Source organism: uncultured Treponema sp. (genome assembly GCF_946187725.1).
GTDB lineage: Bacteria > Spirochaetota > Spirochaetia > Treponematales > Treponemataceae > Treponema_D.
In genome coordinates, this window is the sequence record NZ_CAMHSK010000017.1 from 1 (window position 1) to 56,177 (window position 56,177).

47 protein-coding genes are annotated in these 56,177 nt (G+C 41.7%); 29 read left to right on the top strand and 18 right to left on the bottom strand.

Annotated features, from left to right (window positions below):
- Positions 1 to 148: 148 nt before the first annotated feature.
- Together Q0Q74_RS07880 and Q0Q74_RS07885 are read right to left on the bottom strand one after the other, a co-directional pair.
- The gene (locus Q0Q74_RS07880) at positions 149 to 373 is read right to left on the bottom strand and encodes a hypothetical protein (RefSeq protein WP_294429807.1); all 225 of its coding nucleotides are present in this window, start codon (positions 371 to 373) and stop codon (positions 149 to 151) included.
- A gap of 99 nt (positions 374 to 472) precedes the next feature.
- Positions 473 to 2,089: an NAD(P)/FAD-dependent oxidoreductase gene (locus Q0Q74_RS07885; RefSeq protein WP_294429808.1), complete on the bottom strand. Its 1,617-nt coding sequence runs from the start codon at positions 2,087 to 2,089 to the stop codon at positions 473 to 475.
- Between the two features lie 101 nt (positions 2,090 to 2,190).
- Here Q0Q74_RS07885 and Q0Q74_RS07890 point away from each other — a divergent pair, with 101 nt between their 5' ends.
- From Q0Q74_RS07890 to Q0Q74_RS07905, 4 genes are all read left to right on the top strand, one after another.
- Entirely contained in the window at positions 2,191 to 3,288 is a 1,098-nt protein-coding gene (locus Q0Q74_RS07890; RefSeq protein WP_294429809.1) for a hypothetical protein, read from the top strand.
- 57 nt (positions 3,289 to 3,345) lie between these two features.
- Positions 3,346 to 4,113, top strand: coding sequence for a Nif3-like dinuclear metal center hexameric protein (locus tag Q0Q74_RS07895; protein ID WP_294429810.1), 768 nt, complete (start codon positions 3,346 to 3,348; stop codon positions 4,111 to 4,113).
- Positions 4,114 to 4,191: 78 nt separating this feature from the next.
- A complete protein-coding gene (gene lspA / locus Q0Q74_RS07900) occupies positions 4,192 to 4,776 on the top strand; it encodes a signal peptidase II (RefSeq protein ID WP_294429811.1) in 585 nt (194 codons plus the stop codon).
- Positions 4,776 to 5,069 carry a hypothetical protein gene (locus Q0Q74_RS07905; RefSeq protein WP_294429812.1) on the top strand — a complete coding sequence of 98 codons (294 nt, stop codon included), beginning with the start codon at positions 4,776 to 4,778 and terminating at the stop codon, positions 5,067 to 5,069. Before lspA ends, Q0Q74_RS07905 begins: the two co-directional genes overlap by 1 nt.
- A 37-nt stretch (positions 5,070 to 5,106) precedes the next feature.
- On the opposite strand, the gene pta is transcribed toward Q0Q74_RS07905, so the two are convergent.
- Positions 5,107 to 6,132: a phosphate acetyltransferase gene (gene pta / locus Q0Q74_RS07910; RefSeq protein ID WP_294429813.1), complete on the bottom strand. Its 1,026-nt coding sequence runs from the start codon at positions 6,130 to 6,132 to the stop codon at positions 5,107 to 5,109.
- A gap of 123 nt (positions 6,133 to 6,255) precedes the next feature.
- Complete coding sequence (locus tag Q0Q74_RS07915; RefSeq protein WP_294429814.1) at positions 6,256 to 7,911, bottom strand: hypothetical protein; 1,656 nt, start codon at positions 7,909 to 7,911, stop codon at positions 6,256 to 6,258.
- 132 nt (positions 7,912 to 8,043) lie between these two features.
- Between Q0Q74_RS07915 and Q0Q74_RS07920 the strand changes: the two genes are divergently transcribed.
- The 5 genes from Q0Q74_RS07920 to Q0Q74_RS07940 all read left to right on the top strand — a co-directional run bounded on the left by Q0Q74_RS07920 (position 8,044) and on the right by Q0Q74_RS07940 (position 13,316).
- Positions 8,044 to 9,132: a biotin--[acetyl-CoA-carboxylase] ligase gene (locus tag Q0Q74_RS07920; RefSeq protein ID WP_294429815.1), complete on the top strand. Its 1,089-nt coding sequence runs from the start codon at positions 8,044 to 8,046 to the stop codon at positions 9,130 to 9,132.
- A 40-nt stretch (positions 9,133 to 9,172) separates the two neighbouring features.
- Positions 9,173 to 10,147: a methionyl-tRNA formyltransferase gene (fmt, locus tag Q0Q74_RS07925; protein ID WP_294429816.1), complete on the top strand. Its 975-nt coding sequence runs from the start codon at positions 9,173 to 9,175 to the stop codon at positions 10,145 to 10,147.
- 18 nt (positions 10,148 to 10,165) lie between these two features.
- On the top strand, positions 10,166 to 11,179 hold the full coding sequence (locus Q0Q74_RS07930) for a PASTA domain-containing protein (protein ID WP_294429817.1): 1,014 nt from the start codon (positions 10,166 to 10,168) through the stop codon (positions 11,177 to 11,179).
- A 14-nt stretch (positions 11,180 to 11,193) separates the two neighbouring features.
- On the top strand, positions 11,194 to 12,873 hold the full coding sequence (locus tag Q0Q74_RS07935) for a Na/Pi cotransporter family protein (protein ID WP_294429818.1): 1,680 nt from the start codon (positions 11,194 to 11,196) through the stop codon (positions 12,871 to 12,873).
- A gap of 77 nt (positions 12,874 to 12,950) precedes the next feature.
- Positions 12,951 to 13,316 carry a metal-dependent transcriptional regulator gene (locus Q0Q74_RS07940; RefSeq protein ID WP_294429819.1) on the top strand — a complete coding sequence of 122 codons (366 nt, stop codon included), beginning with the start codon at positions 12,951 to 12,953 and terminating at the stop codon, positions 13,314 to 13,316.
- 13 nt (positions 13,317 to 13,329) lie between these two features.
- Here Q0Q74_RS07940 and Q0Q74_RS07945 read toward each other — a convergent pair whose 3' ends face one another.
- Positions 13,330 to 15,072 carry a flavocytochrome c gene (locus Q0Q74_RS07945; RefSeq protein ID WP_294429821.1) on the bottom strand — a complete coding sequence of 581 codons (1,743 nt, stop codon included), beginning with the start codon at positions 15,070 to 15,072 and terminating at the stop codon, positions 13,330 to 13,332.
- A gap of 159 nt (positions 15,073 to 15,231) precedes the next feature.
- Between Q0Q74_RS07945 and dnaX the strand changes: the two genes are divergently transcribed.
- Entirely contained in the window at positions 15,232 to 17,250 is a 2,019-nt protein-coding gene (gene dnaX, locus Q0Q74_RS07950) for a DNA polymerase III subunit gamma/tau (RefSeq protein ID WP_294429822.1), read from the top strand.
- 77 nt (positions 17,251 to 17,327) lie between these two features.
- Here dnaX and trpB read toward each other — a convergent pair whose 3' ends face one another.
- Complete coding sequence (gene trpB, locus Q0Q74_RS07955) at positions 17,328 to 18,599, bottom strand: tryptophan synthase subunit beta (RefSeq protein WP_294429823.1); 1,272 nt, start codon at positions 18,597 to 18,599, stop codon at positions 17,328 to 17,330.
- A gap of 162 nt (positions 18,600 to 18,761) precedes the next feature.
- On the opposite strand from trpB, the gene Q0Q74_RS07960 reads away from it, so the two are divergent.
- Complete coding sequence (locus tag Q0Q74_RS07960; protein WP_294429824.1) at positions 18,762 to 19,181, top strand: hypothetical protein; 420 nt, start codon at positions 18,762 to 18,764, stop codon at positions 19,179 to 19,181.
- 24 nt (positions 19,182 to 19,205) lie between these two features.
- On the opposite strand, the gene recR is transcribed toward Q0Q74_RS07960, so the two are convergent.
- Genes recR through Q0Q74_RS07975 form a run of 3 tightly spaced genes read right to left on the bottom strand, consistent with a single transcriptional unit; the run spans position 19,206 to position 21,137 of the window.
- On the bottom strand, positions 19,206 to 19,796 hold the full coding sequence (recR, locus tag Q0Q74_RS07965; RefSeq protein WP_294429825.1) for a recombination mediator RecR: 591 nt from the start codon (positions 19,794 to 19,796) through the stop codon (positions 19,206 to 19,208).
- Between the two features lie 11 nt (positions 19,797 to 19,807).
- A complete protein-coding gene (locus Q0Q74_RS07970; RefSeq protein WP_294429828.1) occupies positions 19,808 to 20,128 on the bottom strand; it encodes a YbaB/EbfC family nucleoid-associated protein in 321 nt (106 codons plus the stop codon).
- 4 nt (positions 20,129 to 20,132) lie between these two features.
- Positions 20,133 to 21,137, bottom strand: a complete 1,005-nt coding sequence (locus tag Q0Q74_RS07975) for a thioredoxin family protein (RefSeq protein ID WP_294429830.1) — start codon at positions 21,135 to 21,137, stop codon at positions 20,133 to 20,135.
- Positions 21,138 to 21,559: 422 nt separating this feature from the next.
- Between Q0Q74_RS07975 and Q0Q74_RS07980 the strand changes: the two genes are divergently transcribed.
- The gene (locus Q0Q74_RS07980) at positions 21,560 to 22,396 is read left to right on the top strand and encodes an RNA polymerase sigma factor RpoD/SigA (RefSeq protein WP_294429832.1); all 837 of its coding nucleotides are present in this window, start codon (positions 21,560 to 21,562) and stop codon (positions 22,394 to 22,396) included.
- A gap of 106 nt (positions 22,397 to 22,502) precedes the next feature.
- Here the strand turns inward: Q0Q74_RS07980 and Q0Q74_RS07985 are convergent, their stop codons facing one another.
- Together Q0Q74_RS07985 and Q0Q74_RS07990 are read right to left on the bottom strand one after the other, a co-directional pair.
- A complete protein-coding gene (locus tag Q0Q74_RS07985; RefSeq protein WP_294429833.1) occupies positions 22,503 to 24,590 on the bottom strand; it encodes a glutamine synthetase III in 2,088 nt (695 codons plus the stop codon).
- Between the two features lie 938 nt (positions 24,591 to 25,528).
- Positions 25,529 to 25,780, bottom strand: coding sequence for a type II toxin-antitoxin system RelB/DinJ family antitoxin (locus tag Q0Q74_RS07990; RefSeq protein ID WP_367268335.1), 252 nt, complete (start codon positions 25,778 to 25,780; stop codon positions 25,529 to 25,531).
- Positions 25,781 to 25,966: 186 nt separating this feature from the next.
- Between Q0Q74_RS07990 and Q0Q74_RS07995 the strand changes: the two genes are divergently transcribed.
- The 7 genes from Q0Q74_RS07995 to Q0Q74_RS08030 all read left to right on the top strand — a co-directional run bounded on the left by Q0Q74_RS07995 (position 25,967) and on the right by Q0Q74_RS08030 (position 33,278).
- The gene (locus Q0Q74_RS07995; RefSeq protein WP_294429834.1) at positions 25,967 to 26,779 is read left to right on the top strand and encodes a hypothetical protein; all 813 of its coding nucleotides are present in this window, start codon (positions 25,967 to 25,969) and stop codon (positions 26,777 to 26,779) included.
- 136 nt (positions 26,780 to 26,915) lie between these two features.
- Positions 26,916 to 27,170 carry a DUF4160 domain-containing protein gene (locus tag Q0Q74_RS08000; protein ID WP_294429835.1) on the top strand — a complete coding sequence of 85 codons (255 nt, stop codon included), beginning with the start codon at positions 26,916 to 26,918 and terminating at the stop codon, positions 27,168 to 27,170.
- Positions 27,171 to 27,187: 17 nt separating this feature from the next.
- Positions 27,188 to 27,445: a hypothetical protein gene (locus Q0Q74_RS08005; RefSeq protein WP_294429837.1), complete on the top strand. Its 258-nt coding sequence runs from the start codon at positions 27,188 to 27,190 to the stop codon at positions 27,443 to 27,445.
- A 122-nt stretch (positions 27,446 to 27,567) separates the two neighbouring features.
- Positions 27,568 to 28,041 (top strand): hypothetical protein, encoded by a 474-nt coding sequence (locus Q0Q74_RS08010; RefSeq protein ID WP_294429838.1) that lies wholly within the window; start codon positions 27,568 to 27,570, stop codon positions 28,039 to 28,041.
- 109 nt (positions 28,042 to 28,150) lie between these two features.
- Positions 28,151 to 28,660, top strand: a complete 510-nt coding sequence (locus Q0Q74_RS08020) for a LuxR C-terminal-related transcriptional regulator (protein WP_367268336.1) — start codon at positions 28,151 to 28,153, stop codon at positions 28,658 to 28,660.
- A gap of 79 nt (positions 28,661 to 28,739) precedes the next feature.
- Complete coding sequence (locus Q0Q74_RS08025; protein WP_294429840.1) at positions 28,740 to 31,889, top strand: GGDEF domain-containing protein; 3,150 nt, start codon at positions 28,740 to 28,742, stop codon at positions 31,887 to 31,889.
- Positions 31,890 to 32,039: 150 nt separating this feature from the next.
- Positions 32,040 to 33,278, top strand: coding sequence for a carbamoyl phosphate synthase small subunit (locus Q0Q74_RS08030; protein WP_294429841.1), 1,239 nt, complete (start codon positions 32,040 to 32,042; stop codon positions 33,276 to 33,278).
- 65 nt (positions 33,279 to 33,343) lie between these two features.
- On the opposite strand, the gene carB is transcribed toward Q0Q74_RS08030, so the two are convergent.
- Entirely contained in the window at positions 33,344 to 34,924 is a 1,581-nt protein-coding gene (gene carB / locus Q0Q74_RS08035) for a carbamoyl-phosphate synthase large subunit (RefSeq protein ID WP_294429842.1), read from the bottom strand.
- 149 nt (positions 34,925 to 35,073) lie between these two features.
- On the opposite strand from carB, the gene Q0Q74_RS08040 reads away from it, so the two are divergent.
- Entirely contained in the window at positions 35,074 to 36,453 is a 1,380-nt protein-coding gene (locus Q0Q74_RS08040; RefSeq protein WP_294429843.1) for a GGDEF domain-containing protein, read from the top strand.
- Positions 36,454 to 36,510: 57 nt separating this feature from the next.
- Positions 36,511 to 38,877 (top strand): pallilysin-related adhesin, encoded by a 2,367-nt coding sequence (locus Q0Q74_RS08045; RefSeq protein ID WP_294429844.1) that lies wholly within the window; start codon positions 36,511 to 36,513, stop codon positions 38,875 to 38,877.
- Positions 38,878 to 38,927: 50 nt separating this feature from the next.
- On the opposite strand, the gene Q0Q74_RS08050 is transcribed toward Q0Q74_RS08045, so the two are convergent.
- From Q0Q74_RS08050 to Q0Q74_RS08070, 5 genes are all read right to left on the bottom strand, one after another.
- Positions 38,928 to 39,470 (bottom strand): LPP20 family lipoprotein, encoded by a 543-nt coding sequence (locus tag Q0Q74_RS08050; protein ID WP_294429845.1) that lies wholly within the window; start codon positions 39,468 to 39,470, stop codon positions 38,928 to 38,930.
- A gap of 72 nt (positions 39,471 to 39,542) precedes the next feature.
- Positions 39,543 to 41,267 carry an SUMF1/EgtB/PvdO family nonheme iron enzyme gene (locus Q0Q74_RS08055; RefSeq protein WP_294429846.1) on the bottom strand — a complete coding sequence of 575 codons (1,725 nt, stop codon included), beginning with the start codon at positions 41,265 to 41,267 and terminating at the stop codon, positions 39,543 to 39,545.
- A 30-nt stretch (positions 41,268 to 41,297) separates the two neighbouring features.
- On the bottom strand, positions 41,298 to 43,274 hold the full coding sequence (locus Q0Q74_RS08060) for an ankyrin repeat domain-containing protein (RefSeq protein WP_294429847.1): 1,977 nt from the start codon (positions 43,272 to 43,274) through the stop codon (positions 41,298 to 41,300).
- Positions 43,275 to 43,284: 10 nt separating this feature from the next.
- Positions 43,285 to 43,983 (bottom strand): hypothetical protein, encoded by a 699-nt coding sequence (locus Q0Q74_RS08065; RefSeq protein ID WP_294429849.1) that lies wholly within the window; start codon positions 43,981 to 43,983, stop codon positions 43,285 to 43,287.
- A gap of 12 nt (positions 43,984 to 43,995) precedes the next feature.
- Complete coding sequence (locus Q0Q74_RS08070) at positions 43,996 to 44,295, bottom strand: hypothetical protein (RefSeq protein ID WP_294429850.1); 300 nt, start codon at positions 44,293 to 44,295, stop codon at positions 43,996 to 43,998.
- Between the two features lie 171 nt (positions 44,296 to 44,466).
- On the opposite strand from Q0Q74_RS08070, the gene Q0Q74_RS08075 reads away from it, so the two are divergent.
- The 5 genes from Q0Q74_RS08075 to Q0Q74_RS08095 all read left to right on the top strand — a co-directional run bounded on the left by Q0Q74_RS08075 (position 44,467) and on the right by Q0Q74_RS08095 (position 50,336).
- Positions 44,467 to 44,790 carry a helix-turn-helix domain-containing protein gene (locus Q0Q74_RS08075; RefSeq protein ID WP_294429851.1) on the top strand — a complete coding sequence of 108 codons (324 nt, stop codon included), beginning with the start codon at positions 44,467 to 44,469 and terminating at the stop codon, positions 44,788 to 44,790.
- A gap of 74 nt (positions 44,791 to 44,864) precedes the next feature.
- The gene (locus Q0Q74_RS08080; protein ID WP_294429852.1) at positions 44,865 to 46,691 is read left to right on the top strand and encodes an alanine--tRNA ligase; all 1,827 of its coding nucleotides are present in this window, start codon (positions 44,865 to 44,867) and stop codon (positions 46,689 to 46,691) included.
- A 153-nt stretch (positions 46,692 to 46,844) separates the two neighbouring features.
- Entirely contained in the window at positions 46,845 to 47,924 is a 1,080-nt protein-coding gene (locus Q0Q74_RS08085) for a SurA N-terminal domain-containing protein (RefSeq protein ID WP_294429853.1), read from the top strand.
- Complete coding sequence (gene nusB, locus Q0Q74_RS08090) at positions 47,924 to 48,370, top strand: transcription antitermination factor NusB (RefSeq protein WP_294429855.1); 447 nt, start codon at positions 47,924 to 47,926, stop codon at positions 48,368 to 48,370. The genes Q0Q74_RS08085 and nusB overlap by 1 nt, the downstream gene beginning before the upstream one ends.
- A gap of 34 nt (positions 48,371 to 48,404) precedes the next feature.
- A complete protein-coding gene (locus Q0Q74_RS08095; RefSeq protein WP_294429857.1) occupies positions 48,405 to 50,336 on the top strand; it encodes a hypothetical protein in 1,932 nt (643 codons plus the stop codon).
- 137 nt (positions 50,337 to 50,473) lie between these two features.
- On the opposite strand, the gene Q0Q74_RS08100 is transcribed toward Q0Q74_RS08095, so the two are convergent.
- A complete protein-coding gene (locus tag Q0Q74_RS08100; RefSeq protein ID WP_294429858.1) occupies positions 50,474 to 50,746 on the bottom strand; it encodes a co-chaperone GroES in 273 nt (90 codons plus the stop codon).
- A 191-nt stretch (positions 50,747 to 50,937) separates the two neighbouring features.
- On the opposite strand from Q0Q74_RS08100, the gene Q0Q74_RS08105 reads away from it, so the two are divergent.
- The 3 genes from Q0Q74_RS08105 to dnaE form a co-directional block, all read left to right on the top strand.
- Positions 50,938 to 51,699 (top strand): PleD family two-component system response regulator, encoded by a 762-nt coding sequence (locus Q0Q74_RS08105; protein WP_294429859.1) that lies wholly within the window; start codon positions 50,938 to 50,940, stop codon positions 51,697 to 51,699.
- 123 nt (positions 51,700 to 51,822) lie between these two features.
- Complete coding sequence (locus tag Q0Q74_RS08110) at positions 51,823 to 54,735, top strand: response regulator (protein WP_294429860.1); 2,913 nt, start codon at positions 51,823 to 51,825, stop codon at positions 54,733 to 54,735.
- A gap of 180 nt (positions 54,736 to 54,915) precedes the next feature.
- On the top strand, positions 54,916 to 56,177 hold a 1,262-nt coding region (gene dnaE / locus Q0Q74_RS08115; protein WP_294429862.1), incomplete at its 3' end, for a DNA polymerase III subunit alpha.

Sequence of the window (56,177 nt, forward strand, 5' to 3'; positions counted from 1 at the left end):
GCGCGGAAGCCGCCGGCTTTTTTCTTTTTAAATTTCTTTTCCGTTTTCTTTTTCCTTTAAGAGATATTTTTACTGTTTGGGCATGAACTAGAGTTGGTAGCGTTAGATAATTTCTAAAAGATTCTATAAAAATTGTAAAAATGTCGATTTATAGTATATCTAGCATTTCTCGAAAAAAATGATTTTCTATTCTTGCTTCGTTCATAAGTTCACCAAAGGAAGTGTATTTTTTCCCTTGAAATCGTTCACCAAATAAAATTAAATCATTACCATTATCATCTCGGTCGTATGTCAGATTGTAATTTTTTCCATTATATGTGAATTCAAATTCGCGTTTTGTATTAATCATAAAAATCAAATCATCTTTAGTCATAGAATCTCCTGAAAGGAAGTGCAAAAAATCGGTTTGTAAAAGAGGAATTTATCCATTTATGCTAAGAAAGTTTTGAACAATAAAATCGAGAATTATTCATCATTTTTCAAATTTTTCGCATATTTTAGCGGCTACTTTTTCTCCATCCATAGCAGATGATCCAATTCCACCTGAATAGCCAGAACCTTCACCACAAGGATAGAGATTTTTAATACCGATACATTCAAGGTCTTCTTTGTTTCGCAAAATTCGGACTGGTGTACTTGTGCGAGTTTCGCTTGCAATAAGCAGTGCATCGTCACAGACAAAGCCATGCATATTTTTATCAAAGTCCTTAAAAGCCTGCTCAAGACGAGAACAAATTTCTTTTGGGAGCCATTGGTCGAGACGACTTGCAACTAGTCCCGGTTTGTAGCTTGATTCACCTAAATCGGTTGAATCTTTGTGCTTTAAGAAATCAGTAAGTTTTTGTGCAGGTGCAAACTGACTGTTAGTTTGACGGAAAGTTTCTTCTTCGAGCCAGGTTCGCCAATAAAGACCTGACAAAGCCGGGCATCCGTCTTCCGTTGCTTTTTTCTGAAATTCATAAGGAATATCTTCTGGCCTTGTTTCAACAACAATTGCGGCGTTGCTCCATTGACTGTTTCTGCCTGAAGCAGACATTCCGTTGATAACAATTTGATTTTCTGCCGTTGCACAGGGAACAACAAAGCCTCCTGGGCACATGCAAAAACTGTAAACACCTCGCTCTTCAACTTGAGTTGTGAGACGATATTCAGCGGCTTGCGGCATGGATTTTCCATGAAACTGGATGGAATCGATAAGGCTTCTTGGATGTTCAACCCGCACTCCTACTGCGAATGTTTTTGCTTCAAGTGAAGAAGGAGAAATTTTCGCTATCATTTTGTAAATGTCTGGAGCTGAATGCCCTGTAGCCAAAATGACGGCTTCTGCTGTTATAGAAGAATTTTCGCTAGTTTTGAGATTTTTTGTTCGGATTCCTTTGATTACGGTTTCCTGCGATGAGGAAATCTTTTCCACGATTAAATCTGTGCACAAGGTATCGAACTTAAATTCACCGCCAAGTTCGATGATTTTATTTCGCATCCCGCTGATGATGCCAGGTAACTTATCTGTGCCGATGTGCGGATGTGCATCGGTCATGATTTTTTCGCTTGCACCGAATTCTACGAAAATTCTGTAAATTTTACCGATATCGCCCCGTTTGTTGCTTCGTGTGTAAAGTTTTCCATCGGAGAAAGTTCCGGCTCCACCTTCGCCGAAGCAAAAATTTGATTCGGCATTGAGCTTTCCTTCTTTTTCGAGAGCGTCAACATCTTTTTTTCGCTCATCAGTGCAGGACCCGCGTTCAATCAGAATTGGCTTGATGCCTTTTTCGAGCAGTCTGAAAGCTGCATATAATCCTGCTGGCCCCGTTCCAATGATTAGAACAGTATGTTTGCCGTCTGCTTTTTTCCAGACCGGTAAGAATTCTCCGTCACCATTTGGCTCTTCACCAATGTAAACTTTATATCTGAGAATAAGTTTTATTTGGGCATGTCGTGCATCAATCGATTTTTTTATAAAAACTGAGATAATTTCTTCTTTTTTTGCGGAAATGCCCTTTTTTGCAAGAGCACGCATGATTTCTGAGTCGATAATTGCTTTGTTTTTTTCATCGCCCGGTTTAATTGTAATTGAAATATCTGTGGTCATTAGCCAAATATTATAGTGCATTTTCTGTCAGTTCGCTAGCTTTTTATATTTCTTTTGAAAGTGTTGAGTAAATTCAAAGATTCGTGCAAAATATAGAGATTATGTTTGATTGTTTTCTTGCTCAGTTGCTTGCGTTGACAATGATTTTTTTCTGTTCATCGCGTTTTTTTTTCATTAAAGATGCCCGGCTTGATTCATTTGTTGTTTTTGCTCCTCTTTCCTTTGCAATCTCAATTCTGATTTTATTCTGCTTTGATTTTTCTGTTTTCAGTTTTGCAATTTTTGTCCTTTCGCTTCTTGTTTTTTTTACGAATTTCCGTGCTGTTTTGCGTTTGTCCGACAAGCTGATTGTTGATAATTACAGTGCGATTTTTATCATTTTTTCTATTATAGAGTTGATTTTGACAATTCTCCTGCTTGCGGCCTTGATTTTCTTTAGGCCTGTAAAGTATTCGGAAAAGGATTTTGGCGTAACAAAGACCCAATATTCTCTTACGGGCGCTGCTTCAAATCTTCAAATTCGCGAAAAGTATTTGAAAGGCGGCCGTTTTTCTGGAAATCTTTTTGTTTATGAGCCTGAGGTTAATGATGAAATAACAGCTGAAATATATTCAGAAAATCCAGTTTTGCTTTTTGTCAGTGGAATTCGGGCTGGCGTAAAAGATTACGAACCTTATCTTATGCTTTTGTCGCAGAAAGGTTATAAAGTTCTTGCCGCCGATTTGTATGCTCCGGATTTCAATCTTCTTTCCCCAAAATTTGAGAATAAATTTATAAAGGAATTGGTTGAATCAAAATTTTTGAGGAAATTTGCTGCAATCAGTTATGAAAAGGAAAAGCCTGCTGAATTTGAAAAAATCATTGCCGCTGAAAAGACTCTTGCTACAAAAAAATACTCTGCGCTAACGAAACTTGCACTAGAATTTTTGGGCGATGACAAAAAATTTATCTATATTGTTGATAATGTTGATTTTGATTCGATTTATGCGGTAATTGATAAATTTAATACTGAGCCATATTCAAATGCAAAAGGTTTTGTTTCAATGAACCGGGTTGATGAATATAAGACGAGTGGTTACGGTTTTATTGAGCAGACTGATGTTCTTCTTGCGCATCAAAAAGGAATTGAGCGTGAAAATAAATTCTTTATTGCCCGATATGTTGCAAACAAGACGATAAAGGCAATAACTGAAAAATAGCTTGCGAGCGTGCCTCTGGTATGTTTGTAGAGCATTGAGTTTTCATAGGAGATTTGTATGACTTTGACAGAATTAAACCGATATTTCAATTCGTTTCTTCATAAAGAAGATTATGATTCTGATGTTTCACTCAATGGAATTCAGATTTCTAATTCTATGCCAGACGAAAAGCAGATTACAAAGGTGGCTTTTGCAGTTGATGCATGCGAAGCGAGTGCAATCAAAGCTGCAGAAGCCGGTGCTCAGGTGCTTTTTGTTCATCACGGACTTTTCTGGGGGCACTGCGAAACGATTACTGGAATTCATTACAAAAGAGTTGCACCATTCATCAAAAATGACCTGGCTTTAATTGCTTATCATATTCCGCTTGATGCGAATGAATTTGTCGGAAACAATTTTGGTCTGGCAAGGCGAATCGGACTTGAAAAGGTTCGTCCTTTTGGAAAATGGCGTGGAATGACTTTGGGGGCTTTGGGAGAACTTCCTGAAGAACTTACAATTGAGGAACTTGAAAAAAAACTTTTCCCAAACGGAGAAAAGGCGGCGCACATTCTGCCATTCGGAAAAAAATTGATTAAAAAGGTCGCGATTATTTCTGGAGGGGCAGGTGATGATTTTGATCAGGCTGCTAAAATCGGTGCGGATGTATACATTACTGGCGAAATCGGGCACGCTGATTTTCATGGCATCGAAGAATCTGGAATTAATGTGATTGCGGGCGGGCACTATCAGACGGAAACGGTTGGTGTTCAGCTTGTGCAAAAACGCCTTGAAGAAGATAAAGGGCTTGAAACTGTATTTATCGACATTCCTACCAATTTATGATATACTTACAAAATATTTTTCGGGTTCTGCATTTAATTATTACTCCATTGTACCCGATATAATTAAAAAAGGTAGATTATGTCAGATAATACAATAGAAGTTTCATTCAAGCCAAAATATTTTACTGCAAAAAAACTGATTCCTCTCATACTTGTGCTGCTGGTTCTTGCTTTAGATCAACTTACGAAGCTCATCGTAACCGATACAATTCCTCTCTATGGTATGGGTGGCTCATTCTTTAACGGTGCATTACGAATCATTCATGTGAACAATCCTGGAATTGCGTTCAGCATTGGTCAGGGATGGAGCCTTGCAGTGCGTGGTGTGCTTTTCCGTATTATTCCGCTGCTTGTTATTCTTGTCGTGCTCGGCGTATACATGCGAAATGATGATTTCTCGCAGCTTCAGAGATGGAGCATTGCAGGTATTGTTGGCGGCGGATTTGGCAATCTGATTGACAGATTTTTCCGCTCTGAAGGTGTTGTTGATTTCATCGATGTAAAATGGTTCGGAATTTCAAATTCTCCGTTTAAATTTTTACGCTGGGAAAGATGGCCTACTTTTAATATTGCTGATTCTGCTGTCGTCGTTTGTGGAATCCTATTGATTATTTCTTTCGGAATCGCAATGAAAAGGGCAAAAAATGCTGAGGCGGCTGAGTAATGACAATCAAAGAAAGAACTTTTTTGTTTAATATTGCTGTAATTCTTTACAATATCATACTTGGATTGATAATCGAAGCAGTTCTGCTGATTGCGCTCTTGTTTTTCCTTGCAGAGCATCCGAATCTTTCAGAAAGTATTTTCAGTCAGATTGCCTTACCGGTCTTGCTTTTGATTGGCCTGATTGCTGCAATGGCGATTTCTGTGCACACTGTTGGCTGGGCAATCCGAAAATTTCATCTTGAAGATAAACTTGACCCAAAAGTTGTAAGCCGATACCAGAAAAAGCTGTAAATAACAAAAAACCCCGCTTGATGAAGCGGGGCATTTTTTAAGCCTGAAGAGCAGTAACTGCTACTGTGTCAACGATTTCTTCGACATTGCATCCGCGGCTCAAATCATTGAGTGGTTTTGCAAAACCCTGGCAGATTGGGCCGATTGCCTTCCAGCCGCCCATTCGTGCTGCAATCTTGTAGCCGATGTTGCCTGCGTTAATGTTCGGGAAGATGAATGTGTTTGCGTGTCCAGCGACCGGGCTACCTGGAGCTTTGAGTTCGCCAACTTCAGGAGCGATTGCTGCGTCAAACTGGAATTCACCGTCCAAAGCCAAATTCGGAGCCTTTTCATGAGCGATGATTGTTGCTCGAGAGACTTTGCCGACTGTATCGCCGTCTTTTGGATCAGCACCGCTTCCCTTTGTTGAGAATGAAAGCATTGCAACTTTTGGTTCGATTCCGCCGATGACTTTTGCTGTGTTAGCAGAAGCGATTGCAATGTCAGCGAGCTGTTCTTCGGTTGGGTTGATGTTTATTGCACAGTCACCGAAAACTGCGATTCCATTTGGAAGATATTTGTTTGTTCCTTCACCTGTAACCATGATGAAGCAAGAAGATACTGTGCTTACTCCAGGAGCTGTTTTAATTACCTGCAATCCTGGGCGGAGTGTGTTTGCTGTTGAGTGACATGCTCCAGAAACGAAACCGTCAGCGTCTCCAGCCTTCAAAATGAGGGCGCCGTACATGGTGTAATCTTTGAGAGCGGCAGCTTTAGCAGCAGCAACATCTGCATATTCTGGCAGGCCAGTTTTTTTGTTGAGTTTGCCTTCGCGTGCTTTGTACAGAATTTCTGCATATTTGTCGGCATTTGGGTCAGTTGTCGGGTCAACGATGTTAACACCGCTCATGTCAAAACCGAATTTTTCGATTTCTGCCTTGTTGCCAAGAAGGGTGATTTTTGCGATGCCCTCTTTTACGATGACAGAAGCAGCCTCTACGACACGCTTGTCCTCACCTTCACAAAGAACGATAGTCTTGCCGGCAGCTTTTGCTTTGGCACGAAGTTCTTTTACAAAATCCATAATTTTGCCTCGATATATATATAAAATTATTGACGATTATATTGTAGTCTTTTTACACAGAGAATCAATTAAAAATTCCAACATTTTTTTGTCTATTTTGTACCAATCCCAATTTGGTCAGGATTAATATCCGTCAGACATGGCTCGGTTCAAATCACGCTGATAAAGCTCTGCGTATACAGGACTTCGCATCTTGAGGTCTTCTTTTTTCTGCTGATTGAACGGAACGAAACGCCAGAATACGGCACGAAGTTCTTTGTCCATTCGCTGAATACCGTTAACTTCTTTTGTCATCCAAAGAACATAATCGGCGATGAAGTAAGATTTGAGGTCACCCTTGAGCTTCTGGCGTTCAATCCACTGATAGTACTGACCTGTGAGGCCTTCTTCCATCCAGTAGTAGCTTGCCTTTTCTTTTGCAACCTGCCAGCGCAAATCAGCAACGGCCATGAGGATGGCAATTTTGAGATCACGCGGATACATCGGAATAACGATACGACCACGGCTTGTGACACGATTATAACGATCGAACGGTTCCCAACAGAAACCGAAATCACCATAAGTTGGGAGGCAAAGTACATAAGGAACGATTCTGTTCTTCATGTTCTTGTGGACTCGGACGAAACATTCAGGGTCATTGTCTTCGACCCATTTGAGGATGCTCAGAACATTTTCGCGGAAACCTGTGAGACGAGGCACACAATGGTAGAATTCCCGCGTAAAAATCGGGAACTGATTACCCTGACGGCCACAAGTCATTTTTGCCATCTGGCGGACAGTCTGGAACTCAATCATGAGGTCGCCTGTGCTGACTTCCATTGCTTCTGGCTGACCTGTGAGTTTGTCATCGAGTGAACGGCCGATTGCTTTTGCTTCTTCAAATTCTTTTATGTAGTTTGAAAGATCTTTGTCAATTTTCTGCAATGCCCGAAGCTTTTCTTGAATTTCGCCGAAAAGACGCTTTTGTGCTTCGGAATAAGGCTGTTTGTGTGGTTCAAGACCGAGCATAGGATTGTGCTCACAAAGTGAAGTGATTCTGTTTTTGAGCTCATTTTCAACCATAAGGCGCTCAGATTCTTTTGAATTCAAAAGACTCTCTGCGTTCTGCAATTTTCCTTCATTTTTGCTTTTAAGCTGTTGAATTCGCTGAGTTTCGGCAGCCGGGTCATTTTTGCGTGGAGTGCGGGCTTCATCTGTGGCTGAAAGATTGAGCCTTCCTGAAGCGATTTCTTTGAACCATTCGTCCATGTAGAAAACCGGTTCGCCGCTGGTATTTTCGAGGAATACAGATGAGAAAAGCTGTTTTTGTTCCGGAGTGAAAAGGGAAGGCAGTACAACGCCAAATCGGAGCAACATTCGTTTTGGTTTTTCGAGATTGTAGTCGCCAGCTTTCTGGCACATGACTCGAATCAGCTCCCACCATGAAGTAACGAGCTGCTGACGATATACAGTGCGGTCTTTTGGGTCCTGACAGGTGAGGTATTTTGAGAGAATTTTGTGGACTCGTTGTGCCTGTTCGCCTTCGCCACCAAGTGCGGTCTTATAATAAGAAGAGTCATCAAAAATGTGATGGGGTTCATCAGAATAAAATTTTGTAATTTCCTGAAAGCCGTGCTGAGACAAATCGACTTTATGAGCTGATGTTGAAGCAGGTTCGTTGTGTGCTGGTTCTGGTTCATCAGAAACATCCTTGAAAGATGGTAACTCACTTGGTCCTATGTCAGCTTCTGTTTCGGCAAGCAAAGCCGCAATGGTTGGATCCAAATCTTGATCTGTCATTCTATCTCATCCTCAAAAATAAAAGTGTATACATAAAATTATAACATGATAGTGTTTTTTTTTCACGAGAAATTTTCAAATATGAGAGAAGATTGCCGAGTCAAAGCGAACGCGGTATGATAGACTAGAATTATGACGACTAAAGAAAAAGTTCTTTCAGCTCTTGCATCTCTCAAAAATGGTGATTTTATCTCTGGTGAAGAGTTTGCCGTGACTTGTTCTGTTTCGCGCACGGCTATTTGGAAAGCAATTCGTTCGCTTGAAGAATCTGGGTATAAAATCGAAGCTGTTACAAATCGAGGATACCGGCTTGTCTCCAAACCTGATAATCTTGATGCCACAGAAATTTCACGAATTATAAAGGATTCCTGTGAAAAAATCGTGAAAATCTTTCTTTTTGACACAATTGATTCTACAAATTCTGAAGCGAAACGAATTGCTGTTGAAGCCGGTGCATTTAGGGATGCAAAAGGGAACTTGACTGCGGGCGGTGAATCTGCAAATCTCTCTCTCTTTGCTGCTGAATCGCAAACAGGGGGGAAAGGTCGTTTGGGCAGAAGTTTCATTTCACCAAAGGAGACAGGTGTTTACTTTTCTCTATTATATTCACCGAAAAATGGCGTAAAAAATCCTGCATTGTACACGGCGGCGGCGGCACTTGCGGTCGTGAAATCAATTTCAAAGCTTTATGGCGAAGATGCTCAGATAAAATGGGTGAATGATGTTTTTCTTGCTGAAAAAAAGGTTTGCGGAATTCTGGTTGAGGGAATCGCAAATTTTGAGACAGGTAACATTGATGCGGCCGTAGTTGGAATCGGAATCAATATAAGGCAAAATAAAAATCTGAGCGGGGATATTGCAAAAATCGTCGGAAGCATAGAAGAAGCAAAACTTGCCCATAACAAAATTTTTGAAGCCAGAACAAAAAATGAGCTCATTGCGGAGGTTGTGTCAAATCTTCTCGGTTTTTATGAAAAATTTGAAAATGATGATGAAAATGCGATAAAAGACCTTGTTTCGGAATATCGTGCAAAATCAATGCTGATTGGCAAAACTGTCACCGTCAATCCTGTTGCCGGAAGTGATTTTGAAAGCTACCGTGCGAAAGTAAAATCAATAAGCGACGAAATGAAACTTGTTGTTGAGAATGAGGCTGGAGAGATAAAAGAATTGAGTTCCGGGGAAGTCAGCCTGCACTCTTACGATTTTGCCAGCGCGTAAGAATCTATCTTATATCCTTGATTTGTGTTATACTCTTAAAATGCAAAAATTGAAGATTGTTTATGCCGGTTCTCCATTGGCTTCGGCTATTGTTTTAAAAAGCCTTATTTCTTCTCAGGATGAGTGCAATTTTTCTATTGTGGGCGTTCTTACTAATCCACCTTCTATACGCGGCCGCCATTCTGATTTGATTCCGACAGAAGTTGCGGCTCTTGCTCGTGCAAATAATATTCCTGTTTTTGAATTTGACCATTTGCTTGCTGAATCTCGTGAGGCAATTGCTCCGCTTGGAGCTGATTTGCTCGTATCTTTTGATTATGGCCGTATTTTTGGTGAGAAATTCCTTGCGCTCTTCCCGCTCGGAGGCATAAATCTTCATCCTTCACTTTTGCCGAAATACCGTGGTTGCACACCTGTTCCTGCGGCTATTCTTAACGGTGACAAAACGCTTGGAATCACGGTACAGTGCCTTGCTCTTCAGATGGACGAAGGAGATATTCTTGCCCAGGAAGAAATTCCTCTTGATGGCACGGAAACAACGCTTTCCCTTATGGACGGTGACGGTCAGACAAGCCCGGTTACAGAAGCTGGTGCCAGACTCCTCAAAAAGGTCCTTAAAGAAGCGGCGAATTCGGATTCTGAACTTCTTGGAAAAAAACAGTCTGGTGAAACAAGTTATACGCCTTTCCTCAAAAAAGAGGACGGCATAATTGACTGGAATAAACCGGCTGATGAAATTGAACGGAAAATTCGTGCTTACACGCCATATCCTTTATGCTTTACGGCACTAGGCGGTGTAAAACTTTCTATATTAAAGGCAAAAAAATCAGATGCAAAAACGGCAGAAAAGCCCGGAACGGTCCTTCCATATCAAAAATCTGTGGGAATCGAAATCGCCTGTGGAGACGGTTCAATTCTCGTGGCTACAGAGCTTCAATGGGAGAAAAAAAAGGCGATGGATTACAAATCATTTATCAATGGTGCTAGAAATTTTGTTGGTTCTGTATTAGAGTAGTACGACTTGGAAAACGAAATGAAACTTATTGAAAAAATAAAAACGAACGGTGAGGAAATACTTTCAGACCTCAATCATGGCAAAAAATCTTTTCTGGTGGTTGTGATTTTTACCTTAATCCTTATGTTTTTGATTTGCTGGATTACTTTTTTTGCGACTGTGCGCGGGCCTGAACAGGTCATGGTTCCAGATGTTGAAGGTAAGGAACTCACAACAGCCCTTTTGGAATTGCAGGCAAAGGAGCTTTATCCGAAAATTCAGCTCAAGTATACAGATAATCCTGATGATGCAGGTAAAATCCTCAATCAAAATCCTGAGAGCGGTTCAATCGTTAAGGCAGGCCGAAGAATCAGCCTTACTGTCAGCCGTGGCGTAATTCTTGATCATGTAGAAAATTATATCGGTCAGAATTTCGATGATGTAAAAATCAACCTTCAGACGATGTTTACTGGTTCAACTCGGCCACTTATCGTTCTTGCTGAACCGAGTTACAAGGCTGATCAGAGTGATGCCGGCACGATTCTTGCACAGGAGCCGCCGGAAGGAACAATCATTTCTAATCCGGTTACTGTAAAATTGATTGTCAGCCGTGGTCCAACTTACGAAAATACAAAGATTCCAAACATCACTGGGCTTACAGTTGAAAAGCTCATCCAGACGCTTTCTACTGCTAAAGTTGTATTTGATTTTACGACTCATGTAGCAGTTGGTGATGAAAAAGAAGGAATTGTTACGGGGCAGGATACAAGCGAGAGTCAGTATGTACCGAACTATTCAAGGACTGGTGCAGAGATTTCTCTTCCTCAAAAACAGGATGATGGTAAAATTATGGGATTGTTCGTTGCTCAGCTGCCGGTTTATCCTTATGCAGTTGAAATGACGCTTGAATCTTCAAAAAATGGTATTCGTGATACAATCGTAACGCTCAGACATACGGGCGGAAATGTAACGATTCCGTATATTGCGGAAAAAGAAAGTGAGCTGATTCTTTCTATTGCGGGAAGAGTCGTGGCACGCCAGACAGTTGAATAATACAGGAATAACAAATGATACTAAGCATAATTAATTTCGCCGGAAGTTTGTGTTTTTTGCTCTATGGTATGAAGCTTATGAGCGACGGAATTCAGAAGAGTGCTGGTCAAAAATTGCAGGCAGCCCTTGCATTTATGACCGGGAATCGCTTCGTCGGACTTCTGACGGGATGTATCCTCACGATGATTATTCAGTCGTCGGGAGCCACCACGGTTATGCTTGTCAGCTTCGTAAATGCGGGGCTGGTTTCGGTCGTGCAGGGTATCGGCGTAATCTTTGGTGCGAACATCGGTACAACGGTCACGGGCTGGATTGTTGCTCTTGGTTCAAGTTTTGAAATCAAGGATTATGCAATTCCAATCTTCGGTCTTGGCTATCTTTTCTATATATTAAAACGATTTAAATCAAAAGAAGGCTTCTGGCTTGCAATTATGGGCTTCGGCCTTCTCTTCTTCGGTCTTGGCGGACTTTCAGATTTTTTTGCAGAACAAAGAGTAAAATCCTTCGTAATCGATTTCATTAATCTTGTAAATAATTTCGGTATAATCAGCTATGCAATCGGGCTTTTGATTGGAATCTTGCTGACTGCATTGATTCATTCTTCTTCGGCAATGTCTGCAATCGTAATTGGTATGGCAGTGGCAATGTCAAAAGAGGGCAATGCCAGCATTGAAGAATTAAATGAATTCTGGCGTTTCGGTGCAGTAATGATCATCGGAAGTTCGGTCGGTTCAACTGTTGACGCAATTCTGGCCGCAATCGGTGCTAACGCTAATGCAAAACGCACGGCGGCAGTTCATGTTCTTTTCAATGTCGCAACTGTCATTATCGTCCTTTTGGTTTTCAAGCCTTTTATGGCATTTGTAGAGCTTGTTTCTCCGGGTCACAATATCGTTTTCAGAATCGCAATGCTCAACACCGTATTTAAAGTAATGGGAACGGTGATTTTCATTCCTTTTGTTAATCAAATCGCAAAATTTGTCAGCATTATCATTAAGGACGACAAAGAAAGCGAAATCAATGTTTACAAGCTCGAATTTAACGAGCGAATGGCAATCGAATCTCCTGAAGGTTGTGTATTCCGTGCGCAGAACGAAGTTAAGCTCTTTTCAGAAAAGGTCGCACAGATGTTTGATGAGCTTCAAACAGGATTCGCTGATTTTAAGCCAGATTTTACTGAAAACGGTTACAAAACAATCGTCGAAATTGAAGATTATTGTGATCAGATGAACGAGCAGCTTACACAATATCTTGTTCGTTGTACGCACTTGCATTTGAGTAACGAGGCAAAAGATAATGCCGCACTTATGATGCAGCTTATTGCTGAAATGGAAGCTATGGCCGACGGTTGTCTGAACATCGCTTATCAGCTCAAAAAGGCAATAGAAAAAGAAATGACTTTCAATAAAGAGGATTTCGACAGACTGTTGCCGTACTTTGAGCTTGCAAGACAGCTTATGTATTTCATTTACAAGAATGTGGCAAGAATTCAGCGTCTTACACCAGAGCAGTTTGAATTTGCAAGTGAACTTGAGCAGCAGATTGATGATGAGCGCAAGGAACTCAAGCGAATCGCAAGAAAGCGTCTTGAAGGCGGAAGCGATGTCCGCTCTGAGCTTCTTTACATGGATATTATCCGTCAGATTGAGAAAATTGGTGACCGCTGTTTCGACGCCGCTGGTGATTTGAGATAATCAGCACTTTCCTAAAAATTTGCGATGTTTCAAATCCTTTGATATAATAGCAACTGCTAACAAAGGGAGATTTTGATATGTACGAAAGTGGTGAAGATTATCTTGAAGCGATTCTGAGATTACAGTTAGAAAATGGATTTGTCCGCTCAGTTGATGTTGCTAATAGGCTTGCTGTTTCAAGACCAAGTGTTAGCCGTGCGATGAGTCTTCTTGAAAAGGACGGTTTTGTCGAATTCGGCATGGGAAATATGCTCAAACTGACCGAAAAGGGCAAGGCAAAGGCAGAGGATGTCTATAATCGTCACAAACTGCTTACTGTTTTCCTTCAGAAAATTACGGGGCTTCCAGAAGACCAGTGTGAAGAAAATGCCTGTCGTGTAGAGCATCAGATTGATGCTGATGTAGTTGCAGGCATTCAGAAGTGGGTTGATTCAAATCAATAGTCTTGTCTTGAGTTTAATTTCCTAAGTTGCGTTTTTGGATAAAATCAAGGGCTGAATCAGCTGCGATTTTACCGAAAATGCAGATGTCAGCTATTGCGTTGCCGCCGAGCCTTTCTGCGCCATGTACTCCGCCGGTCACTTCGCCAGCCGCGTAAAGGCCTGAAATCGGCAGCCCGTCTTTTCCTATTACCTGTGCATTTTCATTGATTTTTAAGCCGCCCATAGTGTGGTGAATGGCAGGTTCTACTTCAATGGCATAGAACGGAGCCTTTGCGATTTGCCTGTCCATACTGGCAGGATTTCGCTCAAAATCTGAGTCGAGTCTTTCTGTTACGAAATGATTGTATTTTTGAACGGTATGCTCAAGATTCGTTGCATCAATTTTAAGTTTTCCTGCAAGGTCCTTGAGCGATTTTGCTTCAATCATCCATTTGTTGCTTGCATAATCTTCGATTACAGCTAAGGATTCTCGTATTCCCTGATCAAAGAGGAGGTAAGCTGTTTTGCCAGGGCCTCTTAAAATTGCTGATGAAACAATGTCGCGCGTTTCCATTTCATTTACGAAGCGTTTTCCGTTTTTGTTGACGAGAATTGCCCCGTTTCCGCGAACGGATTCTGTAATCATGTAGCCTGTGCCTTTAACGACTGTCGGATGCGTTTGAATCAAATTCATTTGGATGAGTTCTGCATTGAATTTTTCGACCATTGGCAAAATGTCACCTGTGGCACCCGCATGATTTGTTGTCGCAAACCCTGCAAGAGAAGGCTGGTACAGACTGAGCAGTTCGGCATTTGCACCGAATCCGCCTGTCGCAATGATTACAGCCTTTGAATTGATTGTGTATTCATTTTCTTCGCATTTAACTTTTACACCGACGGCTTTACCGTTCATTTCAAGAATATCAATGACTTTATTGTTAAGCCGGATGTCAGCTCCCTGGGCTTGAGCCGATTTGCTCAAAAGTGGAACGAGGTGTGTACCGATTGCCGCTCCTCCCTTTGGTCTGTGAATCCGCTTGTTTGTTGCACCACCGAATGCACCGACATCAGTTAAATCTGCGCCAATTAGAGGTGACTGAAGCCATTCAACAATATCTGCTGATTCGTCAACGAGTTTGCGTACGAGAGTCGGATTATTGAGATATCTTCCGCCAGCCATTGTGTCGTTAAAGAAGACTTCTTTTGAATCCTTGATGCCAAGAGCGCGCTGTTCCTTTGTATATGCTGCGTTTATTCCACCCGTTGAAAAATTTGTGTTGCCGCCTACGATTCCCATTTTTTCGAGAACGATTACCCGTGCTCCTTTTGTGGCCGCTTCTGTTGCCGCTGTAAGACCTGCTCCGCCTGCCCCGATGATAACGATGTCACATTCAGTGTCGTGATAAATGAGCGATTTCTGTTTGTAGCCTTGTGAAGCCGCAATCGCCGCATCCAGTGCGTCAAGAATTCCGTGAGATGTGATTGTTGCGCCGCTTATTGTGTCGAGATTTGCAGTGCCGCCTTCTAGAATAAACTGTGATAAAATCTGAGATTTTGCTTCCTGCATGAATGCCGGGGTGTCGTTGCCTTTGATTATTTCTGCTTCTGTGATTTTGCCGCCAACGACATTGATTGAAACTTCGATGATTCCATTCCTGCCGCTGCCTTTCCCGATAAAAGTGCCGTCATGGAGATTTTTGATGCCCTTAGTGCATGAAGACATGCTGAGTAAAAAAAATGCAGTAGAACAAATACAAAGAAGTTTTTTAAAGCTCATTTTCTTGAGACCCCAGAAAACAATTTTGATTAGAGATGTTCGGAAAGCGTGGCAATTTTGTGACTAACTCTACACGAACAAATCAATTGATTTTATCAGCAAAAATTGAATTTGTAAAATCAATTGTAATCATTCACTTTTTAAGATAAAATGATTCCTATGTCTTATGAAGTAACCGCGACCCGTCGCAGACCACAGGCTTTTGAGGCTCTTGCTGGTCAGGAATTTGTTGCAGAAACGCTCAGAAATGCAATCCAATCACAGAAAATCGCACACGCTTATTTGTTTTCAGGCCCGCGTGGTTGCGGAAAGACTTCTACTGCCCGAATTCTGGCAAAGGCTCTCAACTGTGCGAATGGTCCCACGGCCACTCCATGCGGCAAATGTCAGCAGTGTCTCGAAATCACAAAAGGTGCCAGCACTGATGTAATTGAAATTGACGGTGCTTCAAATACTTCTGTAAACGATGTTCGTCAAATTAAAGATGAGGTTCTTTTTCCGCCTCAGAGTTCACGCTACAAGATTTACATTATCGACGAGGTTCATATGCTTTCGACCTCGGCTTTCAATGCACTCTTAAAGACAATCGAAGAACCGCCTCCATACTGCATTTTCATCTTTGCGACCACAGAACTTCAGAAAGTGCCGGCTACAATCAAGTCGCGCTGTCAGCAGTTCAATTTCCGTCTCGTTCCGATTGAGCGGGTCAAACAGCTTCTTGCTGAAGCCGCTGCCGAAATCAACATCAAGGCTGATGACGAAGCTCTTTACTGGGTTGCTCGCGAGTCAACTGGCTCTGTGCGCGATGCTTACACGCTTTTTGATCAGGTCGCGGCATTCAGTGGTGACCACATCACTTATGACAAAATCCGTGACAAACTTGGTCTTGTTGGCGTTGACCGTCTGAACGCTGTTTTTGAAGATGCGGCTCAGAATAAAAGCCAGGAAGTACTTCTCAAAATCGATGAATTCTTGCAGAACGGCGTTTCAATCGAACAGTTTACTGTGAACTGCACTGATTATTTGCGTTCTCTTCTATTAATAAAGGCTGGAATCACAAAAGAAGCGTTGCTTGGACAATCTCGCGAAAGATTTTCTCCGATTGTTTTGCAGACATGGAATCCGATTCAGATTGAGCGTGCTCTTTCAATCCTTCTGCAACTTTACCGTGATATCCGCTATTCGCTTTCGCCTCGATACGAGCTGGAACTTGCTTTTTCACGATTGAGCTGGTTGAGTCAATATGTTTCTCCGAGCGAAGTTAAAAGAGCGATTGATGATGCGAAAAATCTTTTGATGCAGGGGGCAAAACTCTCTGGTACCGAGCAGAACCGTCAAAATCCGCCGTCTGCTGCCATGCCGAACGCACAGGAACGGCAATTTATCCAGATGCCGCCAAATTCTGCTCAACAAAGTAGCCCTGCACAGAATTCTCAAAGTCAAAATCCTGCAGCACCACAAACTCAGGCTTCAAATCCTTATTTAAACAGGGTGATTACAAATGTGCCTGGAGATGCAGAACCAAAAGCCGCTCCCCGAAACATTTTTGCTCCACCGCCAGAAAATCCTGCACCGGCAATGAGCACTGGAGCAGCACAATTTTCTCCGCCACCGGCACAGTCAGTACCGACTGCTGCAGCACAATTTTCTCCTCAGGCAGAACAGGATGTTCCGGCTGATTTTACCGAAGATTTTGCACCGCCGGATCCGACACCGCAATCTTTTAGTCAGGGCGGCGCTGTACCGCCTCAACAAACAGCGGCACAGACAGAAAGCGATTTCCGTGAACTAGCAATCAAAGAAATTTCGATGCGAGACCCGATGCTTGCAAGTTCTTTATATCAGACTGGTGCATGGATTAAAAACGGAAATGTGTTCTCAACTCAGGTTAGTTCCGGCTATCTTAAAATGCAGATTGACTCTCACATACGAGACATAAATTCGTACCTGTCTTCAATTCTTGGGCAGCAGGTGAGCTTTCAGGTTGCGTTAAAGCAGGTCGTTAATGTTCCGGTTGAGCAGAATGCGCCCGTACAGGTTAAGATTCTTTGTGATTTGTTTAAAGGTCAGATTGTAGGTCACTCAAAGAAGACCGAGCAGGAAATCGCCGCCGAAGCAGCACAACTTAATGCCGAAAAAGCAGCTGTTGTAAGCGGTGGTGAAGAAGATGAAGAGTAGAGGCGTTTTGAAAGCATAATCGCAAAGTAAGCACATATTCCGCCTCCACCCCTCATCTGATTTTTTGTTAAATTTTTCTAGAGAGAACTTGCCGCCTCATGAACATCTTTTCCGCCTTCAAGACGCTCAATTTCAGCATGAAGGAAATCAAGCCATTTTGTAGGTCGGAATACCGGACTTGTGATGAACACATCTTTATCTCCGCGACCGCTCATGTTGATTATGATTGCTTGGTCGCTTGGAATTTCTTTTGCAAGTTTAATTGCGGCCGCTCCTGCATGCGCTGATTCGAGCGCGAACAGAATGCCTTCATTTTTTGCGAAGAAACTGACTGCTTTAAGAGCATCCTCATCGAGAACCGAAGTGAATTCAACACGACCGCTGCGACCGAGGGCTGCAAGCTGAGGGCCAATTCCGCAATAGTCAAGACCTGCTGAAATGCTTCGTGTTGGCAATGCCTGACCGTCTTCATCGAGCAGGAATCGGCTTTTATAACCCTGCATGATTCCGTCACGGGCGGCATTTCCTGTCATACGGCTTGCGTTTTCACCGACATTAGGCCCGATTCCACCGGCTTCTGCACCAATCAATCGTGGTTCTTTTTCGTTTATGAATGGTTCGAAAAATCCGATTGAATTAGATCCACCGCCAACACAGGCAACCATTGCTCCGATTTTGATTCCTCGTTCTGAGGCCTGTCTTTTGACTTCGCGGCCAATTACGCTCTGAAATTCGCGAACGATGTCCGGGAAAGGAGCAGGGCCGAGTGCCGAGCCAAGAACATAATGCGTTGTGTCAGGATTTGCGGCCCAGTCGCGCATTGCTTCATTTACAGCGTCTTTGAGAGTGCGGCTTCCGCTTGTGACCGGATGAACTTTTGCGCCGTACAGTTCCATTGCGGCAACATTCGGCTGCTGGCGTCGGACATCAACTTCGCCCATGTAAATTGTGCAGTCGAGGCCAAGTTTTGCACATGCAGCTGCCGTTGCAAGACCGTGCTGACCGGCTCCTGTTTCTGCGATGATTCGCTTTTTACCCATGCGTTTTGCGAGCAGACACTGACCAATCGCATTGTTGATTTTGTGCGCTCCTGTATTTGCAAGTCCTTCAAGTTTGATGTAAATCTGTGCGCCACCGAGCAATTTTGTTGCTGTTGGTGCGAAATAAAGAGGCGTTTCGCGACCGATATAGTCACGGCGAATGATTTCAAGTTCATCTGTAAAAGATTTGTCAGCCATTGCCTCTTTGAAAGCGACTTCTAGCTCGTCAAGCGGTCGGCGAAGCACTTCTGCGACATATTTTCCACCAAAACTATCAAAAAAACCGTTATTTGAATGTGTATCTTTCATTATGACCTGCCTTGGAAATTTATGTTACTATTTATAGAAACATACTACAGTAGAATGGATTTTTGGTCAAGCGTTTGAGTATTTTAATAGAAGAAAAGCGTATTTCGGACGGCAATAAGCTCCTTCGATTCCATTTTTTACCTTTCGCGCCGATAATTAAGCATGGACTATTTCTTTTTGTTTTTAGGCTCTGTGATTCTGATTTTTGCCCTTATGCTTTTTATGAAATTTAAGAAGATTCAGCAGAATTCCGACCAGAAACAAGGCTTGCGAACTCAAAAGAATGAGAATGGAACAGTTGATTTTGTAAGGTGCCCGCTGTGTTCAACTCCGCTTGCAAAAGGTGAGGATATGTTTTCGCGAATTTACCGGCCTATGAACACTCCTGATCAGCGAATGACCGTTCATGGCTGCCCGCACTGTTATCCGCGGCCAGAGCCGGGTGTAAAAAGAATCTGCCCGGTCTGTGGAAAAGATGTGCCTCTGGACGGAGAGTTGATTGCCCGCCTCTTTAACCGGACTGAAGGAAAAAAACATGTAATGATTACAGGCTGCAGCGTGTGTTATAAGGTTAGGAAATAACTGCTAATTGCTCACTGCTACCTTTTAAAACTTCATTCTGCCACGGAAACTTCTTGCGAGCGTGAGTCTGTCAGCATATTCCAAATCACCGCCTACAGGAAGACCGCTTGCGAGACGAGTGACGGTTACGCCTTCGACTTCGGAAAGCAGCCGCTGAATGTATAAAGCGGTCGTGTCGCCTTCGACAGTGGGATTTGTGGCAAGAATTACTTCTTTGATGGAGCCGTTTTTTACGCGTTCGAGAAGAGAAGCAATTCTAAGCTGATCCGGTCCGATTCCTTCGAGTGGGGCAATTACACCGCCAAGAACATGGAAAAGCCCAGAAAATTCGTGAGAAGATTCAATCGTTGCGACATCCTGTGGCTGCTCAACAACACAGATGATGCTCTGTTCTCGCATAGGATTTGAACAGATTGGACATGGATCGCTTTCAGTCCATGCACCGCAGATTGAACAGGCGTGAATCTTTTGCTGTAAAGTGGCAAGCTGATTTGCAAAACGCTCAACCCATGCCGAATCTGCCTTGAGAATATGATTTACGAGTCGGCCCGCTGATTTCTTTCCGATGCCGGGAAGCCGCGAGAAGGAGTCTGTAAGTTCATCGATTGCTGTCATTGCTTTGAAGCCTAAAATCCAAGCCCAGGGATGTTCATTCCGCCAAGACCGCCGAACATTTCACCCGACTTTTCTTTGTATTTTTCCTGAACCTTTTCAACAGCTGCATGATGAGCGGCTACAATCAAATCCTGAAGCATCTGTACATCACGCGGATCAACTGCAATCGGGTCAAGTTTTATGCCAGTCATTTCAAATTTGCCGTTAATTGTAACCTGAACGATGTTTCCGCCAGAAGAACCTGTCTCGCTGATTTTAGCGATTTCTTCTTTCATTGTATTCATCGTGCCTTCAAGATTTTTCAGATTTTTTACCATGTCAAATGGGTTCATTTTATTACTCCTGATTTACTGTTTCGTTTTCTGACTGTTCTGCTGGGGCGGTTTCATTCTGTTCTTCAACAGCAGTTGCTTCATCGCCTTCGCCGTCAATCATCATCTGAATCTGTTTAAGGAAAATCTTTAACTGACCGGCAGCTTCGCTTTCCGGGGCAGCATCGTAGGCCTTTTGGAAAAAGTCTTTTACCTTTTCGAATTCAGTGCTTCCGCTGCTTGCAAGAAGGTAGCCTGCTGTATAATATGCCATCTGTTTTTCTTCAGCAGTAAGGATTTTGTTTTTGGCAAGTTTTTCAAATTCTGCACAGGCTTTGTCAATCTGGCCGTCCATAAAAAATTCGCTTGCAGAAGTGTAGGCGAGGGAAATCAGATGATTTGAAGCTTTGCCGCTCTCATTTTTTTTATCAAGTGAAATGTACAACTTGCTGAGTGGTGCGAGCCTTGATGTTAATGCCGGGTCTGTTTTTTCGAAGATTTGATTGATTGCTTCGAGGCGTTGTTCTGTTGTGCCGTTTTTGGTTTTGGCAAGGAGTTCTTCAAATTCGGCGACATCGGGTTCTGCTTCGCCAAAAGTGATTCGTGCTGTATCGAGGTCGGCATTTTCGTCAAAAGCCAGGCGGCTCATGACATAGCCTTCTGAAGAAAGAATCATGAATCCGGGCATTTCTTTTGCGTCATAAAGTTCAAATATCTTCAGGTCTTTCTGAATGTTTTCCTGGTCGCTGTCATAGCGGGAATTTGAATAGTCGAGATTTACGAGAATGTATTTCTCTGTGTAGGTTTTGATGAAGTCAGGTGTGTTAAACAGATTTTCCTTGAGCTTTGAAGATTTTTTGTCGCCTTCATCATCGCTGAAGAACAGAAAAATTCGCTTTGCTTCAGATGAAGCTGCCTTTTTCGCGTCATCAAAATTTGTCAACCATGCTGAGGTGTCAATTTTATTTCCGCATGAAATAAGTGATGCTGTAAAAAGAATTGAAGCAAAGACTTTAAGAAGTTTTTTCATTTAATTTTCCTCTATTATAATGGTGCATTTTATCATAATTGGAGGATTTGTTAAACTGTCTGCAAAAAGCATGCTTCTTCAGTACTGTGTCAAAATGATACAGAGAATGGCTTCTTTTTAAGTGCTGTGTTTTTTTGATACAGTTATTTTGCGTAAGGGCATGGAGCTGCGCCGAAGGCGGCCGCTGGACCTTAGCGAACGAAGTGAGCGGGGGAAGCGGCTGGAGCGAAAGCGGAACTGCGGAACGCCCGACCCCATTTTTTTGTGTGCTCTGAAGAAAGAAAGTGCGGATTTGATGCAGTTTTAATGATTTTTTTGAAAAAAACGAAATTAATAGAGAAAAAATGGGGATACGCCCTGAATCTTGGCACGAAACTTGCTATGTATTTCATGTAAACGCTTTATTTTTCAGGAGTTTTGATATGAAATACGACGACGAGACAATTACCGCATATATGAAAGATTTGAGCCGTATTCCGCTTTTGACGGCTGAAGAAGAGAAGGAACTTGCAATAAAAGCAGCTGCCGGTTCGCGTTCGGCAAGAAATAAGCTTGTAAATGCGAATCTTCGTTTCGTAATTGCTATTGCAAAGACATATCAGAACAGAGGCTTTGAACTTGCAGATTTAATCAGCGAGGGAAACATTGGCTTGATGACGGCTGTTGACCACTTTGATGTGTCAAAAGGATACAAATTCATTTCTTACGCTGTGTGGTGGATTCGTCAGAGCATCCAGAAAGCACTCAGCGACAGAAGCCGTCCAATCCGCCTCCCGATGAACAAGGTTAACGATTTGTATCAGATTGAAAAAGCCCGCTCTCTTGTTGAAAATGACAAGGCCGAAGAAGATCAGGTAAAGGAAATCGCCAAGATTTTGGGAATGAAAGATTCTTATGTACGCGATTTGCTCAATTTCAACCGCGATATGATTAGCCTTGATGCTCCGGTCGATAGTACAAAGAGCGAGGCTGTATTTGGAGATACTTTCAAGGATGAGATTAATCCAAGTCCTGAGCAGAGCGTTATCAGTGCCGCCCTCAAAAGCGATGTTGATGATGCCCTCAAGACACTTAAACCAAAGGCAGAGCGTGTTATCCGAATGCGCTATGGCTTAAATGGTTACAAACCGATGTCTTTGAAGGAAATCGGAGATAAATGCGGTTTGACTAAAGAAAGAATCCGTCAGATTGAAATCAGTGCCGTTCAGACATTGCGTTCACCGTCTCGCAAACGACGGCTTGAAGCATATGTCGCATAAATCAAACTCTTAATAGAATGACTGTCGAGTTTTAATTAACTGTCAGCATAAAAAAGGGGTGCTACCAGAAAAGAACTGGGCACCCCTTTTTATATCGTAGTTTCGTTTATTTTACGCTGAAAAGAAGGTCGGCGTAGCTTGGAACTGGCCATTCGCTTGCCGGAACAAACTCTTCAAGAGCATCTACTGCCGCACGCAAAGTTCCCATTACAGAGAAGATTTCGTTTCGGTAGAAGAGAGCGTTCTTTTCTGCTCCTTCGACTGAACCAGCTTTCTCTACATTGCCTTCAAGTTTCTGAACCTCAGCGTAGATTTTTGCTGTGAGAGCGCTGACCTTTTTGAGAGCGTCTGTCTCGTAAGAATCTTCTGCACCAAGAGCCTTTTTGACCGTAACTGAATCAGCAAGGAATTTTGCGTATTTTGCACCTGCCGGGAGATAAAGTTTTTTGGTCATATCAATCATTGTGAGCGCTTCAATGTTGAGAATCTTTGAGTAGTGCTCGTAGTGAATCTCATTTCGGCTCTCAAGTTCGACCTTTGAGTAAACTCCGTGCTTCTCGAAGAGTGTGACATTCTTTTCATCGAGAGTGTGCTGCAAAGCTTCTGGAGTTGATTTGAGGTTGTAAAGTCCGCGTTTTTCAGCTTCTTTAACCCATGCGTCATCGTAGCCGTTTCCGTTGAAAATGATGCGCTTGTGTTCTTTGATTGTCTTGAGAATTAGCTTGTGCAAATCGCCCTTGAAGTCAGATGATTTTTCAAGTTCATCGGCAAACTGAGCCAATTCCTCTGCAACTGCTGTATTAAGGAAGACATTTGCACATGCGACAGATTCGCTTGAACCGAGCATACGGAACTCGAATTTGTTTCCAGTGAATGCGAATGGTGAAGTGCGGTTTCGGTCTGTTGTATCCTTGCTGAATTCAGGAAGAACAGTAACACCAATCTGCATCTTTTCTTTTTCGTGGCTGCCGTAAGGTTTTCCCTGTTCCAGGCAGTCAAGGATTTGAGAAAGCTCGTCGCCAAGGAACATTGAAACGATTGCTGGAGGTGCCTCATTGGCTCCCAAACGATGATCGTTTCCAGCTGAAGCAACTGAAATACGGAGCAAGTCCTGATACTCGTCCACAGCCTTAATTACAGCGCACAAGAATAGGAGAAATTGTGCGTTGCTTTCAGGTGTGGCACCGGGATCAAGAAGGTTCTTTCCAGTGTTTGTGGAAATGGACCAGTTATTATGTTTACCGCTTCCGTTTACGCCAGCAAATGGCTTTTCGTGAAGCAAACATACCATGTCATGTCGTGCCGCAACTTTCTTCATCACTTCCATAGTAAGCTGATTGTGGTCACAGGCGATGTTTGTCGTCGTGAAAATTGGGGCAAGCTCGTGCTGTGCCGGGGCAACCTCGTTGTGTTCAGTTTTTGCAAGAATTCCCAGCTTCCAGAGCTCTTCGTTCAAATCTTTCATGAATGCCTGAACTCGTGGTTTAATCATACCGAAGTAGTGGTCTTCAAGTTCCTGACCTTTTGGAGATTTTGCACCAAAAAGAGTGCGGCCTGTAAAAATCAAATCTTCGCGTTTTTCCCAAACATTTTTATCGACAAGGAAGTATTCCTGCTCAGGACCGACAGTTGTTTTTACAGAGGTTACATCCGGATTTCCGAAAAGATGAAGGACTCGGACAGCCTGCTTTGAAATTGCCTGCATTGAGCGGAGGAGCGGAGTTTTTTTGTCCAAAGCTTCGCCAGTGTAAGAACAGAATGCCGTCGGAATGCACAAAACGCCGTCTTTAATGAAAGCGTAGGAAGTCGGATCCCATGCAGTGTAGCCTCGTGCTTCAAAAGTTGCACGCAAACCGCCGCTTGGGAAAGAAGAAGCGTCAGGCTCGCCCTGAACAAGCTCTTTTCCGCTGAATTCCATTATGACTTTGCCTTCGCTTGAAGGTGTAATGAAAGAATCGTGTTTTTCGGCAGTTGTGCCAGTGAGCGGCTGGAACCAGTGAGTGAAATGTGTGGCCCCCTTTTCGATTGCCCAGTCTTTCATTGCGTTTGCAACAACATTTGCAACAGTTGGGGCAAGTTTTTCGCCGTCTTCGATAGTCTTCATCAGCTGCTTGAAAGTTTCTTTAGGCAGCCGTGCTTTCATAATCGTCTCGTTAAAGACATTTTCACCAAAAATTGATGTTACAGAATCCATTTTTTTCTCCTATTTTTTTCTAGTAGCAAAAAAAACGGCGATGATATCAGACATTCTGCGCATAAATGCCCGACATCATCGCCGTGTAATAAAAAAGGTCGCAAGAACTGAATCCTGCGACCTCATTGCCGTTTGTTGTTTTATTTATATCGTGTTGAAAAATTTTTGTCAATCCTGTTTGCAGGAAATTCCTTTGCAATTTCTTCTAAAAGAATCTTCCGCAGCTTGTTTTGGTGAGTTCACTCACTTCCTTTCATTATGCGCACGGCTAAAATAGTTGAAAATAAAAAACTAAGGGAATTCTTATGAAAAAGTTCACAAGATTTTTATCAGCACTGATTGCATTTTTGCGGTCGGTTTGGTTACGGTATCGCTCGCTGCATGTAGCACCGACGATGATTCTGACAGCGGAAGCGACGTAACATCACAGAAAGTTACAAACTGCAGTATTGAAATCAAAACTGCCTGCATCCGTTGGCACAGACCCATTTAACGGTACATCATGGAAATACACTAAGTGGGGTGAGGTCATGAAAGTCACCTTCAACAATGGTGTTATGGAAGTCTCAAAGTCTAATAAAAAAGATGCGACTTACTACTACTCTTACGATGCAACAAACAAACGCCTGTATTATATCTTCCGCACAAAGTGGGATTATGGAAAAGAATACACAAGCGTTGAAGTTTATGCAAAAAAAGATGATAAATCACTTCTTAACTTTGCTGGATGCACTGCTGATTATGTTGAAGCACGTGGAAAATGGCAGACAATCTGGTTTGAGCAGGTTAATTCTATTTCTTACCAAGAGACTGAATCAGGAATTACAATCGAGCCTTACTTCAATGGAAACACCTTGACTTGTACAGCTGTCGTTTACAACAAATCTGTAACAGGTACATTTACAGTTAAGTTTATCAGCTTCCCCGAAGTTTATCCATCACTCAACCTCACTGATTTCGTGCTTGGTGAGTTTTCCCTGCTTTGCATGCTCCAGAGATGTTCTGAGCCGTTTTTGGTTTTCTTCGCTCCAGAATGGATCAGCCTTAATCTCAAACGGAATACGGTTTTCGCGCAGGCAAGCGTTCATAAACATATTTACAGCAGCAGTTACAGTGATTCCAATTGATTCGCAAAACCCCTCAAAAGAATATTTTCGTTCATCGTTCGTTCTAATGCTCATTGTAGCCATACAAACACCTCCAAAATATGTAATATTCAATTACAATGTAACACAGTATATTGCATGTGTCAAATTCGGCTTGCATAGCTTCACTAATCTCCCCCGCAAATTTCGGTGCGTAAAACTCACTATCTTTATACCCGCGCGCTCCTTAAAATATATGCAAGATTAATAAATTTTGTAGGAGTTTTAAAAATGAAAAAACTTATCAAAACTTTGGCAGTGCTCGCAGCGGTTGCAGCACTTGGATTCGGATTTACTTCTTGCGGTGCAGATGATGATGACGGGGGAAGCGGAAGCTATGGACCGAAGATGTACAAAAGCACAGAAGAGTTCCAGCCATCAAACCTTAAAGTCGAGCAGATTGAAGGAACAAACTTTGTAAAAATCAGTTTTGATATCCCGACTAAAAAAAGTATTGATTTTTCTTTCCAGTTTGCAACTGATGCGGAAAAATTGAAGGGAGAATATGCATCTGTTGAGTATTATTCTTACGGAAATGAAAACAAACAGGTCATTGTGAATGATTTTAGCGACACAGAGTCTAAAACTTTGTATTGCAGAATTGACGCACAAGGAATGATTACAACAGATGGAAAAAGTGGTGTAGGCCAGTACGCTTTTTGCGTATCTGAAGCATTCCAGTTTACTCCGGTTCGAACAACTCCAAACGATTTGAAAATTGAGGCAAAAGAAAAAAGCATCAACTCTTTTGATTATTCATTTTATGATGTAGGAGCTTCAAAGTATTATTTCAAATGGAATTCGTCAAATGATTTTGATACAGCGCAAGAGGTCTATAACTATGCAGAGCGTTCAAATTCAGATCCACTGAAATTTGTAGCTAACACAAAAGATTATGCAGGTAGAATTAACTATCCTAGTATCTATCATGGCGATGCATTGGAAAAAGCTTATATCTGGCTGGTATGTGAATACAAAGGAGCAAACTATTATACACCAATAACAATGCATACTGACCCTATCGAAGTTACCTGGAGCAAGTAGTTTATAAACTGGCGGGCAATTCCGCCGCTGCGTAAAGCAAGCAGACCGCCATGCAATTTGTCTGTATGGCGGTTGTTTTTTATGAATTCGTACAAAATCAAGATTATGTGATATAATTCAAACCAAGAGGTGAATCATGCCGAAAGCGTTAATGGACTTTATGGGTTTCAAATTCTTTTTTTGGTCAAATGAAGAAAAGCGAATGCACATTCATGTCTGCAAAGGCAATCCTCGGGAAAATGCGACGAAGTTTTGGGTTACGCCTGATGAAATTACTCTTGCATACAATGACGGCACGATTTCGGAACAAGACTTGAATAAAATCAAAAAATACATTTATGCAAACCGCGAGACAATAATCACTCGCTGGGTAAGATATTTTGGTGTCTAATTTAAAGGAGGCTTATTATGGGAATTTACTACAGCACAGTTGATGATATAGTTCTTACTTTCTCCAAAATCCGCAAAAACGGCATTTTTGAAGAGATTGACTTCCGTTTTGAGCGTCCGAATGATAAGGGCGGATTTGATTTTGCCGAGGGCAAGCTTCCGAACAACAGATTTAGCAAAACCTATGGTTTCTCCGAAGACGAGCTTATGGATTTGGAAAATTACATAAAAAACAATGCCTTCTTGATTTGGGAAATTGCACGGGAAGCAGCGTAAAATGTTCTCTCTTCATCTTCCAGTCGCCTTCTCAATTCTACTTTTCAACATAAGCCTCAAAATGTATAGTTAAACAAGCAGCGGGGGTATGGGTGTTAAGTATAATTCAGCATCTGTAAGCTATGAAAAAATTCCTTCCGCTGATTATTCTTTCCGTTCTTCTCACATGTTTATGTTCGCATAACAAACTCGCCCTGCTCGCCGAAAACATTCCAGACAACGAAATGGCGGCAAAAATCATCTCGGTTCAGAACAAAAACATCGAGGACATCCGAAAGCTCTGCTACAACCTCACGCCGCCCGCAATCACCGGGAGCAACATTATTTCCTCGCTCACAATTCTGGGGCAGAAAATCTTTGACACCGCTCACACTGGCTTTGAATTCAAGGTCGTGTGCGAGCCGAATGTTAATTTTACAGAGAAAAACGCTGACGAGCTGATGAATATCTATCGAATCGTTCAGGAAGCACTTCAGAATATCGAAAACCACGCAAAAGCAAGCGAAACGACGTTATTGTTTAAGGAAAAGGCCGGAACCCTCAAAATCATCATCACTGACGATGGCTGCGGCACCAGAATTACAGTGGAGATTTAAAATGAGCAAAACCTTCTATTTGATAGACGACCATGAACTTTTACGGATTGGCACGGTCTCTTACATCGAAAAGAATTCGGAATGAAAAAGCGTCGGCTGCTCTGTAACAATCAGCCAGACTTTCGAGGATTTTGAAGATTTCGCAAATGAAGGCAAGCTTCCTGACATCATCATCTCTGAACTCAATTTTTACGGCGAAGGCACAGGCTTTGACTTTGTGAAAAAGCTTCACGAACTCTACCCTCAGCAGAAAATTATCGTGTATTCAATGTTCTTTGCCCCTGGAATCGTCGAAAATGCAATTCAATACGGAGCAAACGGTTATATTTCAAAAAATGCCAGTTCTGACGAGCTGCTTTTGTGCATGGAAAAAGTGCTTCAGGGCGAGCAGTACATCGAGAACGAGTTTGTTCCGATTTTAGAGAAATTCAATTCCTTCACCGATGCGCTCACCAAGCGCGAAAAAGAAATGATGAACCTGATTTTAGAGCGTCACACAAATGAAGAGATTGCGAAAATCCTTGGAATCAAAAAGAGTGCCGTTGAAAATTATGTCTCCAGAATTTACGAAAAAACTGATGTGAAAGACCGACTGGAACTTATTGAACGATTCGGTTAAAAATCATCGGACTGCCTTAGCGATTTCTTATAAAAAATTCTTTCACAATTCATTTGACCTGTGCTATAATTATACTTCAATGGATGTTTGTGAAAATCAGCTTGCTATCGTTGAAAAATTCGTAAGCGGCTGCAATAGTAATATCTGTTATCTTTCTACTTCAAAGTTTCTCTCAAATGATATTGCTTCTTGTTTAAGCAAAAATTTTACTGTTATTGACCTGCTTTATGATTTTTCTCCATTTAAGCCTTTCCTGTCCATCCTTTCGCAAAAAAATCCAGATGAAGCTCTTGTAAAAAAAACAGCCTATTCAATTCAGTTTGAATCATTTCTATCATATTTTAAGCAGGGCTACGCGGCAGAACGATACGACATTCCTCTTGATAATGAATTTGTTTACGAAATGAACCGTTTCATTCAGACAATCTGTGATTTAATGGAAAGCCTGAACGAAACAAATTACCTCATTCTTAATGCGCAAACTCTTCGAAAAGGCTCGCTGAATCTTATCGGTGAACTTGAAGAGCGTGAATCTCGCCTAAAAGGCAAATTGGTTTTCTGTTTTGCGGCCGATGATTCAATCGAACAATCTACTGAAGTTTCAGAATTTATTGAGCGCAACAGCAACAAGCGTAATTTCCTCTATTTAAAAGAAAAACTTAGTGATGATGCCGATAAGGCACTTGCTGATGAATCGTTTGAGGAGTGTGCAAAAAAGGTTTTTGTTGATTACGATTCGATTTTTAAGGCACTGCGCAACAACCGTATTTTCATGGCTCATGAACAGCTTATGCTCATTTCATCATGGGTCGAAAAGAATCTTCAGATTTTCAGGTTTTCTGCAGAAGAGCGCCGTCTTGTTTTATTTGAACTCGCGCTTGCATATTATGCCTGTCTTCAATACGACAAGGCAATTCTTCACTTTAATGATGTCCTTGAAGATTCACCAAAAGACAAACTGGCAGAGGCCTCACTTTATTATCTCGTGACCATCTTCTTCTATAAAAAGTCCGGGGATTTTGCAAAGCGTTACGCAAATCAGCTTCAGGATTTCTTCAAGCACGATAAATCTTCTCCGTATTATGCGCTGTATCAGATGACGGAATTTCAGTTCGCATTCCGTTCTGATTTAAAAGGAAGCACCAAAAAGTATTATCAGGTCATGAAGCTTCTGGAAAAGCGCGGCTTCATAAACAATTACATCTCCACAGGTCTTTCGATTCCATGGTCTCTGATTAATGACAGCTCAAACCGTTCTTTTATTGACGGCAATATCGATAAATGTTATGCACTCGCCAAACAGGTTGATAATCAGCATCTTGTTTCAAAGGCGGCTCACTGGAAGGGCATCATTCATTCGCATTATGGTGAAGGCGACGAGGCGATGAAGTGGTATCACGAGTGCAACCGAATTCGTACGCAAATCGGTGAAATCGGGCCAATCATGAACATCCGTAACGGTCTTTCTTATGAGTCAACCATGCGTACAAAGTACGAGGATGCCTACAATCTCGTCAATGAAGTCATCAAAAATCTCTACAACATGAGCGATTATTCTACGGTTATCGATACGCTCAAAAACATATCATACGCTCTTTTCTATTCGCGGCATTTTGCTCAGGCCGATGCGATTTTTACGCGAATTCTGCACTATCTGCATCTTTTTGACATGGAAGAGTGCGCCAACAACTCATTCCTGCCTTCTGTCAATGATATGCTTATCTTCAAGTCTGTCATTGAACTCGATGAAAATGACTATATTCATGCCAGAATCAACTATAACAGCATCGTTCAGGGAACTGGCGACATAACTTCTGAAGACAAGCCGCTTCTCTATCTGGTGCGTGCGGCCCTGCTTATCGAAGACAACAATCTAAAAGAAGCACTTTTGAGCATGGATGATTGTATCGAAAGCTTTAAGGCGATCCAAAGCGATCAGAGCCACAAAATCTGTTTTGCCAGGTGTGAATTCGCGGTCATCCTTGAACGAAATGGCTATAAAAAAGAAGCCGAAAAGTATCTTTCAGAAGCATACGAGCTTGCAAAGTCAAAGAATTTCGAATATTACACAAAGGGCAAGTCAAAAATCACTGTGAGCGATTACCTTGGCAGCATCAAGGAATTTCACCCGCTCAATATCGACCTGCTTTTCCTTGACGAAAAGGCAGATAGGGAAGTTCTGCTTACTCAGCTGCACAAACGCATTCACGATTATCAGTTCCTTAACAAAATAAAGGCAACCAATTTAAGCGATCCAAATTTAACACAATACATCAAAAACTCCACCACGGCCATTTTTGAATATTCGCTTGCTGAAGCAATCTGTATCTGTGAATATAAAAATAACTGCTATGAAACGGTTTATTCAATGTCGCGTGGTGAATCATTTTCGCTCAGCTCAGACGACTGGTGGGAACTGTTTGCACAAAATGCAAATCAAACTTTCTCGCAGCTTTCTTACGACAAAAACAAAAATCTCTACTTTGCGAACATTTCTCAGTTCGATTACCGGTTTGGCCTTGTAATCCTGCCGACCAAAAATAATCTTTTGAATCCTGACGAAATAAACACCCTCAACATTGCGATTTCAAACATTCAGGCACAGGTCATCATCTTTAAGCAGAACGAAAACCTTCGCTTCCTTTCAACGACTGACCAGCTTTCGCTTTTGAACAACAGGCACGCACTCCAGCAGTACATTGCGGATGAAAGCGACAAAATTCGCCGTTACAGGCAGCGAAAAAGTGCAAACATTCAGATTTCAGTTGCGTTCATCGATTTGGACAACTTCAAGTATTATAACGACACTTTTGGTCATTCTGCAGGCGATTTGTTCATTGCCTGTTTTGCGAAGTTGCTCAAACAGACCTGCCGCCATATTGATTTTATAGCACGCTTCGGTGGCGATGAATTCGTTATCGTCATGGTTGACACTTCCTTTGAAGATGCGCTTCATGTCAATCATCGATTAAAAGAAAATCTCAAAAAGGCAGAATTTTTCATTCCCGACTTAAAAGAGCATCTTGGTGATAAAAATCTTCAAATTCCAGAAAACAAATATCTCGGTTTCAGTATGGGAATCTGTACAAATTTTGATGATGATGATTTTGAAAATCTGGATGCAGTTCTCAAAAAAGCTGACCAGGCACTCTATTATTCAAAAGAGCATCACAAAGGCGAACCTTCCGTCTGGAAGGAAATCTCAAAAGAAATCGACCTCGAAAAATAACATCACATCCTCAATTTCTGCATTCATTGACCAAGGCCTTTTAAAAAGATATAATTAATTCTCGAAAATTGAACAAGGGCGTTCATTCGATTGGGAATTCTGTTTCCTAATGGGATGAACGCCTTTTTTTGTGATTTAAGGTGAATAAAAATGAGTAGAGCATATCTTATCCTTGCAGACGGAACAGTTTTTGAGGGAGAATCAATGGGAATTGAAGGCAGCGTGATTGGCGAAACGGTATTTACAACCGGCATGACTGGCTACCTCGAAACCCTCACCGATCCAAGCTATTTTGGTCAGATTGTAACGCAGACATTCCCGCTGATTGGAAACTATGGAACCATAAAAGAAGATTACGAAAGCAGGAAGAGCTGGGTGCGTGGCTACATAGTCCGTGAATTGTGTGAAAAACCGTCAAATTTCCGCTGCGAAGGCGATTTGGATTCATTCCTTAAAGAGCAGAAAATCATCGGTATCAAAGGAATCGACACAAGGCGGCTCACAAAAATCCTGCGTGAAGCCGGTGTCATGAACGGAATGATTGTAAGCGGCCCGGAAAGCGAAAAGCTGAAAACCACCGGCGGAAAACTGATACCAGAAGCTTCTATTCTAGAGAAAATTCGCTCATATAAAATCGAAAATGCCGTCGAGAGCGTGCAGCAAGTTGAAAACGGAAAGTTGAAAACGGAAAGTTTTGAGGGCGGTCCGGCTTCGCCGTCGGGTGTTCCGCCCTTCGCTAACGCTCATAGCCTAACGGCTACTTCGGGGCTACATACCCTACCGCATGAAAACGAAGCAACTTCCCAGCTTTCCACTCTCCACTCTCCACTTTTCGTTTGCCTGTATGATTTTGGTGCAAAGGCGAATATTCAGCGGGAACTTGAAAAGCGTGGTTGTTCTGTGACGGTCGTTCCTTATAACACAAGCGCAGAAGAAGTGATTGCTCTTTCGCCAGACGGAATAATGCTTTCAAATGGACCGGGAGATCCTGCTGAGAATGTTGGCATCATTGAAGAAATCAAAAAGTTGTGCGAATACGGAAAAATCCCGATTTTTGGCATTTGCCTTGGTCATCAGATGCTTGCGCTCGCACGGGGAGCAAAAACCAGCAAATTGAAGTACGGCCATCGTGGTGGCAATCAGCCTGTTAAAGACTTGCAGACTGGCCGTGTTTTTATTTCCAGCCAGAACCACGGATATGCGGTCGAAAATGATTCGCTTCCGCCGTACGCAGAACTTCGCTTTATAAACACAAATGACAATACTTGCGAAGGAATCAAATACACCGACATTCCAGCTTTTAGCGTACAGTTCCATCCGGAAGCCTGTTCCGGCCCTCACGACACAAATTATCTGTTCGATATGTTCATTGATATGATGAAAAAGTAAGAAAAGGGCTGATGTCGAGTTTGTTTGACAGAAATATCAGTCATCCTCTAATGAATCTTCCGTTTTTATATGTCCTTGTTGATGTCTACAAGGCTTGTGTTTTCTAGTGTGAAATCGCTTGCGAGACAGTCTGCAAGGGCGTTTGCCGTGTCCATTGAGGTGAGACAGTCGATGTCATGCTCAACGGCAAGTCGGCGGAGTTTTACGCTTTCGGCGACCGGATCACGGCCTTTTGCTGATGTTGAGACTACATAAACGACTTTCCCACTTTCAAGCAGAGTCATAACATTGTCGTGGAAATTTTCGTGAACTTTGGCCACATGAGTGACTTCCATTCCTGAGCGTTCGATTGTGTCTGCGTTTCCGCTCGTTGCATAAAGATGGAAACCTAGGTCGTAGAATTTGCGTGCAAGCGCGGGCAGTTCCGGTAAATCCGAAGCCCTGACTGAAAGCAGAATTCCGCATGGAGCCGCATCTCCCTTTGGACGAATGAATTTCATCCCCGCTGCGGCCATTCCCTTGAAAATTGCTTCTTCTCGTGTTTTTGCGATTCCAAGGACTTCACCAGTGCTTTTCATTTCGGGGCCAAGATGCGTGTCTACATCCATGAGTTTTTCGAAACTGAAAACAGGAACTTTTACGGCAAAATAAGGTGGCTTTCGGTATAAACCTGTGCCGTATCCCATGGTGCTGACTTTTTCACCGAGCATTGCCCTGGTTGCGAGTTCAATCATTGGAACGCCGGTAACTTTTGAAAGGTAAGGAACGGTGCGGCTCGAACGCGGGTTTGCTTCTATTATATAGAGGTCATTTTCGTAAATCAGATACTGAATGTTGACCAGACCTTTTGTTCCGAGCGCGAGTGCCAAATCCCTGGACTGCTTTATAATTTTCTCTTCGATTGAAGGCTCGAATGTGCCAGGGTATACGGCAATTGAATCACCAGAGTGAATGCCTGTTCGCTCAATATGCTCCATGATTCCAGGAATCAGAACATCTTTGCCGTCGCAGATACAATCGACTTCAAGTTCTTTTCCTTCCATATATTTGTCAATCAGAACAGGATTTTCGATTCCCTGACGAAGGATGATTTTCATGTATTCTTTGACATCTGCATTGTTGCGCGCGACAATCATGTTTTGACCGCCCAGAACATAACTTGGACGCATCAGAACCGGGTAGGTTATTTTGGCTGCGGCTTCGAGGGCTTCAACTTCGGTAAAAACCGTGAGTCCTTTTGGTCTTTTGATGTTGAGGCGGTCGCAGAGTTCTTCAAAGCGTTCGCGGTCTTCGGCAAGGTCAATTGCATCCGCGCTTGTTCCAAGAATCTTGATGCCCTGTTCGTCAAGAAATTTTGCAAGTTTGATTGCAGTTCCGCCGCCAAATGCCACGACTACGCCAAGCGGTTTTTCGACTTCAAGAACATTCATTACATCGGCGGGAGTGAGCGGTTCAAAATAGAGCCTGTCTGCCGTGTCAAAGTCTGTTGAAACTGTTTCGGGGTTATTGTTTACAATTGCGACATCATATCCAAGCTTTTTGAGTGACCATACGCATTGAACGCTCGCATAGTCAAATTCGATTCCCTGTCCGATTCGGATTGGACCTGAGCCAAGAACAACAATCGTACCTTTGGAACTTGCCATCATTTTCTCCAAAAAAAAACAGCGACCCCATAAAACTGAGGTCGCCTTTGACTAAATTACTATAGCGTTTTTGGCGTTTTTTGGGAAGTGGATTTCTGTCTGATAAAATTCGTTTGTAAAATTTGATTTTCAGACTTAAAATTAAAGATATGGATTTTCAGACACTTGTAGATGCACAAGGCATGGCGGCGGCAGTTCTATCAGTCGAAAAAACGGATGACGGGTATTATGGCGACATCCGGATTGTTCGTGCAAATGAAATGTACAAACAGATTATGGGTGAAGGCTACCATGACAATATGATTTATTCGGAGCTTATTCCCAAAGAACCGAATTTTGAAGATTTCTGTTTCAGATGTGCTGTCAATAAGCAGCATCTTCATGCCTATGTTGACACAAAATCAATGGGTGTCTGGACTGACGGAACTTACATTCCGCTTTCTCCTGAAGTTGACGATGGGAATATCTGTCATCTTCTGTTTTTCTTTGAATTCACAAAAGCACCTGATTCTGCAAGAATGTCGAATATTTCTACTGAAACGGCTCATCTGGTCATTCAGACTTGCATAAATCTTCGCGGGGCAGAAAATTTCTATGAAAGCATGGATACAGTTGTCGGTGACATCCAAAAAAACACTCAGGCATTTTCCGCATGTATATTCATGATAGACACTGAAAAGCGAAAATTTGCCCCGCTTTGTGCAAAATACAGTGTTGAAAATGTATCGATTGATGATTTTAGGCCGTATCTCACGGATGATGTTGTTTTTTCATGGGAAGAAACTTTGCGAAATCGTGACGCCCTCATCATTAAAAATGAACATGACCTTGCCGAACTGGAAAAAATAAATCCTATCTGGGCAAAAAGTCTTCGGGATGCAAAAGTCCAGAATGTCATTCTTGTTCCGCTTTCTCAGGGCAAAAAGATGTTCGGTGTCCTGTTCATCACGAATTTCAATATTGAGAAAATCATTGATTTAAAAGAATTCGTCGAGCTTACGGCGTTTTTCCTTTCTTCAGAAATTGCGAATAATGCCCTCATGGAAAAACTTGAATACCTGAGCAATGTGGATTCTCTTACAGGCGTAAGGAACCGAAATTCCATGAATGCGCGGGTTGACCAGCATGTGAGTAAAGAGCAAATCGTTCATGCACCTTTTGGCGTAATCTTTGCGGATTTGAACGGTTTGAAACAGTGCAATGATTCGGGCGGCCATGAAGAAGGCGATAAACTTCTTAAAAAAGCGGCAAAATTGCTTAAAAAATACTTTGATGATAAAGAGATTTACCGTTCAGGTGGCGATGAATTCGTTGTAATCGTTCCAAATTGCGAAAAAGCTGATTTTGAGGCTAAAGTAGCGGCTCTCAAGGCAGAAAGTGCTTACGGGGCTGAGGTTTGTTTTGCAATCGGTTCTGACTGGAGCAGTAACGAAGCTGATTTGCGGCGATGTATGCATGTTGCTGATGAAGCGATGTATGCGGACAAAAATGAGTTTTATAGGATGCATCCCGAAAATCGTCGGAAATAAGCCTTCTTTTAAGGAAATCATTGAGAATATCGTTCTTTTTTGCTAGAATATCTGCCGATGAAAAAACTGATTCCCGTCATTTTTGCATTGACGGCGGCTGTCCTTGCGCTTTTGTTTTTCAGCCGAAATCTTTTTGTCAAAGACCACTCAATTTCTCGTGCGCGTGTTGTCATTCCGATTGTTGGTGAGCGCGATTCAGAGGGAAAGGCTAACGAATATTCAGATTCTCTTGAGCAGACTTCATTCATTCAGCTTTCAAATGGCGAAACTCTTGTTGGTACGCTTGAAATGGACATCGACAGTGATGGCTATGATGATCAGGTCAACATGGTCAAAACTTCTGCAAGTCCATACATCGTGCTTATCGTTGGTCTTTATAATCCCAAAAACGGAAATTACGAGCGTTCAAATTATCTGGCTACGCAAATCACGCAGATGAAGACTTTTGCCTGCACGAGCATAGATGTAATCGGAAATCATAAAAATGCGCTTGTTTATCAGGGCATCACTGATTCCGGGGCAGTAGTTCTTAAAATCTTCCTTGGTAGCCGTAATAAGAGCGGTGAGTTTATTCTTAATCCAATTGGTGATTTTGAAGCTGACGGCACTGTTTTCATTCAACAGACTCCGCGAAGTGAATCTTATGAACTTGCACAGACAAAAGGCGAGAGTTTTCCTGTCTGGGTTTACACTTCTGAGCAAAAAAATGGCACTGATTCGGCACAGCTTGATCAGATTCAGACGATGTATGAATGGAGCGAGGAAGACGGCTCTTATGTAGCTTCGAAAACTCTTCGTGTGGCAGGAAATCGTGTTGCGGCAAAAGAGCTTGCTCGCATTCAGGATGGCAGAGTCGAAACTTTTGGCAATTTCCTTGACGGATTGTGGTATAAGACCGAAAATGCAGGCTCTCAAATCCGTTTCATTTCCTTTGATTACCCGAATTCCGAAATCATCTTTGAATATGAAGATTCCGAGGAAGTTTATTCCTGGTTAAAAAGCACGCTCCGCCGCAATGGCATTTATTTCTCTGCGGTAAACAAGTCTATCGAAAATCTTCAGCGGCGTTTTGACATTTCCCTTGTGAGCACAGATGAAATCAGAATCAAGCTGCAGGATGATGTCCGCATGTTGATTAACGAAAGCACTCAGTGGGACGGAAATTACAAGAAATTCAGCTCAAAAGAAAGTCCTAAAGAACAGAAGACAAAGGAAAGCGAGTGCATCAGTCGTCTTATTGAGCAGGAAACTTGGGAAACAAGCGATAAAACCATTCTTAAATTCAGTGAATCGGGCTATACGGCAACCGGTAAAACTTCTTATGATTCAGGAAGATTTACTACCAACGAAGTCACAGGAAAAACGCTTTTGCAGTTCCGTTCTGTGCATGAAGTTCCGTATTTCAAAAATTCCTATCTTCCGGCTTTCCAGACTACAAAAAAGAGCGAAAGAAACTCAAAGGGTAAGCTGATTGAAAAAGAAGTCGCCGACAAGGACACGATTATTCTGTACAATGTCGTGCTTTCTCCAGAAGGCTTCTATCAACAGCCGGTTTCGCCGCTTGTCCTTAAAAAATATATTCCGCCAAAGGAAGAAAAAGACAATCCTGTCGAAGAAATCCAGTCGTTTACAGAATCTGTTGTTACGCAGAATCCTGCTGAACCCAAGCTTTCTGTCGGAATTTCACCGCAATACTTCTCTCCGGACGGCGATGGCGAATATGATGATTTGACGCTCATGCTTAAAGCTGAATGTGAATCTCCGATGAAGTCATGGTCGTTTACGGTTGAAGATCCTGCAAGCTTAAAGCCTTTCTGGTCAGTCAAGGGCACTTCTGAGCTCCAGTCAAAACTTATCTGGAACGGAAAGTCTTCACGCGGAGAGGTTGTTCAGTCGGCTACAGATTATCCTTACGAATTCACTGTTACGGATTCAAATAATCTTTCTAGCACCGTAAAAGGCTTTGTTAAAGTTGATGTTCTCGTAATCCGTGATGGAGAGCGAATCAAAATTCAAGTTCCTTCTATTATATTCCGAAGTGATGCGGCTGATTTTAAAACAACTGAAGAGATTGCCGCTCGTCCTGATTATGACGGAAAAACAAAGGGCCTTGACCAGCATACTCTTGAAAACAATGTTAAAGTCCTTAGTCGAATTTCGGAAATCCTTAAAAAGTTCCGTGATTATAATGTTCAGATTGAAGGAAATGCAAATAACCTTTCGGGAACGCAGGAAGAAGAGGATGAAGTTCATCTGCTTTCAGAAAAGCGCGCCCAGTATGTTCGTGACTGGCTCATTAAAGACGGCGTTCCTTCTTCAAATCTGAAAGCTGTTGGCAACGGAAGCAAAAATCCTGCTACTACATCAACGGCTATCGAAGACCGATGGAAGAACAGACGAGTAGAATTTATTTTGAAAAAGTAGACATTAGAGGTGTTCGGAAATTAACTGTATTTCCGAACACTTCTAATAAATTACTGCAAACCGAACATCGACTTGAGTTGTTCATTAGTGAGTTTGTTCATGAAATCACGAACTTCTTTGTTATTCGTCTTCATGGAAGCTGATTGGAGTTGCTTATCAAGACCATTAAGCGGGAGTCCCATCAAAACATATGTTTCTCCTGTTTCCTTGTCGAGATGATAATCAATCTGAACAGACCCTGAGAGAACCGAATTTGCAACCAGTCCAGTAGCCTGTTTGTAGCTTTCCTGTGTGTCATCATCTGTCTGGTTGCCGATACTTTTTGTAATTTCGTCAGAAACAACAGTTGAAATTCTTTGTGCCAAAGACGCCCTGGCATCTGCTCTTGCCGCTTTTTCAGCTGCAATTCCAGAAAGTGCAGACTTTCCAACTCCCGCAATCGCAGGTTCAGACATAATAGATGTAGCTATTTTTCCAGCAAGATATTCGTTGTGCCACCACTCGGTGTTTCCTGTTGGTTGTTTAGTAGAGGCACAGCCAATAAACAGTGTCATTGTAAACACCGCACTTAAAAATAGAACTAGCTTCTTCATTTTTTCCTCCTGTTATAATGAAGTTTTCTTTTATCTAAAACAGGTTAGCCCGCCAATTCAAAAGCGTGCCGCCTATTTTGTACCAGTCACATTTGCATAGACTCCTGCCGCTGCCCCGCCTACCCATGTGATTACAGAAATAGGTACAGTCACAATCGTTCCAACTAAACCAATTACGGCTGCTGTTGAGTTCGCGTCTGCTGTAGCTGACCGTGAAACTGAAATCGATGTGTCATATTTTGAGTGTTGCTCATCAAATATATTCGCTTTATTATCAGTAAGTACCGCGAATGTGTTGTCGGTTCTTTGCTTGAAACAGTAAACATCGATGGTATTATCAGTAAACGGTTTGTGATATTCAGGGTAATGGGAAATTCCATTGTTCTTTCTTGCCTCATCCGCTTTTTTCTTTGCTGCTTTTGTGTCCGGCATCTTCCAGAAAAAATCTCCTTTCGTGACTGTACTGTAGCCCCCCGCAAAATTTATGAACGCATAGCCTGTACATTTTAATAGACTCCATGCTGAAGAGCCTAAAACTACAAAAGGTTTCCCAAGAAACGAATAGATGATGTAGTTTGTATTTGGTATACTTTTTACTGTTACCTGCTCAACATATCTTTCGTTTCGTATTTTCCCACTGTCGTCTTTTTCTGTCGTTTTTGTTTGTTGTGAACTTCTGTTGTTTTTTTCTTCCCTGCGTTTCTTGCTTATATCCTTGAAAGCATTGGAAAAATATGATGGAAGTTTATCTGAAAATTTCTTTTTTTCTGTAAAAGTAGATTTTTCTTGACTCGTAGCATTTCGTGCAATTCTGAATCCTACATCAATATAAACATTGTTGGTGGATAAACTTCTTGTTGAATATACCTTTGATGATTCAGGACTTTCTAATGCAGAACCACCACAAACATTATAGTTGTCATCCCAAACCCATTCCCATACATTTCCGCTCATATCATAGATTCCAAGTTGATTTGCCGCCTTTTTACCAACTTCATGTGTGTGTTTTCCGCTGTTACTTTTTGTCCATGCGACTTCTGATACCGTGGCACTCCCTGAATAAGCGTAATCATTTGATATTACACCGCCTTTCGCTGCAAAAGTGAATTCGTCTCCTGTCAAAAGTCTGTAACCGCTTGCATTTTTGTCAAAATACCATGTTGTTCCACGCATGTTGTAACAAGGAGTCTTGTTTTCGCTTATGCTTTTTCGGTTGCAAAAATCAAGGGCATCAAACAGTGAAATTTTTTCAACTGGAAATAAATCCCCGATATTTTTACTAGGATTTGTACCCATAAGTTCTGTGTACTGGGATTGTGTGACTTCTTTTTTGCTGACAAAGAAACTTTGTATTTTCTGTGACCCCTCAATATATACAAAATCGCCATAGTCAACTAATTCCTTGTATTTTTTATTTTTTCCCTGTGCTTGGTCTACGCTTTGCGAAAAATTTTCGTCATATACTAGTCTACCGTCCTTTGATTTGAAAATTTTTTCGCCTATGAAGCCACCAGTTTTGTTGTACAATTTGATGCTTGTGCTTTCATACTGCTCAGAATCTGATGACTTAATAGAAGCCTCTGCACGAAGACCGTTTACTTCCGTAGACATTGTTTCAGTTCTTGTTCGGGAGACAAGTTTGCCGTCTTTTTCGAGAGATATAGTTTCTCCTTTGAGAATTTCTTCTATATATGTTCTCTCCGAGGTCTTCTGATATTTGTTTGTGGTAACACATGAGATTGAAAAAAAAGAGAGAAACACCAGAAAAGAAATCAAAAAACAAATTTTAGAATTCATAAAAGTCTCCTTCCTGCTATAAAAACACAGCTATTGTCTCGGAATAGTGTTCAATTTTTTTTCTTTGTCTATGTAACTCTGGCTGATTGCAAATTCGTCATCAATTTTGCTTGAATATTCTGCCGCTTCTTTTTCAGCCAGATTGATTGCGATGTTGAATGCTGCCAGAGAAATGTTTTTTATTGTTATTGAGATGTTGTTTGCTGTTATTTGTCTTTTCCAGCTTGATGTGTCCGTTCCTTCTTTTGCGTAGTTTATTTTTGATTCAAGGGTTCGGTTTTCGCTTTCCAAATCCCTTATCTCTTTTTCAACCTTATATTTTGACTGCTTTGCTGAAGCTGCGTCATCCCATGCTTTTTGTCGAGCCTCTGTATATTCTTCGCGTCTTTTTCTTGATTCAGCAATACGCAAGTCATACAAATCCCACAGATACGAACGAGGTGATTTACCAGAGCTGTCTTTTATGTCGATATTGATTCCTTTGAGTTCCAGAAAATAATCAGATAGCGATTCATTCTTATTTTTTGCAGAAAGACCAAGCGGTGTCTCATTTCTGTTGTTGACGGCATTTATCGCACCGCCAAGAGAAATGATTTTCTTTGCCAAGTCATCCATACTATTAGCACATGCGTAATGAAGAGCAGTGTTGCCCGTTGAATCTTTCGGACTAACATCAACTTTTTGGGTCAGGAACCATGTTGATGTTTCTGTTTTTGCATTTTTTAGAGCTATAAGCAATGGAGTCTGCCCTGAGTAGTTTGCCGCATTCAAGGCAGATGGTTTCTTTTCGAGGATAAGTTGGCTCAGTTCTTTTGAGGCGGAATCACGGTTGTTTAAAACCGCAACATGAATTGCTAGATTGCCATTTGAGTCACTTTCTGAAACTGAAGCACCCGAATCTAAAAGGATTTTTACACCATTTGTAAAACCTGTTCCAGTTCCGCAAGCCAAAAGCAGAGGTGTGTTTCCTTTGCTGTCTTTGGAATTTATAATTCGGATTGCATTTTTTGACTCTAAAAAAAGTGTGAGCGAGCTACCGTCAGATTTAGAAGAAGCTATGTGCAGGACATTTTGCCCGGCACTGTCTGTCACGCTTATATCTGCACCCGCCTCAAGTAGCAAAGGTAAATAGGAAGTCTTCTGTTCTTTTAACGCTGTGATTAGCTGCTGTTTTGGGAAAGAAGCCCCAGCTTTTATTAGGCTGGTAGCGGCATCTATATTGTCCAACTCATAAGCGAAAAGGAATGGCGTGCGATTCTTTGCGTCTTTTGCTTCAATATTGGCTTTTTTCCCAATGAGAGCCTCTAGCGTTGAATTTGAGAATTTTTCAACGGCGAAGAAAATAGGTGTTTGCCCCGTGTCATCTCTTTTTTCTAGGGAGGCACCGTTTTCCAAAAGTGTTATGGCAGTGTCAGAATCATCGTTCACAATTGAAATCAGAAGGGGAGTCTGTTTTTCGGAATCTGCTGCATCGATTTTGCATCCGTTTTTTATAAGAAATGGAACAATATCTTTTTGTGAAAATTTAGCGGCAAGATGAAGCATATTTTTTCCATCTGCCATGACGAAATTGTATTTAAATCCGAGCGTCTTAAAATATTCAGCCGCTTCAACATTTCCTATGACAACGGTTTGAATCACTGGGTCTTTTATGTAGTTGTTTCGCTTTATTTTTGCACCGTGTTCAATAAGTATTTTAAGAAGTTCGATGTCCGAAGCATCAATAGCATCGTTTATTGGCGTTCTGCCGTAGATGTTTGAGTGGTTTAAGTCGCAAATTTCGTTTTCGGCGAGCCACTCTGCTACCGCAAGATTCTCTCCTTTTATCGCAATTTGGAGTGCATTTGAATTGTCATCGGAATAAAAAAGCGAAAGTTTTTCTTTTTTACAAAGATGCTCGATGTTGTCTACTGTCGAATTGATAATTATCTTATCTTTTTTGCCCATAGAAAACAAAAGGCTTGAGCAAAGAAGACTGCAAAAACATACAAAAATTTTCCTTTTCATACGCATTCTCCTACAGATTCTTTTGTTTTATTTTTTTGACAGGCATACTCTCATCAGGAACTTTCACAAGGTAATCCTTTAATTCTTCATAAGTTCCTTGAATTTTAACTTTTTTGATATAGCGTTGTGTTTTTGTTGATGATGTAGAAATATTTGTTGGGGAATCCTCAGAAGAATCTGATGTAGTAGAAGAGTTTTCCATCGGTGAATATGTCGCAATGGTAAATTCTATGCAGACAGACTCAGACGGGCCTGCGACAATAAGTTTGTCGTTGCTTTTTAGTATTAGTGAGCCGAATGTCTCTAACAGCAAGTCCGAAGAAAAACCGAGCCATGCGTTTGCTGCTGCCTTAATCTCCGAGTTATTGAATCTTGGTGATTTGGCGAGAAATTTCAAAAGGTCGGGATACGAGCCATCATAAGCATATCCCTTGACTTTTTCTTTCTTTACAAAAAATGTAATTGAAGATTCTTCTGTCGGGGAATGAAAAATAAAAAGATTTTCCCCGGCAACATAATCTTCTCCGAAATCTGCCAGAACTCCATCGAGCGAATTTCCGCAGTAAGATTCAAGCATCATGTTTACCGTATCCCAGTTTTTTATCAAAACATCTTCCGATGAAGATAGTACAGGTATAGACACACAAGAGGTAAAGCATACCTGCAAAAAAATCAAAAAGGTTGAGAGAATCGCAAAACAAATGTTCATAAGCATACACCCCTAATATTTATAGAAGTAAATTTCTCGCAGACTTGAATATTCTTTCGTGTATGCACTTCCGTTGTATGAAGTCCAAGACAGACTCCAATAATTTTCTCCATCTCCCGACCATGTGACTGTTTTTGATTGATTATGATAAAGAGTAAATGTTCCGCAATCTGCATCACCTCGTGGTGTAATATCCATTCTACCGAATGTATAATTTACAATTTTCCATGTTGATTTTGTTTCAAAGAGAGAACACCCTGAAAGTAAAAAACAAATTCCAATAAGACAAATCAAAAAACTTCTCTTGAACATAAAATGCCTCCTAATAAAAAGTGTCTAAGAAGTGAAGATTTTTAATTTTTCTGTTTTTATTCACCTCTAAGTATACAAAATTATCACCTTAAAGAATCTTTTTGTCAAATTTAATTTAAAAACATCTTTAGAATGGTACTAAAAGCGGGGATGCCGTTTTAAATTTTCTTAATGAAAATCAGAGAAATTTTTCGTCAAAATTTGAGATATTACAGAAAAAAATGTGGTCTTACCCAAGAAGCCTTATCTGAAAGAATTGGCTTAAATCCAAAATACATTACAAATATAGAGGCACAATCAAAATTTCCTTCCGCCGAGACAATTGATGCAATCGCCGAGGCTTTGAACATAAAGTCCTCGCAGCTTTTTGTAGAGCAAGGCTGCCCTGTGAATGTAGTTCAGTTTGATAAAGATATATTTATGGAAAGTCTTGTTGCGGGTATTTCTAGCGAACTGAAGGCGGAAGTCGTGAAATATTTTGATAAAATTTTTTGACTTTTGTTTTTTCTTTCTTATTATATGATATTTCCATTGTCAAAAATCGAAATTCTCTCTATTATGGTTAGATTATGACTGCTAATGAGTTACGCTCAAAATATATTGAGTTTTTTAAATCTAAGAATCACGTTGAGATTTCTGGACAGAGTTTGATTCCAGAAAATGACCCTTCTGTTTTGTTCACAATGGCGGGAATGCACCCGCTCGTTCCTTACTTGCTTGGCGAAAAGCATCCTGCCGGCACTCGACTTACCGACTATCAAAAATGTATTCGCACTGGCGACATCGAAGAAGTAGGTGACCCAAGCCACCTCACTTGTTTTGAAATGCTCGGAAACTGGTCTCTGGGCGACTACTTCAAAAAAGAATCAATCGCATTTTCTTATGAATTCCTTACAAGCAAAGACTGGCTTGCCCTTGATCCAAAAAAACTTTCTGTAACTGTTTTTGCAGGCGACGAAAATGCTCCGCGTGACGAAGAAGCTGCCGGTTACTGGAAAGAAAACGGTATGCCAGAGGATAAAATCGCTTATCTTCCTGCAAGCGACAACTGGTGGGCAGCTGGTCCTACAGGTCCTTGTGGTCCTGATACCGAAATTTTCTACTGGGTTGGTGAAGGCTTGCCACCTGTTGGAAGCAATAAGGGCACAGATTCTGCAAACTGGATGGAAATCTGGAACAATGTCTTCATGCAGTACAACCGAATCGATGAAAAAACTCTCGTTCCGCTCGAAAAAAAGAATGTTGATACCGGCATGGGCTTGGAGCGCACAAACTGTATTCTTCAGGGCAAAAAATCTGTCTATCTTACAGAGGTTTTCCAGCCAATCATCGCAAAAATCGAAGAACTTTCTGGCTATAAATATGGAAGCGACGAAGAAAAGGACAAGTCAGTTCGAATCATCGCTGACCATGCCCGCGCATCAGTATTCATCATTGGTGATGTTCGTGGTGTAAGCCCGGATCGCGTTGGTGCTGGTTATGTTCTCCGCCGATTGATTCGTCGTGCTGTCCGTCACGGAATGAAACTCGGAATCGAAAAGGCATTCCTTGCTGAAATCGCTTCTGTCGTAGTTGAAAATTTCAAGTGCGCATATCCAGAACTTGAGCAGAACGCAGAAAAAGTTAAAAAAGAACTCACTGCCGAGGAAGAAAAGTTCCGTGTTACACTTTCAAAAGGCGAGGCTGAGTTCCAGAAACTTCTTCCAAATCTCATGAAAAATCCTAAAAAAGAGATTTCCGGCAAAGTTGCATTCCGCTTGTACGACACATTCGGTTTCCCGCTTGAGCTTACTCAGGAATTGGGGGCAGAAAACGGCTTCACAGTCGATATCGAAGGTTTCAAGGAAGCTGAGCGCAAGCATCAGGAAGCTTCAAAATCAGCTGATGTTGGTCAGGCAAAGGGCGGTCTTGCAGAGCAGAGCGACACAACTACAAAATATCACACTGCAACACACCTTCTTCAGCAGGCGCTTACCGAAGTTTTGGGAAATCAGGTTGCTCAGAAAGGTTCAAACATCACAAACGAGCGTATGCGTTTCGACTTTACTTTTGAGCGTCCAATGACAAAAGAAGAAATTCAGCAGGTCGAGGACATCGTAAACGCCAAGATTAAAGAAGATTTGCCTGTAACAATGGAAATCATGTCTCTTGAGGCAGCTCAGAAAGAGGGCGCGCGAGCATTGTTCACAAACAAATACGGCGAGGATGTCAAAGTCTACACAATCGGTAAAGATCCGAAAAACGACTGGTTCTCAAAGGAAGTTTGTGGTGGACCGCATGTTCAGCACACTGCTCAGATTGGTGAATTCAAAATCCAGAAAGAGCAGTCATCATCTGCAGGCGTTCGCCGAATCCGTGCTGTTATCAGTGGGGGATTGCCACTCGACCCTCAATAGATGCCGCTCCGCTATGAAGTGGTGGAGCGAAGCGACAGTGCGAAGCTCCGCGCGTTAGCAAGCCACGGAACAGCGGCAGCCAGTTGACTGGCGTAATAAAAAAATGTAACTAAAACAGGGATGAGAGTGTTCTTATTCCTAGAGGAAATTTAAATGAAAAAACTTATACTTGCTGCAACATTTGCACTTTCGATTGCGTTCGGCTCGTTTGCACAGTCGGACTTGCAGCCACTGGCTGTTGTAAAACTTAACAAGTCTGAGACAATTACACTTCGACAGCTCAAAAACCGCGTCGGCATTTATCAGAAACAGAACAATATGCCGTCATTCACGGTTGAGCAGAAAAAAGAAATTCTGGATGCTATGATTGATGAAAAACTGGTTGTTCAGGCTGCAACAAAAGCCGGCATGAATATTACCGACACTCAGGTAAATCAGTATTTCTTGCAGAATGTCAGCCAGCAGGTTGGAAAACAGGTTACAGAAGCAGAATTTTCTGAAATCGTAAAGCAGCAGACTGGCAAAAGCCTTGACGACTTTATGAAAGAACAGGTCGGAATGAATGTTGCTGATTACAAGTCTTATCTGAAAAATCAGCTCCTTGCACAGCAGTATGTCTTGCAGCAGAAGCAGAATGATATCAAAACAATCGCTCCAAAAGATGAAGATATCCGTAAATTTTATGATTTGAATAAAGCTTCTTTCGTTCAGAACGATATGGTAAAACTTTTCCTTGTAGTTGTTCCAAAAATGAACAATAAAGAGGGCGCAAAAATCAAGGCAGAGGCTTTGCTTAAAGGTGTAAAAGACAAGTCTCTTTCGTTCGATAAAATCAAATCTGATTCTGGAAAAGATTATCAGGGCGGTGATTTGTTCATCGGCAAAACTGCACAGCATGCACAGCAGCTCGGAATTTCTTACAATGATTTGATTGAGTTGTTCACACGCGATGTAAATTACATTTCAAATCTTAACGAAACTGAAACTGATTTCCAGTTCTATGTTGTTCGACAGAAATATGCTGCAAAAATGCTCGCAATTTCGGATTTGGTGCAGCCGGAAACAACAATTACTGTTTACGATTACATCAAACAGAATCTTACAAATCAGATGCAAAGTCAGGCCCTTATTGCTGCCGTTCAGGATATTACAAAGGGCTTGCGAACTCCAAGCAATTTTGAATACAAGCAGAAAGATGAAAAACTTAAAAAACTGCTTGCATGGGAAAAATAATGTCACGAAGAAAATCTAGAATTATTGCATTTCAGGGCTTGTATTCCTGGGATGTCGGCGGTATGGACGAAAAAGATGTACTCGAACTTTCCTGGATTAACCAGAATCCTGCTGAAAAGGAAGATGATGAAGTCAGCGAAAAATCATTAAAGCTTGATGAAGAAGGCGCTGCTTTTTCACGAATGTTGATTGCGGGTACAATCGAGAACATTGAAAAAATTGACGAAAAAATTAAGTCTCATCTCACAAACTGGGATTTTGAGCGCGTCAATAAAGTCACTGTCGCAATTTTGAGAATGAGTGTATATTCGCTCATGTTTACAAAAGATATTGAGCCTTCAATCGTAATTGACGAGGCTATTGATATTGCAAAAAATTACGGTCCAGACGACTCATATAAATTTGTTAACGCAATTCTTGACAACATAAAGAAAGACATGAACTGAAATCCTTCCTGAAAATTCAGTTCATAGGAGTTTTATGAAAAAAAATCCTGTTGTAAGAAAAATAGCTTTTGTTTCGCTCTTGATTCTTCTGACAGGATTTTTTGTTTCCTGTTCTAAAGAAGACGATGCTTCATTCATGACTGCAATGGAGAGCATCGATATCTTCATCAAAAACGGTGATGTTTCAGAGGCAATTCGCCTGCTCAAAAAATCTGAAAAAAAAGCATTCAGTTCATTTGCACGAATTGGAATTTATCACCGATATATGCAGCTTGGTGAAGATAAAAAGGCCGAAAATGTTCTTGTAAAGGGCCTAAAAAAACTTCCAGAAAATCCAGAACTTTCCGCTGTTTACGGCCATTTTTTGCTTAGAAAAGACAGGCTTGCAGAGGCTGCTGAAGTAACGAAAAATCTTGAGGGTGAAAAATACGGTTCAATTCATTCTGAAGCGGTAATGAAGCAGATTCTAAAGGCTGATAATCTTTCAGAAATTTCAAGTCCGCTTTTTTCGCGCGAAATTTCATCTATATACTATGATATGTATGTCGGAACGAATGATGCACGCTGGCTTCGTAACTGTGCGTTGATTTATCTTCTTCGCGGAGATTATTCAATGGCATCTTCTCTTCAGGATGAACTCGAAGATTCTCAAGATGCTCTTTTCTGGGCGTTTGTTCAATATGATGCAGGGAATTTTGATGTAGCTGCGAAAAATCTTGAGCAGGTTAATTCTTCGCTCTTAAAAGGAAGTGCGGCCTTGCTTGCTTCTGATGCTTACATGCAGCTTGATGATGAGAAGAGCGCTGATGCAATCCGTGAGGCATATATCGAACTGGCACAAAAAAATGGAATAAAGATTCAGCCGTCAATTTATGTGAATTCTGCCCTTCATGCTTTCAGAAACGAGCAGTATCGAAAATCTTATGAGTATTTGATTGAGGCTCTTATTTCTGACCCTGATTTTGTGCCGGCGCTCATTTCTTACGGTAAACTTTCATGGAAAGACTCACAGCCATTACAGATGAGTGAACTTGAAAAAGCGCTCCGAAAAACAAGCCTTCGTACTAACAAAATGCGCGAATATGATGAACGCCCTAAGTTTACGATTGTTGATGCACTTTACAGAATGCATGAAACTCTGGAGCGTGAATCTCGTTCCGGCATGCGTCACAACGATGATTTGATTGTTGAGCGCCTTTCTTTGTATCTTAAAGACAATCCTGATTTGAATCTTACGCAAAAGACATCGGCTATCTGGTCAGAACTTGAGCAGAACCAGCTCGGAACGAATCTTTATCCGCCACATCTTGTTCAGTTTGCTGTGCAGAAATTTCTTTCATATGGTTTGATTGATGAAGGCCGTGAGCTTTTCATGAATTATATTGATGCAAAATTTGATTTGAATTATCGTCGTCAGCAAACCGAAGCTGGCAAGACCGAAAGCGTTAAAACCGATATTTTTGGTGGTGAAAAGATTGAGGCAATTCCTGTGATTCCAGAAAGTGTTGCCCGTCTTGCTTTTGGAGACCGTGCTGCTGATAAGTCAGATCGAATGGAAATCTGGGAAATTGAATTTGCGGCATATTTTTCTTTGCTTGAAAAAAATGTCTCAGCAGCAAAACGCCTTTATGAATATGTTCTTTTTGAGACAGGCGGTGTAAAAAGAGCTAATGCTTCTGGTGACATTTCTTCTGTTTCACCGCTTGCGGCAAGCTCAAGTGCGGCAAATCTCGCTATGATTTATTCAAGCACTGGTGAGCGAAGTAAGGCGATGTCACTTTATTCACTTGCGGCAGGAAAATCAAAATCCCCGCAAGTAAAATCGAAGTTGCTTTACCGTCTTGCAAAAGGGCAGGTCGAAGCCGGCAATATTGAAGCGGCAAAAACGGCTCTTTCATACAGCTTGAGCCTGGATATGAGCAATGCTGATGCCCGTTTGCTAAAACGACAGATTGATACAAAATAAAAAAAACGCACTTCAGTGATGTGAAGTGCGTTTTTTTTGCGCAAGGGATTGTAGTGGTGTGCAAGGCACATTGCGAAGCAACGGAGCGATAGCGGAGCCACGAAAAGCCCGACCGCAGCGAAGCGGCGGATGCGCCCTTATTCTACGATTGCGATGATGTCTGAATTCTTTACGATGAGATAGTCTTCACCGTCTATTTTTACCTGAACTCCGGCATATTTGTCATACATAACGCGGTCGCCGACTTTAACGGTAATCGGGTCTTTTTCTGTTCCCGGACCGACGGCTTCAACGCTTGCAGTCTGTGTTTTTTCTTGTGCAGTTTCTGGAATGATGATTCCTGAAGCGGTTTTTGTTTCGGCCTTTTCCTGTTTGAGAAGAACACGGTCAGCTAATGGTTTGAGTTTCATATATTTCCTCCAAAAAAAATACTTTTTACTCATATTAAAATAGTAAATTTTTTGATTAACGGCAAGATTTTTTTTAATTATTGAAAATAATCGTTTTTGTCCAAAATATGTACGAATGTGCCTTATATTTTTCGTTTGAAAATTTGGTGAGGTGTGGTATAATTATTTTCAAATAAATACCGAGGGTTCCCATGAAACGAAGTGTTCTATTTATAAGTGAAGCTCAAAATTTTTTAGTCACTGCGATGATTAAAGCTCTCAAGGAAGCTCGTTTTGAAGTTTCTACTGCAGAGCCTGACATGGTTGAAATCTCTCTCATTCAGAATATCCCTGATATTTATCTTGTTTACCTTGAAGGCGATTTAAATAAATTTAACGGCACCTTAAAATATCTTAAAAAACTCGTAACAGAAGAAGGTCATGACCGCATTCTTTATCTAATCGGAAACCCAATGGAAATTGAAGCGGCTTATGATGTTTATCCGCGTTCACTTGTTTCTGCTGCGTTCAGCCGTCCTGTAAACATTCAGGATGTCATTAAAAAGCTCAATATGCTCATCACAAGTGAAGCTGGCAGCACTCCAGGTCGTAAAAAAATCCTTGTTGTAGACGATGACGGCGTTATGCTTCGTACAATGAAGACCTGGCTTTCTCGTAAATACGAAGTCTATATGTCAAATTCGGGCCTAAATGCACTTCAGTTCCTGGGGTCAAATCATGTTGATCTCATTCTTCTTGATTATGAAATGCCTGTTGCTTCGGGGCTTCAGATTTTTGAAATGTTAAAGCATGATACGAATCTCTGTCATATTCCTGTGATTTTCCTTACTTCAAAAGACGACAAAGATACTGTCATGAAAGTTCTTGCGGCTGGTCCTGAAAAATACATGCTTAAATCTGCTGAACCTGAGCTGCTTTTGAAGACTGTTGACGACTTCTTCAAAGGAAAGTAAAAGTCTTTTTTGCTTCAGATGTCAGTTTTTTGATATGCTTTAGGAAAGGGGTGCACTTATACAAAAACTGACATGTTCGGCTGGCTTTTGGAACTCTTTCATTCTTTTTATCCGGAGAAAAATATGGAAGAAAATAAATATGATTCGTATTTTTTAGTTCGGAAGAAAGTTTTCCGGCTTACAATCCCGCTCACAACGATAATTTGTCTTATTCTTTTATTGATAATTGAACATATCGGTAAGGCTGTTGGATTCGAACTTTCGTTTAACGGCTGGATTGCCTTTAAATCCCGAATTTATCTTGAAATCATACCTGTCATGCTGCTTACAACTCTTTCAGGGTATACGGCGGGTTCATTTGTTGTCCTTCTGTTTTTCTCGATTGAGACGATTGCATCCCATGCTTTCCCATATCATTCTTTTGTCCTGCTCATGGCCTCTCTGGTTGCGAATATTCCTGCCCTTCGTATCTGGTACAAATCCGTTTTCAGAACCTTCCAGGCGGTTTTTCTTTTTGCCTTTATTCTTGGAAACGGCTGGAACATTCTCATAATGATTCTTGAAGGCCGTGAAATCTTTATGGAGGCGCAGGTCTTTCTTTTCATTCTGGCTGTCGTTCCTTCTGCAATTGTCTGTGCTCTCTGCTATCTTTACTATAATTGCATCCCTGAGAATATAAAAAATCTTTTTTTGGGCAGCACCTACGATTCAGATGAAATAATGTTTTTAAAGGCTGCTTTTGCTAGACAAAAAGGCCGTAGAATTCGAGCAAAACTTGCCAATCTCATTATCGCTGAATGTGCGGTTCTTCTTATTGCCGGATTTGGTTTTGCGAACGCACTTCTTGAGCAGTTCAGAAATGTCACTCAATGGCAGCAGGTTGTTTTTGCAACGCGTCTTGTCATTCTGATGATGATTGTATCGGTTCCGGCAATTCTTTTTGCGTTTTCTTACACGAATGTTTCAATCACGCGCCCGCTTCAACTTTTGACAAAGGCAGTAGAAGACAGCAATGTCTGCAATCTCACTGAGCATACGAGAGATGTTCCCCGAATCGACATAAAATCGCTGAATATAAAATCTAAAGACGAAATCGAAATCTTGTATCGCACGATTCTTGAAATGCTCTCCACCACAGAAAGCTATATTAAGAATCTTGAACGCTCTCAGCTTTTGGAAACGCAGCTGGCAACGGCAAAAGCGGCAAATAAAGCGAAAACTGAATTCCTGTCAAATATGTCGCATGAAATCCGTACGCCAATTAATGCTGTTCTGGGCTTGAACGAAATGATAATCCGCGAAAGCAAGGACAAAGCAATCACAAAATATGCGAAAGATATTGAAACTGCTGGCAAGGGCCTTTTGAGCATCGTAAATGATATTCTTGATTTCTCTAAAATCGAAGCAGGAAAACTTGAAGTTATTCCGACAAATTACGATTTGAGCTCTTCAATCAATGATTTAATCAACATGATTTCCAAGAGGGCAGAAGATAAAAACATCAAGTTCAACATAGATGTAGAATCCGACATGCCGCACCTTCTTTATGGCGATGATGTCCGAATCAAGCAGTGTATCGTCAACATACTTACAAATGCGGTCAAATATACGAACAAAGGTTCCGTCACGCTTTCTGTTTCTGGTAAAAAGGTTGATTATTCCCATGTGATGCTTACGGTTCATGTTGTGGATACGGGAATCGGCATTAAGGACAAGGACATTCCGAAGCTCTTTACGGCATTTCAGCGAATCGAAGAAGAGCGGAACCGTACGATTGAAGGTACTGGCTTGGGCTTGAACATCGTTCAGAGTCTTCTTACGCTTATGAATTCCCGCCTTGAAGTAGAAAGCGTTTATGGAAAAGGTTCTGATTTCCATTTTTCTGTGCTGCAGGGCGTTATCGACTGGAAGCCGATTGGTGATTTCAAAGAGACTTACAATCAGACTGTCAAAAAATCTACTGGTTATCATGAACTTTTCAAGGCACCGAATGCAAAGATTCTTGTTGTTGACGATACCGAGTTGAATCTTACTGTAGTGAAAGGGTTGCTCAAACAGACCGAAATTCAGGTTGATACGGTCATCAGCGGATATGATGCAATTGATGTCATTCAGAAAGAACATTACGATATTATCTTCCTTGATCACCGTATGCCAGGGATGGACGGCATTCAGACTTTCAAAAAAATGCTTACCCTTAAAAACAACAAAAGTAAAAATGTGCCGGTGATTGCACTTACGGCAAACGCGGTTTCCGGTGCAAAAGAAATGTTCCTGACCACAGGCTTTACTGATTACATGACAAAGCCGATCGAAGGCAAAAAACTCGAAGAACTCATTTTGCAGTATTTACCAGAAGAGCTTGTTGAGCATATAGATTCTTCGGCTGCTGATATTGAAGAAATCGCGGTTCTTGATGAAAATGGCGAGGTCGTCGAAACAGGCCCAGTCTTTGAAAATGAGAATATCTCAAAACTTACAGGAATTTCGCTTGATGATGCCTTGAAGTATACTGGCGGCGAGGATGTGCTTGTTCAGACCTTAAAAGAATTCTACAAGGTCATCGATAAAAAATCTCAGGAAATCGAGCAATTTGTTGCTGATAAAGACTGGCGGAATTATACGATTCTTGTTCATGCGCTCAAAAGTTCTGCACGCCTGATTGGTGCGGCCGGGCTTTCCGAGGATGCGAAATATCTTGAAAAGTGCGGTGATGATGAAAATGAGGCCGAGATTGTTGCAAAAACCCCTGACCTCTTGAAGCTTTATCGTTCTTATAAAGAGCATCTTGCGCCACTGTGTGCCGAAGAAACTGATGATTCCGGCAAAGAAGAAATGTCTTTGGAGCAATATTTGGAAGCCGTCTCAAATATCGGTGAATGTGCTGCGGCTTATGATTACGACACAGCCGATCAGATTATCGCGATGATGAAAGATTACAAACTCCCCGCAGAAAAAAAGCAGCATTTCCAGGATTTGTGCGATGCAGTGAGCGCGGTAAATCAAGAGCAAATCATAAATCTTACAAAAGTATAAAAATACTCTCTGTGTACTCCTTAGCTCTGTGAGGAATTTCTTTTTTATGTTACAATAGCTGTATGGCAGATTATGTCGTTCGCTCCGCCATCCATGGCTACGCGAACTTACAAGTTTTTTTCAAAAACTTGCGGATTTCATTTGCTCAGGAGGCAGCGGCATCCATGCCGCTAATTTTCGATGGCAGACTACCATGTATTCGACCCGGCTCCAGAGGGCACGCCGGTTGCTAATTTTGTTCATCTTCATGTTCATTCTGATTATTCTTTGCTTGATTCCTGCGCCAAGCTTGATGATTTGGTCGCCAAGGCCAAGCGGCTCAACATGCCAGCCCTCGCACTCACTGACCACGGAAACATGTTCGGTGCGCTCAACTTTGAGCATCTCTGCCATGTAAACGGAATCAACCCGATTGTCGGTGAAGAATTTTATGTTGCTTTCGGCTCTCATTTAGAGAAAAATTCGGTTCCTTATTCACGAAAGGGCGAAGACGGAGACCGCCAGGCACGCTACTTCCACTTGATTCTTCTTTGCGAAAATGAAATCGGCTATAAAAACATGAGCTGGCTCTCTTCAATTGCTTACACCGAAGGAACCTGGTACAAGCCGCGAATCGACTTTGAACTTCTTGAAAAATATCATGAAGGCCTGATTTGCTGCTCGGCTTGTATCGCGGGCGAACTTCCGCAGCTTTTGCTTGCAAACAAGGACGAAGAAGCAAAAGAACTTGCATTAAAGTACAAAAATCTTTTTGGTCCTGACCATTATTACATCGAATTGCAGGATCACGGCCTTGAAGACCAGAAAATCGTCAATAAAAAGTTGATTGCACTGGCACACGAACTTGATATTCCGCTTGTCGTTACGAACGATATTCACTACATCGAAAAAGAAGACTGGGAAGCTCAGGATTGTCTGCGCTGTATCGGCTTCAAAAAGAACATGAACGAGCCGCATCAGACAATGGGCGGTGACAAACACGAGTGGTATTTTAAAACTGAAGAAGAAATGCGGCTTTTGTTCCCGGACTGTCCCGAAGCTTACGACAACACAATCAAGATTGCCAATATGTGCAACCTTACTATTCATCAGTACAAAACGATGGAGCTCAAAGGCACGCTTCCGCGATTTGCTTTGCCAGAAGAATTCCAGACTCACGGCGAAGATTATGCGAAAAACCAGGACGACTACATGCGCCACCTTGTCGAAAAAGGCTTGCGTATGCGTTACAAGGAAATTACGCCGCAAATCCGCCAGCGATGCGAATACGAAATGGCAATCATCTTGAAGATGGGCTTTTCGGGCTACTTCCTTATCGTTTGGGAATTCATCAACTGGTCAAAATCTACCTATGATAATGTAAACAACCGACCAAAGCCTTACATGCCGATAGGCCCTGGCCGAGGTTCGGGTGCGGGTTCGCTCGTTGCCTACTGTCTTAC

Coding starts and splice junctions, on each gene's coding strand:
- Q0Q74_RS07880 (WP_294429807.1), bottom strand. CDS start 373: ATGACTAAAGATGATTTGATTTTTATGATTAATACAAAACGCGAATTT.
- Q0Q74_RS07885 (WP_294429808.1), bottom strand. CDS start 2,089: ATGACCACAGATATTTCAATTACAATTAAACCGGGCGATGAAAAAAAC.
- Q0Q74_RS07890 (WP_294429809.1), top strand. CDS start 2,191: ATGTTTGATTGTTTTCTTGCTCAGTTGCTTGCGTTGACAATGATTTTT.
- Q0Q74_RS07895 (WP_294429810.1), top strand. CDS start 3,346: ATGACTTTGACAGAATTAAACCGATATTTCAATTCGTTTCTTCATAAA.
- lspA (WP_294429811.1), top strand. CDS start 4,192: ATGTCAGATAATACAATAGAAGTTTCATTCAAGCCAAAATATTTTACT.
- Q0Q74_RS07905 (WP_294429812.1), top strand. CDS start 4,776: ATGACAATCAAAGAAAGAACTTTTTTGTTTAATATTGCTGTAATTCTT.
- pta (WP_294429813.1), bottom strand. CDS start 6,132: ATGGATTTTGTAAAAGAACTTCGTGCCAAAGCAAAAGCTGCCGGCAAG.
- Q0Q74_RS07915 (WP_294429814.1), bottom strand. CDS start 7,911: ATGACAGATCAAGATTTGGATCCAACCATTGCGGCTTTGCTTGCCGAA.
- Q0Q74_RS07920 (WP_294429815.1), top strand. CDS start 8,044: ATGACGACTAAAGAAAAAGTTCTTTCAGCTCTTGCATCTCTCAAAAAT.
- fmt (WP_294429816.1), top strand. CDS start 9,173: ATGCAAAAATTGAAGATTGTTTATGCCGGTTCTCCATTGGCTTCGGCT.
- Q0Q74_RS07930 (WP_294429817.1), top strand. CDS start 10,166: ATGAAACTTATTGAAAAAATAAAAACGAACGGTGAGGAAATACTTTCA.
- Q0Q74_RS07935 (WP_294429818.1), top strand. CDS start 11,194: ATGATACTAAGCATAATTAATTTCGCCGGAAGTTTGTGTTTTTTGCTC.
- Q0Q74_RS07940 (WP_294429819.1), top strand. CDS start 12,951: ATGTACGAAAGTGGTGAAGATTATCTTGAAGCGATTCTGAGATTACAG.
- Q0Q74_RS07945 (WP_294429821.1), bottom strand. CDS start 15,072: ATGAGCTTTAAAAAACTTCTTTGTATTTGTTCTACTGCATTTTTTTTA.
- dnaX (WP_294429822.1), top strand. CDS start 15,232: ATGTCTTATGAAGTAACCGCGACCCGTCGCAGACCACAGGCTTTTGAG.
- trpB (WP_294429823.1), bottom strand. CDS start 18,599: ATGAAAGATACACATTCAAATAACGGTTTTTTTGATAGTTTTGGTGGA.
- Q0Q74_RS07960 (WP_294429824.1), top strand. CDS start 18,762: ATGGACTATTTCTTTTTGTTTTTAGGCTCTGTGATTCTGATTTTTGCC.
- recR (WP_294429825.1), bottom strand. CDS start 19,796: ATGACAGCAATCGATGAACTTACAGACTCCTTCTCGCGGCTTCCCGGC.
- Q0Q74_RS07970 (WP_294429828.1), bottom strand. CDS start 20,128: ATGAACCCATTTGACATGGTAAAAAATCTGAAAAATCTTGAAGGCACG.
- Q0Q74_RS07975 (WP_294429830.1), bottom strand. CDS start 21,137: ATGAAAAAACTTCTTAAAGTCTTTGCTTCAATTCTTTTTACAGCATCA.
- Q0Q74_RS07980 (WP_294429832.1), top strand. CDS start 21,560: ATGAAATACGACGACGAGACAATTACCGCATATATGAAAGATTTGAGC.
- Q0Q74_RS07985 (WP_294429833.1), bottom strand. CDS start 24,590: ATGGATTCTGTAACATCAATTTTTGGTGAAAATGTCTTTAACGAGACG.
- Q0Q74_RS07990 (WP_367268335.1), bottom strand. CDS start 25,780: ATGGCTACAATGAGCATTAGAACGAACGATGAACGAAAATATTCTTTT.
- Q0Q74_RS07995 (WP_294429834.1), top strand. CDS start 25,967: ATGAAAAAACTTATCAAAACTTTGGCAGTGCTCGCAGCGGTTGCAGCA.
- Q0Q74_RS08000 (WP_294429835.1), top strand. CDS start 26,916: ATGCCGAAAGCGTTAATGGACTTTATGGGTTTCAAATTCTTTTTTTGG.
- Q0Q74_RS08005 (WP_294429837.1), top strand. CDS start 27,188: ATGGGAATTTACTACAGCACAGTTGATGATATAGTTCTTACTTTCTCC.
- Q0Q74_RS08010 (WP_294429838.1), top strand. CDS start 27,568: ATGAAAAAATTCCTTCCGCTGATTATTCTTTCCGTTCTTCTCACATGT.
- Q0Q74_RS08025 (WP_294429840.1), top strand. CDS start 28,740: ATGGATGTTTGTGAAAATCAGCTTGCTATCGTTGAAAAATTCGTAAGC.
- Q0Q74_RS08030 (WP_294429841.1), top strand. CDS start 32,040: ATGAGTAGAGCATATCTTATCCTTGCAGACGGAACAGTTTTTGAGGGA.
- carB (WP_294429842.1), bottom strand. CDS start 34,924: ATGGCAAGTTCCAAAGGTACGATTGTTGTTCTTGGCTCAGGTCCAATC.
- Q0Q74_RS08040 (WP_294429843.1), top strand. CDS start 35,074: ATGGATTTTCAGACACTTGTAGATGCACAAGGCATGGCGGCGGCAGTT.
- Q0Q74_RS08045 (WP_294429844.1), top strand. CDS start 36,511: ATGAAAAAACTGATTCCCGTCATTTTTGCATTGACGGCGGCTGTCCTT.
- Q0Q74_RS08050 (WP_294429845.1), bottom strand. CDS start 39,470: ATGAAGAAGCTAGTTCTATTTTTAAGTGCGGTGTTTACAATGACACTG.
- Q0Q74_RS08055 (WP_294429846.1), bottom strand. CDS start 41,267: ATGAATTCTAAAATTTGTTTTTTGATTTCTTTTCTGGTGTTTCTCTCT.
- Q0Q74_RS08060 (WP_294429847.1), bottom strand. CDS start 43,274: ATGAAAAGGAAAATTTTTGTATGTTTTTGCAGTCTTCTTTGCTCAAGC.
- Q0Q74_RS08065 (WP_294429849.1), bottom strand. CDS start 43,983: ATGAACATTTGTTTTGCGATTCTCTCAACCTTTTTGATTTTTTTGCAG.
- Q0Q74_RS08070 (WP_294429850.1), bottom strand. CDS start 44,295: ATGTTCAAGAGAAGTTTTTTGATTTGTCTTATTGGAATTTGTTTTTTA.
- Q0Q74_RS08075 (WP_294429851.1), top strand. CDS start 44,467: ATGAAAATCAGAGAAATTTTTCGTCAAAATTTGAGATATTACAGAAAA.
- Q0Q74_RS08080 (WP_294429852.1), top strand. CDS start 44,865: ATGACTGCTAATGAGTTACGCTCAAAATATATTGAGTTTTTTAAATCT.
- Q0Q74_RS08085 (WP_294429853.1), top strand. CDS start 46,845: ATGAAAAAACTTATACTTGCTGCAACATTTGCACTTTCGATTGCGTTC.
- nusB (WP_294429855.1), top strand. CDS start 47,924: ATGTCACGAAGAAAATCTAGAATTATTGCATTTCAGGGCTTGTATTCC.
- Q0Q74_RS08095 (WP_294429857.1), top strand. CDS start 48,405: ATGAAAAAAAATCCTGTTGTAAGAAAAATAGCTTTTGTTTCGCTCTTG.
- Q0Q74_RS08100 (WP_294429858.1), bottom strand. CDS start 50,746: ATGAAACTCAAACCATTAGCTGACCGTGTTCTTCTCAAACAGGAAAAG.
- Q0Q74_RS08105 (WP_294429859.1), top strand. CDS start 50,938: ATGAAACGAAGTGTTCTATTTATAAGTGAAGCTCAAAATTTTTTAGTC.
- Q0Q74_RS08110 (WP_294429860.1), top strand. CDS start 51,823: ATGGAAGAAAATAAATATGATTCGTATTTTTTAGTTCGGAAGAAAGTT.